Origin of the sequence: Salmonella sp. 2020_1395, from assembly GCF_043848115.1 — a bacterium.
GTDB classification, from domain to species: Bacteria; Pseudomonadota; Gammaproteobacteria; order Enterobacterales; family Enterobacteriaceae; genus Salmonella; species Salmonella enterica.
The window spans coordinates 1-56,980 of the sequence record NZ_JBCMFH010000011.1 but is presented as its reverse complement, the minus strand read 5'-3'; the positions used below and the strand labels follow the sequence as shown (position 1 = coordinate 56,980).

The following is a 56,980-nucleotide window of genomic DNA, read 5'->3' as shown; positions in this document are numbered from 1 at the left end:
GCCATTACCGACGTCGTCCTGCGCGACGCCCACCAGTCCCTTTTCGCCACCCGCCTGCGCCTTGACGACATGCTGCCGATTGCCGCTCAGCTCGACGACGTGGGCTACGGGTCGCTGGAGTGCTGGGGCGGCGCCACCTTTGACGCCTGCATCCGCTTTCTCGGCGAAGACCCGTGGGTCCGCCTGCGCGAGCTGAAAAAGGCCATGCCGAAGACCCCGCTGCAGATGCTGCTGCGCGGCCAGAACCTGCTCGGCTACCGCCACTACGCCGATGACGTGGTCGCCCGCTTTGTCGAACGCGCCGTCAAAAACGGCATGGATGTGTTCCGCGTCTTCGACGCCATGAACGACCCGCGCAATATGAAGGCGGCCCTGCAGGCGGTGCGCAGCCACGGGGCACATGCCCAGGGGACCCTGAGTTACACCACCAGCCCGGCGCACACGCTGCAGACCTGGCTGGATTTAACGGAGCAACTGCTGGAAACCGGCGTCGATTCCATCGCCATCAAGGATATGTCCGGCATTCTCACACCGATGGCGGCGTATGAGCTGGTCAGCGAAATCAAAAAACGTTTTGAGGTGCGCCTGCACCTGCACTGTCATGCCACCACCGGGATGGCGGAGATGGCCCTGCTGAAGGCTATCGAGGCGGGCGTCGACGGCGTGGACACGGCGATTTCCTCCATGAGCGCCACCTACGGCCACCCGGCCACCGAAGCGCTGGTGGCGACGTTGGCAGGTACTGAGCACGACACCGGGCTGGATATCCTGAAGCTGGAAAATATCGCCGCGTACTTCCGCGAGGTGCGCAAAAAGTATCACGCCTTTGAAGGCCAGCTGAAGGGCTACGACAGCCGTATTCTGGTGGCCCAGGTGCCGGGCGGAATGCTCACCAACCTGGAAAGCCAGCTGAAGCAGCAGAACGCGGCGGACAAACTCGACCAGGTGCTGGCGGAAATCCCCCGCGTGCGCGAGGACCTCGGCTTTATCCCGCTGGTGACCCCGACCTCGCAGATTGTCGGCACCCAGGCGGTGCTCAACGTGCTGACCGGCGAACGCTACAAAACCATCGCGAAGGAAACCGCCGGGATACTGAAGGGCGAATACGGCCACACTCCGGTGCCGGTCAACGCCGCGCTACAGGCCCGCGTGCTGGAAGGGGGCGCTCCGGTGACCTGCCGCCCGGCGGATTTACTCAAACCGGAACTGGCTGAACTGGAAGCGGACGTCAGGCGCCAGGCGCAGGAGAAGGGCATCACTCTGGCGGGAAACGCCATCGACGACGTGCTCACCGTGGCGCTGTTCCCGCAAATCGGCCTCAAATTCCTCGAAAACCGCCACAACCCGGCGGCGTTTGAGCTACTGCCGCAGGCGGAAGCCGCGCAGCCGGTGGCAAAAGCAGAGAAGCCTGCCGCTTCCGGTATCTACACCGTGGAAGTGGAAGGCAAAGCCTTTGTGGTGAAGGTCAGCGACGGCGGCGATATCAGCCAGCTCACTGCTGCCACCCCGTCTTCCGCACTGGTTCAGGCTGCCGCCCCGGCAGGCGCAGGCACACCGGTCACCGCGCCGCTGGCGGGCAACATCTGGAAGGTGATTGCCACCGAGGGCCAGAGCGTGGCCGAAGGCGACGTGCTGCTGATTCTGGAAGCCATGAAGATGGAAACCGAAATCCGCGCCGCGCAGGCCGGCACCGTCCGCGGTATCGCGGTGAAGTCCGGGGACGCCGTCTCCGTGGGCGACACCCTGATGACGCTGGCGTAACGGAGAACTGAAATGGAAAGTCTGAACGCCCTGCTTCAGGGCATGGGGCTGATGCACCTTGGCGCAGGCCAGGCCATCATGCTGCTGGTCAGCCTGCTGCTGCTGTGGCTGGCGATTGCGAAGAAGTTCGAGCCGCTGCTGCTGCTGCCGATTGGCTTCGGCGGGCTGCTCTCCAACATCCCGGAAGCGGGCATGGCGCTGACCGCGCTGGAAAGCCTGCTGGCGCATCACGACGCCGGGCAGCTGGCGGTGATTGCCGCGAAGCTTAACTGCGCGCCGGACGTGCACGCCATTAAAGAGGCATTAGCGCTGGCGCTGCCGTCGGTGCAGAGCCAGATGGAGAACCTGGCGGTGGACATGGGCTACACGCCGGGGGTGCTGGCGCTGTTCTATAAAGTGGCGATTGGCTCCGGTGTCGCGCCGCTGGTCATCTTCATGGGCGTGGGCGCGATGACCGACTTTGGCCCGCTGCTGGCGAATCCGCGCACCCTGCTGCTGGGGGCGGCGGCGCAGTTCGGCATCTTCGCCACGGTGCTGGGGGCGCTGACGCTGAACTACTTCGGCCTGATTGCCTTCACCCTGCCGCAGGCGGCGGCCATCGGCATTATCGGCGGCGCGGACGGCCCGACGGCGATTTATCTGTCGGGCAAGCTGGCGCCGGAGCTGCTGGGGGCCATCGCGGTGGCGGCGTACTCGTATATGGCGCTGGTGCCGTTAATCCAGCCGCCGATTATGAAAGCGCTGACCACGGAGACGGAGCGGAAAATCCGCATGGTGCAGCTGCGCACGGTGAGTAAGCGGGAAAAAATCCTCTTCCCGGTGGTGTTGCTCATGCTGGTGGCGCTGCTGCTGCCGGACGCCGCACCGCTGCTGGGGATGTTCTGCTTTGGCAATCTGATGCGTGAAAGCGGCGTGGTGGAGCGTCTGAGCGACACGGTGCAGAACGGGCTGATTAACATCGTGACCATCTTCCTCGGGCTGTCGGTGGGCGCGAAGCTGGTGGCGGACAAGTTCCTGCAGCCGCAGACGCTGGGCATTCTGCTACTGGGGGTGATTGCCTTTGGTATCGGGACGGCGGCCGGGGTGCTGATGGCGAAGCTGATGAACCTGTGCAGTAAGAACAAAATCAACCCGCTTATCGGTTCGGCGGGGGTGTCGGCGGTGCCGATGGCAGCCCGCGTATCGAACAAAGTGGGGCTGGAATCAGACGCGCAGAACTTCCTGCTGATGCACGCGATGGGGCCGAACGTGGCGGGGGTGATTGGCTCGGCGATAGCCGCCGGCGTGATGCTCAAGTACGTGCTGGCGATGTAAATCTGTTCGTTTCCCGGAGGCGGCGCGTTGCGTCTGTCCGGGCTACCGGATTGCATGGATCTGTAGCCCGGACAGATGCGCAGCATCGCCTCCGGGAATGTCCCATAAGGAGACTTTGATGAATGAAACCATAGCATTTCGTCCGGAAGGCCGGGCGTCGACAAAAGATGTGGTTGTCAATTATACGCTGGCGTCACTGGACGAGCTTGAACAACTGCACCCGGCGCTGAATCTGCTGGCGCACCCGTCAATCGTCCGTGGCAGCCATGATTTCTTTGTCCGTTGTTATGACGCGGGCATACAGCATGCGCAGGCCGGGGCGGCTGAAACGGTAGCGGTTTTGCCTGATTCGCTGCCACAAGAACGGCAAAGGAGCGGGCTGCTGTGTGCCGCAGCAGGTCGTCTGGATGCCCTGCGCCAGCCGCTGACGCACAATCGTTTATGTGACCTGGCCAGTCAGTTCTGTGCTGGCATGGCAGATGTTGACAGCGAAACCCGCAGCGGTTTTTATACCGTGCGCAGCATATCGCTGCCGGTTTACCGGCGGCTGTTGCGGGATCAACATTCTCACGGTGTCTGCCTGCAGCAGGCTCTGCTGCACCTGCTGGCCTGGAAGAGCGATTCCCCCTGGGCGCGGCAGCAGGCGCAGCGGCTGCTCTGGCAGGGCGGCGTGCTGGGCGATAAAGGTGAGTTTGCGCTTATGACGCTGGATGATGAACTGCGAGAGCGCCAGATTGAGTGGCCCGGGCTGTGGTCGCTGCTGGCCGTCACCGGGTTTCTGGCGAAATTCCCTGCCGGACCGATATTTGCTGACTGAAAAATGAGGACTGCTGACAATTATCTGTTGTGTTGGTATTTCTGCGAGAGGCAGCTAGCGCTTTGCCTGACTTACGAAACGAGAATATCAACAGATTACGTACTTTTTGTAGGTCCGTGGTTGGAACATTGCCACCTGGTTACACGTTGTCAGCAGCCTCAAGCGTGGATGGCTCCACGCTTTTTTTGTCTATGGAAACCCCCCAGCCAGGCCCTGTGTCTTGATCAGGAGATCTGATCAAGAGACAGGGCTATGCCGGAGGATGTTTATTGGAAACCGGTGAGATAGGCCACCGTGTCATCAATCGAAATATAAATAAATATATAACGAAATAATTCGGCGCTATAATTCTCCTCTGATTAATAACGTAGCCCGAGCCATGACCTGTCAGGACAAATCACTTTTAGCCCCCGCTCTCGCTTCCACGCCCGTCATTCCGCGCTATCGCCAGATCATACGCAAACGGGCTGTGCTCATGTTAGCTATTGCGTTGGCGATGATGGCTTCACTGATGGTGGATGTAACCTGTGGGTCTTCGGGTTTACCGCTCAGTGCGCTATGGCAGGCGCTTTTTCAACCGGAAAAGGTGAATGCGGGCATACACGTTATTGTCTGGGATATTCGTTTACCCTATGCCCTGATGGCGCTGCTGGTAGGCATGGCGTTAGGGTTAGCGGGCGCCGAAATGCAAACCATTTTAAATAATCCGCTGGCGACGCCGTTTACCCTCGGCGTATCGTCCGCGGCGGCTTTTGGCGCTGCGCTGGCGATTGTGTTGGGGATCGGTATTCCCGGTATTCCTGCCGCCTGGTTTATCCCGGCCAATGCGTTCATCTTTGCGCTTTTATCCGCGTTACTCCTGGACGGTATTACCCGTTGGACAGGCGTCGCCGCATCCGGAGTGGTGTTGTTCGGTATTGCGCTGGTATTCACCTTTAACGCGTTGGTCGCCATTATGCAGTTTGTGGCTGATGAAGATACGCTGCAGGGGCTGGTATTCTGGACGATGGGGAGCCTGGTCCGTGCGTCGTGGGAAAAATTGGGCGTACTGGCCGTGGTGTTTATTGCTGTGCTTTTTTGCGCGTTACGAAGCGCCTGGCAACTCACGGCATTACGTCTGGGCGAAGAGAGGGCGATGAGCTTTGGGGTTCATGTCCGCCGTTTACGCCTGCTGTCATTGTTGCGTATCAGCTTGTTATCAGCGCTGGCGGTAGCTTTCGTCGGGCCGATTGGTTTTATTGGTCTCGTTGCGCCGCACATTGCGCGAATACTTTTGGGGGAAGATCACCGTTTCTACCTTCCGGGCAGCGTGCTGATAGGCGGGCTGGTGTTATCGCTGGCCTCTATTGCGGCGAAAAATAGTATTCCGGGCGTCATGGTGCCGGTGGGGATTGTCACCTCGCTGGTCGGGGTTCCGTTCTTTTTAAGCATTGTATTGCGACATCGGGGGAGTCTCTGATGCGCGGGTTAATGCTCCGCTCATTTAGCGCCGGCTATTCCACTCAGCCGGTTATTGCAGATCTCAACGTTCCCTTACTGCCGCGCGGGAAAATTACCATTTTGCTGGGGCCGAACGGCTGTGGTAAATCGACGTTACTACGTTCGCTGGCCGGGCTGAATAACGCCGACGGCGAGGCGCTGCTTGATGGCGAAGATCTCATGTCGTTATCGTTTGCCGAGCGGGCGCAGAAAGTTGTGTTTTTGCCGCAGTCATTACCGCAGGGCGTACATCTGCATGTACTGGAGTCGATTATCGTGGTACTGCGGGCATCAGGCGGCAGAGACAATGCGCAGGGCAGAGCGCAGATACTGGCTATCCTTGAGCAATTGGGCATAACGCATCTGGCGTTGCAGTATCTCGACCAGCTTTCCGGCGGTCAGCGGCAGTTAGTGGGTCTGGCGCAATCGCTGATTCGTCGCCCTGAACTTCTGTTGCTGGATGAGCCGCTCAGCGCGCTGGATTTAAACTATCAGTTTCACGTAATGGATCTCGTGCGTCGGGATACCCAGGCGCAAAATAGGGTAACGATAGTCGTGGCGCATGACATTAATGTTGCACTGCGTCATGGTGACCATGTCCTGATGCTAAAAGACGGCAGGCTGGTCGCCAGCGGCGCGCCGGAGACGGTGATTACTGCGGAGCGTCTGGCTGAAGTGTACCGGGTACGAGGACGCGTGGAGCGCTGTTCGCAGGGGAAATTGCAGGTGGTGCTGGACGGCGTGATCGCTGTTGCCTGATGGCGCTGCGCTTATCCGGCCTACCCATTGCTCGTAGGCCGGATAAGGCAGTTATACCGCTATCCGGCAAAGGTGATTACTTCGCTTTACCCTGATTCGCCACGGCAGCCGCTTTCGCGGCGATTTCGTCAGCGTTGCCCAGATAGTAATGTTTGAGCGGCTTGAAGTTTTCGTCGAACTCATACACCAGCGGCACGCCGGTCGGGATGTTTAACTCAAGAATCTCATCTTCACTCATGTTATCCAGGTATTTCACCAGCGCACGCAATGAGTTACCGTGAGCGGCGATGATCACGCGCTCACCGCTCTTCATACGCGGCAGGATGGTGTCGTTCCAGTAAGGAATAACGCGGTCGATGGTCAGCGCCAGACTTTCGGTCAACGGCAGTTCTTTCTCGCTCAGTTTGGCATAACGTGGATCGTGACCCGGATAACGCTCATCATCTTTGGTCAGTTCCGGCGGCGTCACGGCAAAACCGCGGCGCCACTGTTTAACCTGCTCGTCACCATATTTTTCTGCCGTTTCCGCTTTATTCAGCCCCTGCAACGCGCCATAGTGACGTTCATTGAGTTTCCAGGATTTTTCCACCGGCAGCCACGCCTGATCCAGTTCATCCAGTACGTTCCACAGCGTATGGATAGCGCGTTTCAGTACGGAAGTGTAGGCAAAATCAAAGCTGAAACCTTCTTCTTTTAGCAGTTTACCCGCTGCTTTTGCTTCGCTTACGCCTTTTTCAGACAGGTCAACATCATACCAGCCGGTGAAACGGTTCTCTTTGTTCCATTGACTTTCACCGTGACGTACCAGAACCAGCTTAGTTACAGCCATACTCTCACTCCTATAAATCATATGTAATGATAATAATTCTCATTATATTGCCGCGAGGTGTTGGCGGCAATGCTTACGCATAACCATAGCGAAAATAGTGGCGCAGTGTAAGGTTCTTGTGAACTCAGAGTTGCGATTTTGTCTTTAAGTGGTGGAGGTTTGAGCAGGGCAATGGCGCGTAGGCCCGATAAGCTTGCGTCATCGGGCATGTAGCGGCATATCGTTAGAACGGAATAAACTGATACTCGGTCAGGCTGGCGTACTCCTCGCCAGGGCGAAGGATACTGTCAGGCTGCGGCCATTCAGGATGATTCGGGCTGTCCGGCAGCAGTTCGCTTTCCAGCGCCAGCCCTTGCCAGTCGGCATAAGGTTCCGGCCCGCGGGAAGGTGTACCCGCCAGATAATTGCCGGAATAAAACTGTAGCGCCGGGGCGGTGGTGTAAACCATCATTTGTAGCTTTCCATCCTGTGACCACAGACGGGCCGCCGGCTTTTTGCCATCACCCTGCGTCTGTAGCAGGAAAGCATGATCGTAGCCTTTAACCTTGCGCTGATCGTCATCGGCGAGAAATTCACTGGCAATGACTTTTGGCATCCGGAAGTCAAACGAGGTATTGGCTACCGATTTTAGCCCCTGGCGTGGAATACCGGATTCATCTACCGGCAGATACTCATCCGCCAGAATTTGCAGCTTATGCTGGCGCACGTCGGTCCGATCGCCGTCCAGATTAAAATAGACGTGGTTGGTCAAATTCACCGGACAGGGTTTATCGACCGTCGCCCGGTAGGTGATGGAGATTCTATTGTCATCGGTCAGACGATATTGCGCCGTGGCGCAAAGATGGCCAGGAAAGCCCTGGTCGCCGTCATCAGAGGTGAGCGCGAATAATACCTGGCGATCGTTCTGGTTCACAATTTGCCAGCGGCGCTTGTCAAAGCCTTCCGGTCCGCCGTGTAGCTGGTTCTCGCCCTGGCTTGGGCTTAACTGTACGGTTTCGCCGGCAAACGTATAACGGCTATTGGCGATACGGTTCGCGTAACGGCCAATAGAGGCGCCGAGGAATGACGTCTGTTCAGGGTAGTGTTCCGGGCTGGCGCAGCCCAGCAATGCTTCCCGAACGCTGCCGTCAGGCAGCGGAATACGGGCGGAAAGAAGAGTGGCTCCCCAGTCCATCAGCGTTACCACCATCCCTGCGCTATTGCGCAGGGTTAGCAGGCGGTACGGTTGACCATCGGGGGCCAGTGCGGGCGTTTCATTTAGCACTGTCCTGCTCCTTGTGACGGTTTGCATACATAAAAGGTTTCTTTGATTCCGGTTTTCGCTTCGTACTGTTGCGCAACGGCCTGCTGAACAGCGGGAACCAGATCTTCCGGGATCAGTGCGACAACACAGCCGCCGAAGCCGCCGCCGGTCATGCGCACGCCGCCTTGATCGCCGATGGTCGCTTTGACGATGTCTACCAGCGTGTCTATCTGCGGGACGGTAATTTCGAAATCATCGCGCATTGAGGCATGGGACTCCGCCATCAGTTGGCCCATACGTTGCAAATCACCTTTCTCCAGCGCGCTTGCCGCTTCAACGGTGCGCGCATTTTCGCTCAATACATGGCGAACGCGTTTTGCGACTACCGGGTCCAGTTCGCTGGCAACGGCATTGAACGCCTCAAGGCTGACATCGCGCAGGGCCGGCTGCTGGAAGAAACGGGCGCCGGTTTCGCACTGTTCACGGCGGGTATTATACTCGCTGCCCACCAGCGTGCGCTTAAAGTTACTATTGATGATCACCACGGCGACACCTTTCGGCATGGAAACCGCTTTGGCGCCGAGCGTACGGCAATCAATCAGCAACGCATGATCTTTTTTGCCGAGCGCAGAGATGAGCTGATCCATAATGCCGCAGTTACAGCCGACAAACTGGTTCTCGGCCTCTTGTCCGTTGAGCGCAATTTGCGCGCCGTCCAGCGGCAGGTGATAAAGCTGCTGGAAGACGGTGCCCACCGCCACTTCCAGCGAGGCGGAGGAGCTTAACCCGGCGCCCTGCGGCACATTGCCGCTGATGACCATATCCACGCCGCCAAACGCGTTGTTACGCTGTTGCAGGTGTTTCACTACGCCGCGCACATAGTTAGACCACTGCTGGCTATCGTGGGTCACGATCGGCGCATCCAGTGAAAATTCGTCCAACTGATTGTCGTAATCGGCGGCAATCACCCGTACGGTACGATCGTCGCGCGGCGCACAGCTAATTACGGTCTGGTAATCGATAGCGCAGGGCAGAACAAAACCATCATTGTAATCAGTGTGCTCGCCGATTAGATTGACGCGGCCTGGCGCCTGAATCGTGTGGGTGGCAGGGTAGCCGAAAATTTCAGCAAACAGCGCGCGCGTTTTCTCTTTCAGATTCATTTTTATACTCCGGATTCGCGAAAATGGATGTCGCTGACCGCGCGCAGGCGTTCAGCCGCTTGTTCTGCGGTTAAATCACGCTGGGTTTCCGCCAGCATTTCATAGCCGACCATAAATTTACGGACGGTCGCAGAGCGCAGCAGCGGCGGATAAAAGTGCGCGTGCAACTGCCAGTGTGCGTTTTCTTCACCGTTAAACGGCGCGCCGTGCCAGCCCATTGAGTAAGGGAAGGAACACTGGAACAGGTTGTCATAACGACTGGTCAGCTTTTTCAACGCCAGCGCCAGAGAGTCGCGCTGCTCGTCGCTTAAATCGGTAATGCGCAGGACATGCGTTTTGGGTAACAGTAGCGTTTCGAACGGCCACGCCGCCCAGTAAGGCACCACCGCCAGCCAGTGTTCGGTTTCGACCACGGTGCGGCTGCCGTCCGCCAGTTCTCGCTGGACATAATCCACCAGCATTGGCGAACGCTGTTCGGCGAAATAGGCTTTTTGTAAACGATCTTCGCGTTCGGCCTCATTCGGCAGGAAGCTGTTGGCCCAGACCTGTCCATGCGGATGCGGGTTCGAACAGCCCATCGCCGCGCCTTTATTTTCAAAGACCTGCACCCACGGATAGGTTTTGCCTAACTCGGCGGTCTGCGTCTGCCAGGTTCTGACGATTTCCGTCAGCGCGGGCAGGCTCAACTCCGGCAGCGTTTTACTGTGATCGGGAGAAAAGCAGATCACGCGGCTGGTGCCGCGCGCGCTCTGACAGCGCATCAGCGGATCGTGGCTGTCCGGCGCATCCGGCGTGTCGGCCATCAGCGCCGCGAAATCGTTAGTAAAGACGTAAGTCCCTTTGTAATCGGGATTTTTATCGCCGGTGACACGCGTATTGCCCGCACACAGGAAGCAGTCCGGATCGTGGGCCGGCAGCATTTGCTGAGACGGCGTTTCCTGCGCCCCCTGCCAGGGGCGTTTTGCACGATGCGGCGAAACCAGAACCCACTGGCCGGTAAGCGGGTTATAACGGCGATGCGGATGATCGATGGGATTAAATGGGGTCATAACAACGTCCTTAATCTGGGTATCCCTGCGGATGGCGTGACTGCCAGTGCCAGGTGTCCTGCGCCATTTCGTCAAGCGTGCGGGTGACGCGCCAGTTCAGCTCGCGATCGGCTTTGCTGGCATCCGCCCAATACGCCGGGAGATCGCCGTCGCGACGCGGCGCGAAGTGGTAATTAATGGGTTTACCGCAGGCTTTACTAAAGGCGTTGACTACATCCAGGACGCTACTGCCGACACCCGCGCCGAGGTTATAAATATGTACGCCGGATTTGTCCGCCAGTTTTTCCATCGCCACGACGTGCCCGTCGGCTAAGTCCATAACGTGAATGTAATCGCGTACGCCGGTGCCATCCTCGGTCGGGTAATCGTTGCCGAAAACGGCGAGCGATTCGCGACGACCCACGGCGACCTGGGCGATATAGGGCATCAGGTTATTCGGAATACCTTGCGGATCTTCTCCCATGTCGCCCGACGGGTGCGCGCCGACCGGGTTGAAATAACGCAGCAGCACAATACTCCACTCCGGCTGGGCTTTTTGCAGATCGGTGAGGATCTGTTCTACCATCAATTTACTTTTGCCGTAGGGGCTTTGCGGCGTGCCGGTAGGAAAACTTTCGACGTAAGGAATTTTGGGCTGATCGCCATAAACGGTGGCGGAGGAGCTAAAAATAAGGTTTTTAACGTTGGCCGCACGCATGGCGCTGACCAACCGCAGCGTACCGTTGACATTGTTGTCATAGTACTCCAGCGGCCTGGCGACCGATTCGCCGACGGCTTTCAGGCCGGCAAAGTGAATCACGGTATCAATCGCGTGATCGTGCAGAATTTCGGTTATAAGCGCTTCGTTGCGAATATCGCCTTCGACAAAGGTCGGGTGCTTACCGCCCAGACGTTCAATAACGGGCAGCACGCTGCGCTTGCTGTTGCAGAGGTTATCGAGGATGACGACGTCATGACCATTTTGCAGCAATTGTACGCAGGTATGACTTCCAATGTAACCGCTACCACCTGTAACCAATACTCTCATAATTCGCTCCGTTAAGCCTATGGTATGGAATAACCATAGCATAACAAAGATGCGAAAAGTGTGACATGTAATAAATTAGTGGAATCGTTTACACGCTGGTGATTTTACGCATTTATATCAATTAAATGATTACAAATCATCTGGCTTGAGAATGCTTCTGCTTTTTATCCGAAAAAAGGCGCGTTACGCGCCTGGGAATGAAACGGACGGGCAGGAGCTGTCAGTCTTTTTTACGCGAGAGTAGCTTCCTGGCGAGCGCCCCGACAGCGACGACGCCGATGGCGGTCACTTTCCAGAATTTAAGTAACGCGATACCGAGCATAGCAAGCAGTCCTACTTTCTTGGCCGCGATACCGCCAATCAGCGCGGCGAGCCCATACTCCGCTATTTTGTCCGTTGATTCGTTGAAGTCAGCGTAGCGTTGTCCAGCGTTGAACTTGACGGAACTGAGAATTCTTTTCGCCAGAGGGATTTCGTGGTCAACAGAACCTCTGTCGGTCACCAGATTTAAAGAAAAATAGCCTTCACGTCCCAGCAGATAGGTGTTGTAGTTCACGCCTTGTTCATTCAGTGGTTCGTTGGTGCCGATATCATGGATGGCGGCGGACCAGATCAGACGATGATTGGTTGCATCGTAGGTAGGCTTCTCGATCCAGCCAATAATTTCTATCGGCTCAATGCCTTTTGCAATACGATCTTTATTCGCTTCTTTTGTGCCTTTGCGCAGGTTATCCATTAATTCATCGGCATCCCAATTTTTTGCATCATCATCTTTTACATAACCAGAATCATCATATTCGATAGAAATAAATCCATTCATTTCCTTTTTAAATACGAGACCGTAAAAATATTCATCGTCAACATAGTTACCAATTTCACGCATAAATACCGCCGCTTCTTTTGCGGGTATCCAGGTAAATCCTTCCGGTAGATTAAGCGTGGCTTTGTCACCTAAACTAATCTTTGTCGGACCCGCAACGGCGGCGCGGCTCATGCCTTCAACAGCGACCTCAACGGCGGTTTTACGCGCTTCCTGCGCAGCGGTCGGCTTTTGCTCAGCATAACTGCTGGGGCAAAATAAAATAGCTGCCAGTAAAAATAGTATTATTTGTGGAAAACGAAAAGCCATAATGAATCCCTTATATTCACATACGACATCATTGTCGAAAATTTCAGGATTATTATGACAATGAGGCGGTCAGCGATTCAAGAGATAGTAAGCTTATCGACCGTTATTATTATTCTTAATAAAAGGAGAGTGGTTCCAGAATGGCGCGCGGCGCCATTCTGATAATACATTTAATTATTGCATCGTCCGGAAACGTACTTATAACGTTCGCCCTCTGGTACAAATTCCAGCCGGTGGGTAATACAGGCAGGCGCATCCTCTGCATGATGGGAAACGAACAGCAGTTGAGTCTCTCCCTGGCGAATTAATACATCCACAAAACGGCGTACCAGTTGGCGGTTCAGCGGGTCCAACCCTTGCAGCGGCTCATCCAGAATCAACACTGTCGGATGTTTAACCAGCGCGCGCACGATTAGCGCCAGCCGCTGCTGTCCCCAGGAGAGACTGTGGAAGGGGGCATCCGCCGTACGCTTATCGATTCCCAGAATATCCAGCCACTGTTGCGCCAGTTTTCGTTGCCTGTCTGAAACGGCCTGGTAAATGCCGATAGAATCGAAATAGCCGGAGAGAATGACATTGCGTACCGTGGTACTGACGCGGTAATCCAGATGTAAACTGCTGCTGACGTAGCCGATATGTTTTTTGATATCCCAGATTGTTTCGCCGCTTCCTCGCCGCCGCCCGAACAGCGTAAGATCGTTGCTGTAGCCTTGCGGATGATCGCCAGTAATAAGGCTAAGCAACGTAGACTTACCCGCTCCGTTAGGACCGACGATCTGCCAGTGTTCGCCCGGATTGACTCGCCAGCTTAGGTGGTGGAGGATAGGGCGATCGTTATACGAGACTACGCCATCGTTAAGTACGATCCGTGGTTCGCCATCGGGTAACGCATGGCGGGCGGAAGGTTCGTCCGGTTCGGGTAATTGTACGTCGGTCAGACGCTCGCTGTGCGCGAGTTGAGCGACCAACGCCCGTTGCAGTAACTCTGCCGTCGTTCCGGTCTCCGCCAGCGTACAGTCGGCAAGCACGCCGGCAAACTGCACGAAGTCCGGGATCTCATCAAAACGGTTGAGTACCAGCGCCAGGGTCATACCCGCCTGGTTCAACGCCGTCAGGCGTTGCGCCAGTTGTTGACGGGCGGTCACGTCAAGTCCGTCGAACGGTTCATCAAGGATCAATAACTCCGGCTCAGACATCAGCGCCTGACACAGCAGCGCTTTTCGCGTCTCGCCGGTAGAAAGGTATTTAAAACGCCTGTCGAGTAAAGCGGAAATGCCGAACTGCTGCGCCAGCATCGCACAGCGGGCAGGATGGTGAACTTCATCCTGAATAATTTCCGCGGTAGTGCGCCCGGTATCGTCTTCGCCAGGACTGAGCATATCGGTGTTATTACGTTGCCACTCATCGCTGACCAGCTTTTGCAATTGTTCAAAGGACAGACGAGTAATGCGGGTAAACTGACACTGGCGCTCGCCAGTTAATAACGGCAGTTCACCCGCCAGCGCGCGGGCGAGCGCCGACTTCCCGCTCCCGTTAGCCCCAACGAATGCCCAGCTATCGCCCGCATTGAGCGTCAGCGAATCCAGATGAAGTGTTTTTGTATCGCTCAGACGAAACGTGCCTTGCGAAATTTGCAACGATGACATTTTGCATCCCATTTTTTGCAGCGATGAATGACAGGGATACGTCTTTCGGCAACGGATGTCAATGTGCTTAGCACAACGTTGCAATAATCACTCTGTCCGCATTAAACCAGGCAATCACGTCATCGCCTTCCTTTAACGTGGCGGCATCCGCAGTCGGTATCGTGGCGCACAGCGTCTGGCCGTCCGGCAGCGCCATCAACACTTCACACTGTTCCGCGCCGCGCTCGATATGGCTGATCGTTCCCGACAACTGATTGTCAGCGGCGCGTGCAACGGCTGCATCCCGGGTAATGCCAACCCATGGCGCTTTTAGCAGGATCAGCACTTCTTTACCTTCCTCCAGGCCGAGACGCTCGCCGCTTTGCGCCGTCAGCGCGACTTTGAGCCGCGTTTTGCCGTCGGCCAGCAGCACATCGACATGCTGTTGCACCTGATCGCGATCGCGGGCGGTAATGGTGCCGAACCACTGATTTCGGGCGCTGGTTTGCAGTGAAAAGCGGGAGATAGCGGCCAGCAGACTGTCAAGCGGCAGGGCGTCATCGTCGCTTAACACATCGAACGCTTTTTGCTGAATTTGGCCCAGCAAATCGTAAAGCTGGATCAGACGCTGGCCATAGCGGGTTAATACCGCGCCGCCGCCGCCTTTGCCGCCCGTTGCGCGTTCAACCAGCATATGTTCGCTAAGCTGGTTCATGTCGTTTATCGCATCCCAGGCGCTCTTATAGCTGATTCCCGCGTCTTTCGCGCCCTGACTAATCGAGCCGGAAAGCGCAATGTGTTTCAGCAGAGAGATACGTCGGGGATCGGCAAAAAGCTTTTGCTGAAGTTTCAGGGTAAGAAGGATTTCGGCCTGCATAACCAGCTCCTGGTAAAAAGACTATTGTGACTGAAAAGCGCGTCAGCGCAAAGCCGACCGCACAAAAGGGGAGTGCTTTTCTGTGTGATGCGGTTAAAATACAAAAAGGACTATATCTGGAGTTGCCCATGTTAGAGTTATTAAAAAGTCTGGTATTCGCCGTCATCATGGTACCGGTAGTGATGGCCATCATCCTCGGTCTGATTTACGGTCTGGGTGAGGTGTTCAACATTTTTTCCGGTATCGGTCAGAAAGACCAGTCCAGACAGAACCGCTGATTTCCCCAAACGCCCGCTCAGTCGGGCGTTTTTGTTACTCAAGATCCTGCTTTTCCTGCCGATATTTTCTGTGTTTAATCGTTAATGGGTATGAATAACCGCTGGGAAACCCCTGAGATTATCGTTATATTATCGTTTACATAACGAAACGCACAAGGAGTTACAGATGGCGCATTCCTGGTTACGCCTGGTCGCAGGGGCGACATTATCTTTCATCATCGCTGGTCATGCGCTGGCGGATGAAGGCAAGATCACCGTATTCGCCGCCGCGTCGCTAACGAACGCGATGCAAGACATTGCGGCAGAATATAAAAAAGAGAAAAATGTGGATGTGGTTTCCTCATTCGCCTCCTCTTCAACGCTGGCGCGCCAGATAGAAGCGGGCGCGCCGGCGGATCTGTTCATCTCTGCTGACCAGAAATGGATGGATTACGCAGCCGATAAAAAAGCGGTGGATACCACGACGCGCGAAACATTGCTTGGCAATAGCCTGGTGGTGGTGGCGCCGAAAGCCAGCGAGCAGAAACCGTTTACCATCGATAACAAAACGGACTGGATTCGTCTGCTGAACGGCGGGCGTCTGGCGGTGGGCGATCCGCAACACGTACCGGCGGGAATTTATGCCAAAGAAGCGCTGCAAAAGTTGGGCGCATGGCAAACGCTTGAACCGAAACTGGCGCCGGGCGAGGATGTGCGCGGCGCGTTGGCGCTGGTCGAACGTAACGAAGCGCCTTTGGGCATTGTATACGGTTCTGATGCGGTCGCCAGCAAGGGGGTTAACGTGGTGGCGACGTTCCCGGAAGATTCACATAAAAAAGTGGAATACCCCATCGCTATCGTGGAGGGGCATAAAAATGCGACCGTCAGCGCGTTCTATGATTACCTGAAAGGACCGCAGGCCTCGGCAATCTTTAAACGTTATGGATTTACGACGAAGTAATGATACTGACCGATCCAGAATGGCAGGCTGTCCTTCTTAGCCTGAAAGTGTCTTCCCTGGCCGTGCTGTTTAGCCTGCCGTTTGGGATCTTTTTTGCCTGGTTACTGGTGCGATGCCGGTTTCCGGGCAAAGCCTTACTTGATAGCGTCCTGCATCTGCCGCTGGTGCTGCCGCCGGTGGTGGTCGGCTATCTGCTGCTGGTGTCGATGGGGCGACGCGGGTTTATTGGCCAGTGGCTGTATGACTGGTTCGGTCTCACGTTTGCCTTTAGCTGGCGCGGCGCCGTGCTGGCGGCGGCGGTGATGTCCTTCCCGCTGATGGTGCGGGCCATTCGGCTGGCGCTGGAGGGGGTGGATATCAAGCTTGAACAGGCCGCCAGAACGCTGGGCGCCGGGCGCTGGCGCGTTTTTCTGACTATCACCTTACCGCTTACCCTGCCGGGCATTATTGTCGGTACGGTGCTGGCGTTTGCCCGTTCGCTTGGCGAATTTGGCGCGACCATTACCTTTGTTTCCAATATTCCGGGCGAAACCCGCACCATACCTTCCGCCATGTATACTTTGATTCAGACGCCTGGCGGGGAGAGCGCGGCGGCGAGGCTGTGCGTGATTTCGATTGTATTAGCGCTGATTTCGCTGTTGATTTCTGAATGGCTGGCGCGGATTAGCCGTGAACGGACGGGGCGCTAACCATGCTGGAGCTTAATTTTTCCCAGACGCTGGGAACGCACTGTTTAACCCTCAACGAAACGCTGCCAGCCAGTGGGATCACGGCTATCTTTGGCGTCTCCGGCGCGGGAAAAACCTCGCTGATTAATGCCATCAGCGGTTTGACTCGCCCGCAAAAAGGACGCATCGCGCTGAATGGCCGGGTGTTGCATGACGCGGAAAACGGTATCTGTTTAACGCCGGAAAAGCGCCGCATCGGTTATGTTTTCCAGGATGCGCGCCTGTTCCCCCATTACAAAGTACGCGGCAATTTGCGCTACGGCATGGCGAAAAGCATGACCGGTCAGTTTGATAAGCTGGTGTCGCTGCTGGGAATTGAAGCGTTGCTTGATCGCCTGCCGGGGGGCCTGTCCGGCGGAGAAAAACAGCGCGTAGCGATAGGCCGGGCATTGCTCACCGCCCCGGAGTTGCTGCTGTTGGACGAACCGTTGGCCTCGCTGGATATCCCGCGTAAACGCGAATTACTGCCGTACCTGCAACGGCTGGCGCGAGAAATCAATATTCCCATGCTGTATGTCAGCCATTCTCTCGATGAAATTCTCCACCTGGCGGATAAAGTCATGGTGCTGGAGGATGGACAGGTTAAAGCGTTTGGCCCGCTGGAAGAAGTCTGGGGAAGCAGCGTTATGCACCCGTGGCTGCCGAAAGAGCAACAGAGCAGTATTCTGAAAGTCAGCGTGCTGGAGCATCACCCGCATTATGCCATGACCGCCCTGGCGCTTGGCGACCAGCACCTGTGGGTAAATAAACTCAATCAGCCGCTGCAATCCACACTGCGTATTCGTATACAGGCGTCGGATGTCTCGCTGGTACTACAGCCGCCGCAGCAGACCAGTATCCGCAACGTATTGCGGGCAAAAGTGGCGAATTGTTATGACGATAACGGACAGGTGGAAGTCCAGCTTGAGATAGGCGGCAGAACGCTGTGGGCGCGAATAAGCCCGTGGGCCAGGGATGAGCTGAATATCAAGCCTGGCCTGTGGCTTTACGCGCAGGTGAAAAGCGTTTCTATCACCGCCTGACTATAGCAGGTGGGTGTAAATAAATTTGGCGATGCTATCGGTAGTGTTATCGCCGATCACAACGTCAGCGCGCGCTTTCACCGCCTCATCGGCGTTGCCCATCGCAACGCCGGTGCCTGCCGCCTCCAGCATACTGATGTCGTTGTAGTTATCGCCGAAAGCGATCACATTTTTCATTGACCCTCCCTGCGCTTCTATCCACTGGGTAAGGCGCTTGCCTTTACTGTTGCCTTTGCGCGCGATATCCACCTGATCGTGCCATGACCATTCGCACTCCAGGCCAAGCGCCTGTTCAACATGCTGACCGAACCGCTGTAGCCTGGGAATATCTTCATCGGTAAGCGCAAACTTCCACACGGCATTCACGTCGCGCGCCGCCTGCGCCAACGAAGAGACCTGTGTAAAGGTCGGACGTTGCTCCGGCGGCAAGGTCTGCGCCCACCGGGAGGTACGCACGACGTGACCGGTTGGGTGTTCGTAAAGCATAGCGTCATCAACATACATCAGGCCGTGAATCTGATGCTCATCCAGTAAATCAATCAACTGCAACGCCTTATCCACGGGCATAGGATCGGCATCCAGGACAGTTTTAGCTTGATAATCATACAAATAGGTGCCGTTGCAGCAAATAGCAGGTGTTTCCAGCGCCAGCGCCTGATAAAAAGGATGAATAGCAACGTGATGGCGACCAGTGACAATGATAAGTTGAAAGCCCGCCTCTTTGGCGCGTGATAGCGCTTCAAGCGAGGAGGGGAGTAAGGTTTTATGCGGGGTTAATAATGTTCCGTCTAAATCGAGGGCAATCACGCGTGCAGTCATAATTTTTTCCAGATTAAGAGTAATAATTCCGTCTGTCGGCATGGTACACCGGGACGGTAAGCAGACAAAATTCTGCGTCTGAATTCAGCATTCGCCGTCAAAAGCGACTACGTTAAGCTGTGTCCTGTTATTGCAGCTACATGCCATATGCAAAGGAGTATTCATGAAACAAACAGTCTATACCGCCAGCCCTGAGAGTCAGCAAATTCACGTCTGGAGCCTGAACCACGAAGGGACGCTGACGCTGGTGCAGGTCGTGGATGTGCCCGGTCAGGTTCAGCCGATGGTGGTCAGTCCGGATAAACGCTACCTCTATGTCGGCGTGCGCCCGGAGTTTCGTGTCCTGGCGTATCGTATTGCGCCGGATGATGGCGCGCTGACGTTTGCCGCCGAATCCGCCCTGCCGGGTAGCCCGACCCATATTTCTACCGATCATCATGGTCGTTTTGTCTTTGTCGGATCGTATAACGCCGGTAATGTCAGCGTGACGCGCTTACAGGATGGTCTGCCGGTTGAGCTGGTGGATGTGGTGGAAGGGCTGGACGGCTGCCACTCGGCAAATATTACGCCTGATAACCGTACCCTGTGGGTGCCTGCGCTAAAACAGGATCGCATTTGTCTGTTTACGCTAAGCGATGACGGCCATCTGGTGGCCCAGGAGCCGGCGGAAGTGAATACAGTTGAAGGGGCAGGCCCGCGTCATATGGTCTTCCACCCGAATCGACAATATGCCTATTGCGTCAATGAACTGAACAGTTCGGTGGATGTCTGGCAGCTTAAAAATCCGCATGGTGAGATAGAGTGCGTACAAACCCTGGATATGATGCCCGCCGATTTTTCCGATACCCGTTGGGCGGCGGATATTCATATTACGCCGGATGGACGGCATCTGTATGCCTGTGACCGCACCGCCAGTCTGATTACCGTCTTTAGTGTCTCCGAAGACGGCAGCGTACTGAGTGTTGAAGGCTTCCAGCCGACGGAAGCCCAACCGCGCGGCTTTAATATCGACAATAGCGGAAAATACCTGATTGCTGCGGGTCAAAAATCACATCATATCGCGGTCTATGAAATTACGGGCACTCAGGGGTTGCTGACGGAAAAAGGCCGTTATGCCGTCGGCCAGGGGCCAATGTGGGTTGTGGTGAACGCGTACTAAAGCGCTGTGTGCCGGAGGACGGCGGGCTGGAGCTCATCAAGGCGGGCTGCCTGATTAATTTCGATAAACATCGCTTGCAGTAAAACCACGGGCCGCCACATCTGCTGCGGCGGCCCGTTTATAAGCCTGAACCGGAACGGCGATTACTGCTTAGGTTCCGCCACCACTTTACTGCCTACACCGCGGTTGTTGTATTCCCACATGCGGTTGTAGTTAGTGTCGTTCAGATTACGCTGCACCTCGTCTTTGTCATCCACGGTTCCCGTATTTCCGGCAAACGGACGTTTCGAGATGACCGCGTCGGCCCACGGTTTGGCAACGTTGAAGCCCTCGTTAATCACGCTGTCGCGGATCACGACCTGACCGTTGGTGTTGGCGTCGACATCCAGCGAGCGGCCAAGCTGCGCAACGCCATCGCCGGAGGCGTTAAAGTGGCTGTTGATCGCTAAAAAGCCATAGTAAATATTGGACAGCGTCGCCGGGGCGAAGACGTAGGCTTCCTGCTGTGTGCGGGAGTTGACGACCTGGAAGTTGGTGTTATCGAACACCACGGCGCCGCGTCCGGACACCATATCCACATCGCCTTCAATATAGCTGTTCGTCACCAGCGTACGCGGCTGACGATCGGTTTGCAGACGGTTCTGCACGCCGCTGTTGGTCACAAAGAAGGTGTTCTGGCGGCCAAGGATATTGACCTTGTTAATCTGGACTTTGTCGCCATCGGTACGCAACGCCACCGCCGGATGGTTTCCGGCATCGACACTGTCGCCCAGCGTGTTCTCGATGGTCAGATTTTGTAGCTGCAGACCGTTATTCTGCGACCAGAACGCGGCAGAACACATTACACCGATCGTTGCGGCGTGTTTGCTTTGGCAGTTATCGAACATATACCAGGCGGGTTTACCAGGCATATATTTCCCGCCGGGATTCACCGCGCGGCGCCAGTCAGCGACGCTCATTTCACCATCAATCGCCATCCCAATTTTCACATCGATCGGTTTTTCACCGGTCCCGTACAGGGTCAGACTTCCCGGCGCGGCGGGAACATACACGGTCCCCTGATAGTCGCCCGGCATAATAGCAATGTACTGGCGTTTGTTCGTGCGTTTAACCATTGCCGCATCGACCGCGGCCTGAATCGAGGTGTGCGTAACGCCTGGCGTACCTGCCGGCCCCACCACAAAGTCAGGCTGTGCGGGCAGGGTAATCGGCGACGGCGGCCACGGGGCGGTATTCGGCGTCAGGGAGGCAAAATAGCGCGCCGCAACGAAGTTTTTCGCTTCATTTGCCGACAGAATTGGGCGCGAGGCGGTGCCAGGCGCGGTTTGATCGGAAGGGATCTGATCGGGTGGCGTAGAGCTACAGGCGCTCAGCGTCACGCCAAAAGCCAGTGCCAGCGCCAGACGGGAAACCGATAATGTATTCACAGGTTGCTCCGGGCTTGAAAAAGTTAAATGACATCCATTGAAGCCTGCTTTTTTATACTAAGTTGAACGAAACGGGAAGGCGAAAAGGTAAAAAGTTCCTTTTCAGGCTGGAAACACCTGTCGCATCAGATAGTTTTATCACAATTAAGCAACAACTTTCGCGCTTTGAGTTGACAATCCGGAGCAGAAAGAAAATAAATGTCTATACAACTCATGACAGGCAAGAGAGCGACAGGAATGCGGCAACTTTTACCGGGCGATACTGTCTGGCGAAACATCAGGCTGGCGACAATGGACCCGCAGCGGCAAGCCCCGTACGGGCTGGTGGATAACCAGGCGCTGATTGTACGCGAAGGGCATATTTGCGATATCGTGCCAGAGACGCAGCTTCCTGTCAGTGGGGACAATATCCATGATATGCAGGGACGACTGGTAACCCCGGGACTTATCGATTGCCACACGCATCTGGTGTTTGCCGGTAACCGCGCCGCAGAGTGGGAGCAGCGGCTTAACGGCGCGTCATACCAGCATATTAGCGCTCAGGGCGGCGGCATTAACGCGACGGTATCAGCAACCCGCGCCTGTGCGGAGGAGCCGCTCTACCTGCTGGCGCGCGAACGCATGATGCGCCTTGCCAGCGAAGGCGTTACGCTGCTGGAGATTAAATCCGGCTATGGTCTGGAGCTGGCGACAGAAGAAAAGCTGTTGCGCGTTGCTGCAAAACTTGCCGCCGAAAACGCTATCGACATTAGCCCCACGCTATTGGCCGCTCATGCTACACCAGCGGAGTATCGTGACGACCCGGACGGCTACATCACTCTGGTCTGCGAGACGATGATTCCGCAGCTCTGGCAAAAAGGGTTATTTGATGCGGTAGACCTCTTTTGCGAGAGCGTCGGTTTTAATGTGGCGCAGAGTGAGCGCGTGTTGCAGACGGCGAAGGCGTTAGGTATTCCCGTTAAAGGCCATGTTGAGCAGCTTTCGCTGTTGGGCGGCGCGCAGTTGTTGAGCCGTTATCAGGGTTTATCGGCGGATCATATCGAATATCTTGATGAAGCGGGCGTCGCGGCGATGCGTGACGGCGGTACTGTCGGCGTATTATTGCCCGGCGCGTTTTATTTTCTGCGCGAGAGGCAGCGCCCGCCGGTAGAACTGCTGCGCCGCTATCAGGTGCCTGTCGCCGTCGCCAGCGATTTCAATCCCGGCACCAGCCCGTTTTGCAGTTTGCATCTGGCGATGAATATGGCCTGCGTACAGTTTGGTCTGACGCCGGAAGAGGTATGGGCGGGCGTTACGCGCCATGCCGCTCGCGCGCTGGGAAGACAGGCGACGCATGGGCAGATCAGGGCCGGCTACCGGGCGGATTTTGTGGTGTGGGATGCTGAACAGCCGGTAGAGATTGTGTATGAGCCGGGGCGTAACCCTTTATATCAGCGGGTATACAGAGGACAAATCTCATGACGCAATGGTATCCGGCTTCTCCGGCGCTCTGGCAGGGGCGCGATGACAGTATAGAAGCGCCGGATGCGCGGCGTCTGTTTCAGACCGTCACGCGCAGCGAGACCTTTTCCCCCGAAAACTGGCAGCAAAAGATCGCGTTAATGGGATTTGCCTGCGACGAGGGGGTAAAACGCAATGCAGGCCGTCCCGGCGCGGCAGGCGCCCCGGACGCGTTGCGTAAAGCGCTGGCGAATATGGCCAGCCACCAGGGACATGAACGGCTGGTGGATTTAGGCAATTGGGTTGCGCCGACGCCCGATCTGGAAGGCGCGCAGCAGGCCTTGCGCGATGCGGTAAGCCGCTGTCTGCGGGCCGGGATGCGCACGCTGGTGCTGGGCGGCGGGCATGAAACCGCGTTTGGACACGGCGCGGGGGTGCTGGACGCGTTTGCGCAGGAAAGCGTAGGGATCATTAATCTTGATGCGCATCTGGATCTCCGTCAGACCGACCGGGCAACATCCGGGACGCCGTTTCGTCAACTGGCGCAGCTATGCGACGCGCAGAGCCGCGCGTTTCATTATGCCTGTTTCGGCGTGAGCCGTGCGGCGAATACGCAGGCGTTGTGGCGGGAAGCGCAGTGGCGGAATGTTACCGTGGTGGAGGATCTGGACTGCCATGACGCGCTGGCGCAGATGGCGCAGTTTATCGACAAGGTGGATAAAATTTATCTGACTATCGATCTCGACGTATTGCCTGTCTGGGAAATGCCGGCCGTCTCCGCTCCCGCAGCGCTGGGCGTGCCGCTGATACAGGTTCTGCGTTTAATTGAGCCGGTTTGCCGCAGCGGAAAATTACAGGCGGCGGATCTGGTTGAGTTTAATCCACGCTTTGATGACGATGGCGCAGCGGCGCGCGTGGCGGCGCGGCTTGGCTGGCAAATCGCGCACTGGTGGCGTTAATCTGTCATCCGGAAAACACTATCCGCATAAGGAAGGCTTCACGCATGTATTCATCCCGCTCCCGTTCTGCGCCTGCGCCTTTTTACGAAACGGTGAAACAGGACATCTGTAAAAAAATAGCCGGCGGCGTCTGGCAGCCGCACGATCGCATTCCGTCGGAAGCTGAACTGGTCGCCCAGTATGGCTTTAGCCGAATGACCATCAACCGGGCGCTGCGTGAGCTGACGGATGAAGGGTGGCTGGTGCGTTTACAGGGCGTGGGGACGTTTGTCGCCGAACCGAAAGGCCAGTCCGCGCTGTTTGAAGTCCGCAGTATCGCCGAGGAGATTGCCGCCCGCCGTCATCAGCATCGTTGTGAGGTGCTCACGCTGGAGCGCGTGCGGGCAAACGCCATCCAGGCCAGCGCTCTCAACGTCAATGAGAGCGATGTCATTTTCCATTCCATCATGGTGCATTATGAAAACGATCTGCCGGTACAAATTGAAGATCGCTGCGTGAATGCGGATATTGCCGTGGATTACCTGACGCAGGATTACCGTCAGACCACGCCGCACGCTTATTTGTCGCGGATCGCGCCGCTAACGGAAGGGGAACATATTGTGGAGGCGGTGCGCGCCACGGCGCAAGAGTGCGCGTGGTTAACTATCAAAGAGCATGAGCCCTGTCTGCTCATTCGTCGTACGACCTGGTCCGCGTCGCGGATTGTTTCTCACGCCCGTTTACTTTTCCCCGGGTCGCGCTACCGGCTACAGGGACGATTTATCTCCTGAGCGGGCCGCTGCCGGAAAACGTGATTGCTGACACAATATAATAAAATTGTATCATTTTTGTTAATTCTATTCTTGTGCTTACTTGTATAGACAAGTATATGTCTGATTCTTATCTGTGGGTCTGCGGCGGTGCCTGATAGTGGCGTTTTAGCGTTATTTGGCGATGGCAGACCGATAATAATGAGGAGTCATTGCTATGCCTGAAAGCAAGTATCGTCAGCAGACTATCCGCGCGCCCAGAGGCACGGTATTAACGGCGAAAAGCTGGCTGACAGAAGCCCCGCTGCGGATGTTAATGAATAATCTCGATCCTGACGTGGCGGAAAATCCGCATGAGCTGGTGGTCTACGGCGGGATTGGTCGCGCCGCGCGCAACTGGGAATGCTATGACGCTATTGTTGATGCGCTCACCAGGCTGGAGGCGGACGAAACGTTGCTTATTCAGTCTGGCAAACCGGTCGGCGTATTTAAAACGCACGACAACGCGCCGCGGGTATTAATCGCCAACTCCAACCTGGTTCCCCACTGGGCGACATGGGAACACTTTAACGAACTGGATGCGAAAGGGCTGGCGATGTACGGTCAAATGACGGCCGGAAGCTGGATCTATATCGGCAGCCAGGGAATCGTGCAGGGAACATACGAAACCTTTGTCGAGGCGGGGCGTCAGCACTATAACGGCACGCTGGCGGGACGCTGGGTGCTGACTGCCGGGCTGGGCGGCATGGGCGGCGCGCAACCGCTAGCCGCGACGCTGGCCGGAGCGTGTTCGCTGACGATTGAATGCCAGCAAAGCCGTATCGATTTTCGTCTGCGTACTCGTTACGTGGATGAGCAGGCCGCCACGCTGGATGACGCGCTGGCCCGCATTACGCGCTACACCCGCGAGGGGAAAGCCGTGTCCGTCGCCCTGTGCGCGAACGCGGCGGATATCCTGCCGGAACTGGTTAATCGCGGCGTGCGCCCGGACCTGGTGACCGATCAGACCAGCGCCCACGATCCGCTACATGGCTATTTACCCTCCGGCTGGCGCTGGGAGGAGTATCAGAAAAACGCGCAATCCGATCCCCACGGGACGATGCAGGCAGCGAAACGTTCCATGGCGGCACATGTTCGGGCGATGCTGGCGTTCAGTCAAATGGGCGTGCCGACCTTTGACTATGGCAACAATATTCGCCAGATGGCGAAAGAGATGGGGGTGGAAAACGCCTTTGATTTTCCGGGATTTGTGCCAGCCTATATTCGTCCGCTGTTCTGTCGTGGTATCGGGCCGTTTCGCTGGGTGGCGCTGTCCGGCGATCCGCAGGATATCTATAAAACCGATGCCAAAGTCAAAGAGATAGTGGCTGAGGATAAACATCTGCATCACTGGCTGGATATGGCGCGCGAGCGCATTCATTTTCAGGGGCTACCGGCGCGTATCTGCTGGGTAGGCCTGGAGTGGCGGCAAAAACTGGGGCTGGCGTTCAACGAAATGGTGCGTTGCGGCGAGGTATCCGCGCCCATTGTGATTGGCCGCGATCACCTGGATTCCGGTTCTGTCGCCAGCCCTAACCGTGAAACCGAAGCGATGCGCGACGGCTCCGACGCGGTTTCCGACTGGCCGCTGTTAAATGCGTTGCTGAATACCGCCAGCGGGGCGACATGGGTATCGCTCCATCATGGCGGCGGAGTGGGGATGGGTTTTTCGCAACACGCCGGTATGGTGATTGTCTGTGATGGCACTGACGAGGCCGCCGCGCGTATTCGCCGCGTGTTACACAACGATCCGGCGACGGGCGTCATGCGCCATGCCGATGCCGGATATGATCTCGCGGTGGAATGCGCTGTTGAGCAAGGTCTGAATTTACCGATGGTTGCGGCGACGCAGGGGAAAGGCTGATATGAACACCATGACACTCACTCCGGGGCAGTTAAGCCTCTCTCAACTGTACGATGTCTGGCGTCATCCGGTACAGCTTCGGCTGGACGCCAACGCCATTGACGGCATTAACGCCAGCGTCGCGTGCGTCAATGATATCGTTGCCGAAGGGCGTACCGCCTACGGCATCAACACCGGTTTCGGCCTGCTGGCGCAGACGCGCATCGCTGATGAAGACTTGCAAAATCTACAGCGATCGTTGGTGCTGTCTCACGCCGCGGGCGTAGGCGACCCACTGGATGACGCGATGGTGCGTCTGATCATGGTATTGAAAATCAATAGTCTGGCGCGCGGGTTTTCCGGGATTCGGTTGAGCGTGATAGAGGCGCTCATCGCTCTGGTGAATGCCGGCGTGTATCCGCTGATTCTGGCAAAAGGCTCGGTTGGCGCGTCGGGCGACTTAGCGCCGCTGGCGCATCTGTCGCTGACGCTGCTTGGCGAAGGAAAAGCGCGCTGGCAGGGTGAATGGCTTCCGGCGCAGACGGCGCTAAAAAAGGCCGGACTGGAGCCTGTCGCGCTGGCGGCCAAAGAGGGGCTGGCGCTGCTTAACGGCACCCAGGCGTCGACGGCCTTCGCGCTGCGCGGTTTGTTTGAGGCACAGGAGTTATTTGCCTCCGCCGTCGTCTGCGGCGCGCTGACCACCGAAGCCGTACTGGGATCGCGCCGTCCTTTTGATGCGCGCATTCATGCCGCGCGCGGACAACAGGGGCAAATTGACGTCGCGCGGTTGTTCCGGCATCTGCTGACCGATACCAGTGCTATTGCTGAATCACATCACCACTGTCATAAAGTTCAGGACCCGTATTCCCTTCGCTGCCAGCCGCAGGTAATGGGCGCTTGTCTGACCCAGTTACGTCAGACGAAAGAGGTACTGCTGGCTGAGGCCAACGCGGTGTCCGATAATCCGCTGGTCTTTGCCGATGCGGGGGAGGTGATCTCCGGCGGTAACTTCCATGCTGAACCGGTTGCCATGGCGGCGGATAATCTGGCGCTGGCGATAGCGGAAATCGGTGCGCTATCGGAGCGGCGCATCGCGCTGATGATGGATAAACATATGTCGCAGTTACCGCCGTTCCTGGTAAAAAATGGCGGCGTTAATTCCGGTTTTATGATTGCCCAGGTCACCGCCGCGGCGCTCGCCAGCGAGAATAAAGCGCTGGCGCACCCGCACAGCGTGGATAGCCTGCCGACCTCGGCGAATCAGGAAGATCATGTCTCAATGGCCCCGGCGGCAGGACGGCGACTCTGGGAAATGGCGGCGAATACCCGCGGCATCATTGCCGTGGAGTGGCTGGCTGCCTGTCAGGGGATAGATTTACGGGAAGGGTTAACCTCCAGCCCGTTACTGGAACAGGCGCGGCAGACACTGCGCGAGCAGGTGGCGCACTATACGCAGGATCGTTTTTTCGCGCCCGATATTGAGTGTGCGACGGCGCTGCTGGCGCAAGGCGCGTTACAGCGTCTGGTGCCGGACTTTATGTGAATGCTGCCGGATGGCGCGGCGCGTATTCGGCTTACCCAACCCGTTGGCAGGGTAAGACGTTTACGCCGCCATCCGGCACAGCGTTTAACTGAACATCGCCGTGATCGAGGCGCTGGCGAGCGAATGGAAATGCACGTTAAAGCCGACCATCGCGCCGCTGGCGTCTTCATCAACGTCAAGACGCTCGACGTCCAGCGCGTGAACCGTAAAGATATAGCGGTGCGTTTCCCCTTTAGGCGGCGCCGCGCCGCCGTAGCCCGCTTTACCGAAATCGGTACGCGTCTGAATGACGCCGTCTGGTACGGCCACCAGGCCTGAGCCGAACCCCTGGGTCAGTACGCGCGTATCCGCCGGGAGGTTCACCACCACCCAGTGCCACCAGCCGGAGCCGGTCGGCGCGTCGGGATCGTAACAGGTCACGACAAAACTTTTGGTGCCCATCGGCACGTCGTCCCAGGCCAGATGCGGCGAAATATTATCGCCATCATAGCCCATACCGTTAAAAACGTGGCGATGAGGAAGTTTATCTCCATCGCGCAAATCGTTGCTGATAAGTTTCATGCGCTCTCCTTTTGACTCACCAGAAGTGTAGCCAGAAGCAGCATCGCTTACCGCTGATTAATGGCTAAAAAATGTTTCATTGTGTACCGCGTCATTGACCGCCTGGGTCAAACGGCGCAGTTGATCCGGACGAATAATGTAGGGCGGCATCAGGTAGATTAGCTTGCCGAACGGCCTGATCCAGACGCCTTGCCCGACGAAGAAGCGTTGAAGCGCCGCCATATTGACCGGATGCGTGGTTTCAACCACCCCAATCGCGCCCAACACCCGCACATCCGCCACCCAGGGCGAACGTTGCGCGGGGGCTAACTCAGCGCGTAACTGAGACTCGATAGACGCCACCTGCTGACGCCATTCGCCGCTTTCCAGCAGCGTCAGGCTGGCGCAAGCGACGGCGCAGGCCAGCGGATTCCCCATAAACGTCGGGCCATGCATAAAACACCCCGCCTCGCCGTTGCTAATAGTCTCTGCAACCTGGCGTGTCGTGAGCGTTGCCGAGAGGGTCATGGTGCCGCCGGTTAAGGCTTTGCCAAGACACAGAATATCCGGCGCGATCCCGGCGTGCTCGCAGGCGAACAGTTTGCCGGTACGGCCAAACCCGGTGGCTATTTCATCGGCAATCAGCAGAATGCCTTCGCGATCGCACATGTTACGAATACGCCTGAGCCATTGTGGATGATATATGCGCATCCCGCCCGCGCCCTGAACGATAGGTTCCAGAATCACGGCGGCTATTTCATGGCGATGCGCGGCCATCAGGCGGGCAAATGGCGCGATGTCGCTTTCATCCCATTCGCCATCCATCCGGCTTTGCGGCGCCGGCGCGAACAGGTTTTCCGGCAGATAGCCTTTCCACAAGCTGTGCATGGAGTTATCCGGATCGCACACCGACATCGCGCCGAACGTGTCGCCATGATAACCGTGGCGAAACGTCAGAAAACGCTGACGCGATTCGCCCCGCGCCTGCCAGTATTGCAGCGCCATCTTCATGGCCACTTCCACCGACACCGAACCGGAGTCGGCCAGAAAGACACACTCCAGCGGTTCAGGCGTTATCGCGACCAGCTTACGGCACAGATTCACCGCAGGTTGATGGGTTATGCCGCCGAACATGACATGCGACATGGCGTCAATTTGCGCTTTCATCGCCGCGTTCAATTGCGGGTGGTTATAACCATGAATGGCCGCCCACCAGGAGGACATCCCCTCAATCAGGCGTTCGCCCGAGGCGAGAACCAGCTCGCAGCCTTCGGCCCGCTCAACGGGATATACCGGCAGCGGCGAGGTCATGGAAGTGTAAGGATGCCAAATATGGCGTTTATCGAAGGCCAGATCGTCCGTTGTCATAATCGACTTGTAAACCAAATTAAAAAGATTTAGGTTTACGAGTCTACACCATATCAAAAACAAACAACATATTTTGGAGAAGCCCGATGGCTCGCCACCCACGCTGGACACTGTCGCAAGTAACCGAATTATTTGAAAAACCACTGCTGGAATTGCTGTTTGAAGCGCAGCAAATTCATCGCCAGCATTTCGATCCGCAGCAGGTACAGGTTAGTACGCTGCTGTCGATCAAAACCGGCGCCTGCCCGGAGGATTGTAAATACTGCCCGCAGAGCTCGCGTTATAAAACCGGGCTGGAAGCCGAGCGTTTAATGGAAGTGGAGCAGGTACTGGACTCCGCCCGTAAAGCGAAAAACGCCGGTTCGACCCGCTTCTGTATGGGGGCGGCCTGGAAGAATCCGCATGAACGCGATATGCCTTATCTGGAGAAGATTGTACAGGGCGTCAAAGCGATGGGGCTGGAAACCTGTATGACGCTCGGCATGTTGAACGAGAGCCAGGCGCAGCGTCTGGCTAACGCCGGGCTGGATTACTACAACCACAACCTCGATACCTCGCCGGAGTTTTACGGCAATATCATCACTACCCGTACCTATCAGGAGCGCCTCGACACGCTGGAAAAAGTCCGTGAAGCAGGGATTAAAGTGTGCTCCGGCGGCATTGTGGGTCTGGGCGAAACGGTTACCGATCGCGCCGGGCTGTTGTTGCAGTTGGCGAACCTGCCGACGCCGCCGGAAAGCGTGCCAATCAACATGCTGGTGAAGGTGAAAGGTACGCCGCTTGCGGATAACGATGACGTGGATGCGTTTGATTTTATTCGTACTATCGCCGTGGCGCGCATCATGATGCCGACCTCATACGTGCGTCTTTCCGCAGGACGTGAACAGATGAACGAGCAGACCCAGGCGATGTGCTTTATGGCCGGGGCGAACTCGATTTTCTATGGCTGCAAATTGTTAACTACGCCAAATCCGGCAGAGGACAAGGATCTGCAGTTATTCCGTAAGCTGGGGCTGAATCCGCAGCAGACCAGGGTGCTGGCGGGCGATAACGAGCAGCAGCAACGTCTGGAGCAGACGCTGATGACGCCTGACACCGATGATTATTACAACGCGGCAGCCTTATGAGTTGGCAACAACGCGTCGACGATGCGCTGACGGCGCGTCGGGCGACGGATACATTGCGCCGCCGCTATGTGGTGTCGCAGGGCGCCGGACGCTGGCTGGTAGCGAACGGGCGACAGTATCTTAACTTCTCCAGCAATGATTACCTCGGCTTAAGTCAACACCCGCAGATTATTCGCGCCTGGCAACAGGCAGCGATACGTTTTGGCGTCGGCAGCGGCGGGTCGGGTCATATCAGCGGTTATTCCGTGGCGCACCAGGCGTTAGAGGAGGAACTGGCGCAATGGTTAGGATATCCACGCGCGCTGCTGTTTATCTCTGGCTTTGCGGCGAATCAGGCGGTCATTACCGCCTTAATGAAAAAAAATGACCGGATTGTGGCCGACAGGTTGAGTCATGCTTCCCTGCTGGAGGCCGCCAATCTGAGTCCGGCGCAGCTTCGCCGCTTTATCCATAACGATACGCAGCATCTGTCGCGTTTACTGCAATCGCCCTGCGTGGGTCAGCAACTGGTGGTGACAGAAGGTGTATACAGCATGGACGGCGACAGCGCGCCGCTGGCGGAAATCCAGCACATTGCCCGCAGGCATCATGCCTGGCTGTTGGTTGATGATGCGCACGGCATCGGCGTGACTGGCGATGAGGGGCGGGGCACCTGCTGGCAACGGGGGGTGAAGCCTGAGTTGCTGGTGGTGACTTTCGGTAAGGGGTTTGGCGTCAGCGGCGCAGCGGTGCTCTGCTCGGAAAGCGTCGCGGATTATCTGCTGCAATTTGCCCGTCATCTGGTTTACAGCACCAGTATGCCGCCCGCCCAGGCGCAGGCGTTAAGCGCCTCGCTGGCGGTGATCCGTAGCGATGAAGGTGGTGAACGGCGCGAAAAACTCGCCGCTCTGGTTCAGCGCTTTCGGGCCGGCGTTAACGCGTCCCGGTTTACGCTACTGAATGCCCATAGCGCCATCCAGCCGTTAATCGTGGGCGATAACAGCCGTGCATTGCGCCTGGCGGAGGCGCTGCGTCAACAAGGATGCTGGGCGATGGCGATTCGTCCGCCGACGGTGCCTGTCGGTACGGCGCGCCTGCGCTTAACGTTAACGCAGGCGCATGAAGCGTGCGATATAGACCGTCTGCTGGAGGTGCTGCATGGCACAGGTGAATAAGCAGGCTATTGCGGCGGCGTTTGGCCGGGCCGCATCGCAATATGAACAACACGCCTCTTTGCAGCAACACAGCGCGGATGCGCTGCTGACGCTGTTGACAGGCCGCCAGTTTGCCAGTGTGTTGGACGCAGGCTGCGGCCCCGGACGTATGAGTCGTTACTGGCGAGAGCGGGGGAGCGAAGTGACCGCCCTGGATCTTTCGCTGGCGATGCTGCAACAGGCGCGCGATCGTCAGGCGGCGCATCACTATTTGCTGGCGGATATCGAAGCGATTCCCCATGACGCCGAAGTTTTTGACCTGGCCTGGAGCAACCTGGCGGTCCAGTGGTGCGGCGATTTACGTGATGCGTTGAGCGAGTTGTATCGGGTTGTACGGCCCGGCGGCGTGGTGGCGTTTACCACCTTGTGCCAGGGGTCGTTGCCGGAGCTGCGTCAGGCATGGCAGGCCGTCGATAATCGCGCTCACGCGAATAGCTTTTTGCCGGAAGAGGCCATTGACCACGCGCTGCGCGGCTGGCGGGCGTCTCGTCATACTCAGGCGATGACATTGTGGTTTGAGGATGCCCTGAGTGCGATGCGCTCGCTTAAAGGCATTGGCGCCACCCATCTTCATGAAGGGCGGGAGTCGGATGTATTAACCCGCGCCCGGCTTAGACAGATTCAACTGGCATGGCCGCAGCGGCAGGGGAAATATCCGCTGACGTACCATCTTTTTATGGGAGTGATTGAACGTGACTAAACGCTATTTTGTGACCGGTACTGATACTGAAGTCGGTAAAACGGTCGCCAGTTGCGCCTTATTGCAGGCCGCAACGCAGTTAGGTTATCAAACCGTAGGCTATAAGCCCGTCGCTTCCGGCAGCGAAATGACAACCGACGGGCTACGCAATAGCGATGCCCTGGCCTTGCAGCGTAACAGCAGCCTGCCGCAACCTTATTCCGCTATCAATCCTTATACTTTTGCCGAGCCTACCTCTCCCCACATCGTTAGCGCCGACGAAGGCCGGGCGATAGACGCGGCGGTATTATCACGCGGATTGCGAACGCTGGAGTCGCAGGCAGACTGGGTGTTGACCGAAGGGGCGGGCGGCTGGTTTACACCGCTCTCTGCCACGCTGACGTTTGCCGACTGGGTACAGACGGAACAGCTGCCGGTGATTCTGGTTGTTGGCGTCAAGCTGGGCTGTATTAATCACGCCATGCTGACGGCGCTGGCGGTAGAACAGGCCGGATTACCGCTTGTCGGATGGATAGCCAACGACATACAGCCGCCGGGCGCGCGTCATGGTGAATATCTCGCGACGCTTCGCCGCGTCATACCGGCCCCGCTGTTAGGGGAAATCCCGTGGCTGGGCATTTCTCCATCGCAGGCGGCGACAGGACAGTATCTGGACCTTAGCCCCCTGGAACGCGCCTGACCGCGCTTAAAAACCGCCTTCTTGCAGGATCAGACGATCCTGCTGTTCTTTCGCCAGACCCTCCTGACGTCGCCATGCTAAAAATGTGCAAAATGTGAGCGTCTACGCCTCAATTTTTCCCTTCTCGTTAGCCAATAATCTGCCAAAAATAGCGATAATTTTTTTTTATCGCCCGGCGAAAACGTCAAGGGCTGATTTTGCCAGGCGGCAGGGGATACGGGCTGGAAGCAGTTATCCACTATTCCTGTGGATAACCTTGTGTATTAGAGTTAGAAAACACAACGTAAGCGAGAGGCGACGCGGCCTGCGACTAAATTGGCGCGAAAGACGGCTTGAGAAAATATCCCTTTTCAGACAGCAAGTTATATAAAATCAATGGTTGTAAAGGAAGGGGGATACGTTGACATAAAACTTTCATCATCCGACTTGACAAATGTTAAAAAAGACTCTGGTCTGGGGATAACCAGCACACTGCTGGAATTTTACCCCGCGACTATCTATGTTTTACCTCTAAATAGCGTGGGGTATCTACCGATAGCCATTATACACTGGAGTGTTACTGTTTTTTCATCCAGTATTTTTTATTGGCAATATTCACCGTCGAGAGTAAAATTACATCCCTGCCCGCTCACTCCTTCAGGTAGCCGCTCATGAGTAAACCGTTCAAACTGAATTCCGCTTTTAAACCTTCTGGCGATCAGCCGGACGCTATACGTCGTCTGGAAGAGGGGCTGGAGGACGGGCTGGCGCATCAGACGTTATTGGGCGTGACCGGCTCCGGGAAGACATTCACCATCGCCAACGTCATTGCGGACTTGCAGCGGCCAACGATGGTGCTTGCGCCCAATAAAACCCTGGCGGCGCAGCTCTACGGCGAAATGAAAGAGTTTTTCCCGGAAAACGCGGTGGAGTATTTCGTCTCCTACTATGACTACTATCAGCCGGAAGCGTATGTGCCAAGTTCGGATACGTTTATCGAAAAAGACGCTTCGGTAAACGAACATATTGAGCAAATGCGGTTGTCGGCAACGAAAGCGTTGCTTGAGCGACGCGATGTCGTGGTGGTGGCTTCCGTGTCCGCGATTTACGGTCTGGGCGATCCGGATCTCTACCTGAAAATGATGCTGCATCTGACGGTGGGAATGCTGATTGACCAGCGCGCGATTTTGCGTCGGCTGGCGGAATTGCAATACACCCGTAACGATCAAGCTTTTCAGCGTGGTACCTTTCGCGTGCGCGGCGAAGTGATCGACATCTTCCCGGCTGAATCTGACGACATTGCGCTACGCGTTGAGCTGTTTGATGAAGAAGTGGAACGCCTGTCGCTGTTCGACCCGTTAACCGGGCAGGTAGAGTCAACGGTGCCACGTTATACTATCTATCCCAAAACGCACTACGTGACGCCGCGCGAGCGTATTCTGCAGGCGATGGAAGAGATAAAAGATGAGCTGGCGGACAGGCGTAAAGTCTTGCTGGCAAATAATAAGCTGCTTGAAGAGCAGCGATTAAGCCAGCGCACGCAGTTCGATTTAGAGATGATGAACGAGCTGGGCTACTGCTCAGGCATTGAAAACTATTCCCGCTTTCTGTCGGGCCGCGGGCCGGGCGAACCGCCGCCAACCTTGTTCGATTATCTGCCCGCCGACGGACTGCTGGTGGTGGATGAGTCTCATGTCACCATCCCGCAGATAGGCGGCATGTACCGCGGCGACCGGGCGCGCAAAGAGACGCTGGTCGAGTATGGCTTCCGTCTGCCTTCGGCGCTGGATAACCGTCCGCTGAAGTTTGAGGAGTTTGAAGCCTTAGCGCCGCAAACTATCTATGTTTCCGCCACGCCCGGCAACTATGAGCTGGAAAAATCTGGTGATGAGGTGGTGGATCAGGTCGTGCGACCGACCGGGCTGCTGGACCCGATTATTGAAGTGCGTCCGGTGGCGACCCAGGTGGACGATCTGCTGTCCGAAATTCGTCAGCGTGCGGCCATTAATGAGCGTGTCCTTGTCACTACGCTCACCAAACGGATGGCGGAAGATTTGACCGAATATCTGGAAGAGCACGGCGAGCGCGTGCGTTACCTGCACTCAGATATTGATACCGTGGAGCGCATGGAAATCATCCGCGATTTGCGTCTGGGCGAGTTTGACGTTCTGGTGGGGATTAACCTGCTGCGCGAAGGGCTGGATATGCCGGAAGTCTCGCTGGTGGCGATTCTGGACGCCGATAAAGAGGGCTTTCTGCGCTCCGAGCGCTCCCTGATTCAGACCATAGGACGCGCGGCGCGTAACGTTAACGGTAAAGCGATTCTGTATGGCGATAAAATCACGCCGTCAATGGCGAAGGCGATTGGCGAAACCGAGCGACGTCGCGAGAAGCAGCAGAAGTACAACGAAGAGCACGGTATCACTCCGCAGGGGCTGAACAAAAAAGTGGTCGACATCCTGGCGCTGGGGCAGAACATTGCGAAAACCAAAGCGAAGGGGAAAGGCAAGGGCCGTTCTACGGCAAAAGCCGGAATTGTCGAACTGGATATGACGCCGAAAGCGTTGCAGCAGAAAATTCATGAACTGGAAGGGCAAATGATGCAGCACGCGCAAAATCTGGAGTTTGAAGAAGCCGCGCAAATTCGCGACCAGTTGCACCAGTTACGCGAGTTGTTTATCGCGGCGTCCTGACAATGTGTCGATCTCCAGCGAGTCATCGTTACCATGGCTCGCTTTTGAGAATTTCAGTGCAATAGTAAGTGCTAAGTCATTCAGGAATGAAAAACAGTGACAGGCTTTGACTAACGGGATTGTCGAAAAACTCAAAACATCAATGGGGTAGCTAGTTTAATCACAACTGAAGAAAATTAGCGTTGAGGCTGAACCCAACGCTAATTTTCCCTCTCTCCTCGGCTATGAAAAAAAACGCCCCGTATTATCGGTATAGCTATCCTTATGATCGTCATTTTAATCTTATGTGAGTTCGTTGAAAGCGTGTCATGGCAACAGATAACATCATCCTACGTAAAAAAAGAGGTGATGGAAGCGTGAGCATTTATAAGTCAAGCGCTGCAAATACTGAATGATTTGTCCGAAATAATGACGACTGTGACCTCTTATTTAAAGTTGAGAATATCCTTATCTGTTACTTTAGGTTACGTTCAGATCAGGTAGGGAAAATATGTTTAATATTACTAATATACAATCTACGGCAAGGCATCAAAGTATTAGCAATGAGGCCTCAACAGAGGTGCCTTTAAAAGAAGAGATATGGAATAAAATAAGTGCCTTTTTCTCTTCAGAACATCAGGTTGAAGCACAAAACTGCATCGCTTATCTTTGTCATCCACCTGAAACCGCCTCACCAGAAGAGATCAAAAGTAAGTTTGAATGTTTAAGGATGTTAGCTTTCCCGGCGTATGCGGATAATATTCAGTATAGTAGAGGGGGGGCAGACCAATACTGTATTTTGAATGAAAATAGTCAGGAAATTCTGTCTATAGTTTTTAATACAGAGGGCTATACCGTTGAGGGAGGGGGAAAGTCAGTCACCTATACCCGTGTGACAGAAAGCGAGCAGGCGAGTAGCGCTTCTGGCTCCAAAGATGCTGTGAATTATGAGTTAAACTGGTCTGAGTGGGTAAAAGCGGCGCCAGCGGAAGAGGCAGCAAATCGTGAAAAAGCCGTACAACGGATGCGTGACTGCCTGAAAAATAATAAGACGGAACTCCGTCTGAAAATATTAGGACTTACCACTATACCCGCCTGTATTCCTGAGCAGATAACTACTTTGATACTCGATAACAATGAACTGAAAAGTTTGCCGGAAAATTTACAGGGAAATATACAGATCCTGTATGCCAGAAGTAATCAGCTAACCAGTATCCCTGCCTCGTTACCAGATACCATACAGAAAATGGAGCTGAGCATTAACCGTATTACTGAATTGCCGGAACGTTTGCCTTCAGCGCTTCAATCGCTGGATCTTTTCCATAATAAAATTAGTTTTTTACCTGAAAATCTACCTGAGGAACTTCGGTACCTGAGCGTTTATGATAACCGCATAAGGACATTGCCAGCACATCTTCCGTCAGGGATTATCCGTTTGAATGTGCAGAGTAATTCGTTAACCGCTCTGCCTGAAACATTGCCGCCGGGCCTGAAGAATCTGGAGGCCGGCGAAAATGCCTTAACCAGTCTGCCCGCATCGTTACCACCAGAATTACAGTTCCTGGATGTAAGTAAAAATCAGATTACTGTTCTGCCTGAAACACTACCTCCCACGATAACAACGCTGGACGTTTCCCGTAACGCATTGAGTAATCTTCCGGAAAACCTCCCGGCAGCATTACAAATAATGCAGGCCTCTCGCAATCGCCTGGTCCGTCTCCCGGAGTCGTTACCCCATTTTCGTGGTGAAGGACCTCGACCTACAAGAATAATCGTAGAACATAATCCTTTTTCAGAACGAACAATACAGAATATGCAGCGGCTAATGTCCTCTGCGGGTTATCAGGGACCCGAGGTATTTTTCGCCATGGGCGACTTTTCAACTGTTCGGGTAACTCGACCACTGCATCAAGCTGTCCGGTGGTGGCTAACCAATCTTGAGGAGGAAGACATCAACCAATGGCGGGCATTTGAGGCAGAGGCAAACGCGGCGGCTTTCAGCGGATTCCTGGACTATCTTGGTGATACGCAGAATACCCGGCACCCGGATTTTAAGGAACAAGTCTCCGCCTGGCTAATGCGCCTGGCTGATGATAGCGCACTAAGAGAAACCGCATTTATTATAGCGATGGATGCAACGATAAGCTGTGAAGATCGGGTCACACTGGCATACCACCAAATGCAGGAAGCGACGTTGGTTCATGATGCTGAAAGAGGCGCCTTTGATAGCCACTTAGCAGAACTGATTATGGCGGGGCGTGAAATTTTTCGGCTGGAGCAAATAGAATCGCTCGCCAGAGAAAAGGTAAAACGGCTGTTTTTTATTGACGAAATCGAAGTATACCTGGGTTTTCAGAATCAGTTACGAGAGTCGCTGTCGCTGACAACAATGACCCAGGATATGCGATTTTATAACGTTTCGGGTATCACTGAGTCTGACCTGGACGAGGCGGAAATAAGGATAAAAATTGCTGAAAATAGGGATTTTCACAAATGGTTTGCGCTGTGGGGGCCGTGGCATAAAGTGCTGGAGCGTATAGCGCCAGAAGAGTGGCGTGAAATGATGGCTAAAAGGGCTGAGTGTATTGAAACGGATGAGTATCAGAGCCGGGTCAATGCTGAACTGGAAGATTTAAGAATAGCAGACGACTCTGACGCAGAGCGTACTACTGAGGTACAGATGGATGCAGAGCGTGCTATTGGGATAAAAATAATGGAAGAGATCAATCAGACCCTCTTTACTGAGATCATGGAGAATATATTGCTGAAAAAAGAGTTGAGCTCGCTCATGAGCGCCTACTGGCGATAGCTGAACGCAGTTTATCAGAAGGGGGAGAGAGCCTGTTTACCCTTCGGTGTAAACAGGCTTCTGATAAGCGCAGCGTCGTCGGTAAACGGGCTTAACCCAACGCCTGTAGCGCTTTTTCCAGCGCATTATGTAATAACTGACGATCGTGGCGATAGGGGATATCGCTGGCCTCCAGCACTTCCTGAATCACCAGCCGATCGTTCACCGCACTGACGTCAACTCGCGGCCCAACCACTACTGCGTCAATGACTTTTTTGCCAATATATTGCTCCATCATCGCCAGCTTATCGACCAGCGTTAAACTGGCGGCGGGCAGACTCAGTTCGCGACCCAGATTGCCGATATACACCATTGGCGCTGGGGTGCGCCGCAGCGCCTGCGCCAGTTCATCCAGCAGCAGGCAAGGCATCAGGCTGGTATAAAAACTGCCAGGGCCAATCAGAATCAGATCCGCGTCATTAATGGCCTGTACCGCTTCCCGCGTCGCCGGAACGTTTGGCGTTAACATGATCTCCTGCGGCGGCGTCGCTAACTGATCGATATTCACCTCGCCATAAATCTCATGCCCCTGATCGTCAATCGCCATCAGATCTACCGGAAGCTCCGACATCGGGATCAGCTGCGCGTCCACTTTAAGCAGATTACGAATTAAATTAATCGCTTCCAGAGGCCGCACGCTCAGGTGATCTAACGCCTTTAACATCAAATTTCCGAGGTTATGACCAGAAAGTTCGCCATTACCGCCAAAACGGTACTCAAACATAGCGGATGCGACGCTGGGTTCGGTAATTAACTGATTCAGACAGTTGCGCATATCGCCCCAGGCGATCCCGCCTTCCGAGCGGCGAATACGGCCAGTTGACCCCCCGTTATCTGTGGTAGTCACAATGCCGGTCAGGCGCGAACCTAAAGAAGAAAGCGAGGAGAGGACGCGTCCTAATCCATGCCCTCCGCCGAGGGCAACGACACGATCAAGGTCAGCCAGCGTACGATTGCGCATAAAAATTCCTGAAGTCAAATAAGCAGCGCTACAGTAGCGCAAGTCGCGGGTTTTCAGCAATTAGCCGACCGGCTAAAAGACAATTAATTATTCCCGACTACCCCTTTATAGCGAGGGCGTTACCACGGCTAAATGATATATATCAATGTAAAAGTGTGATTTTCACGTATTCTGTCGCTAAATAGCACGATCATATCGCTATGTATATGTTTATATAGCGAAAGCGTGATGGCGAAATTGTCATTTACACGCTAGTATCGGCGTAACCACAGTAAACACTCTAGCCTCTGCACCTGGGTCATTTTTGATATGGTGCTTTGGCCGTGACAACGTTTAACGTTTGCCACCAGGGCGCAGGAAGAAATGACTCCGCCTCCCGTATTTGGAAAGGTGTACATGGCTTCACAACTTACCGATGCTTTCGCGCGTAAGTTTTACTACTTGCGTTTGTCGATTACCGATGTGTGTAACTTTCGTTGCACCTACTGCCTGCCGGATGGCTACAAACCTGGCGGCGTCACTAACAACGGTTTCCTTACCGTTGATGAAATTCGTCGCGTTACGCGCGCTTTTGCCAGTCTTGGCACGGAGAAGGTGCGTCTTACCGGCGGCGAGCCTTCATTACGCCGCGATTTTACCGACATCATTGCCGCCGTGGGTGAAAATGATGCTATTCGCCAGATCGCGGTGACCACTAACGGTTATCGACTGGCGCGCGATGCCGCGAACTGGCGCGAAGCGGGGCTGACGGGCGTCAATGTTAGCGTGGATAGTCTGGATGCGCGTCAGTTCCATGCGATTACCGGTCAGGACAAATTCCGCCAGGTGATGGCGGGCATCGATGCCGCCTTTGACGCCGGTTTCGAAAAGGTGAAAGTCAACACCGTGCTGATGCGCGACGTGAATCACCATCAGTTGGATACCTTCCTTGCCTGGATTCAGCCTCGCCCCATTCAGCTACGCTTCATTGAACTTATGGAGACGGGCGAGGGGAGCGATCTCTTCCGCAAACATCATATTTCGGGTCAGGTATTACGCGACGAGCTGATTAAGCGCGGTTGGATCCACCAGCTCCGCCAGCGCAGCGATGGCCCGGCGCAGGTTTTTTGTCATCCCGATTACGCCGGTGAGATCGGTCTCATTATGCCGTATGAAAAAGATTTCTGCGCCACCTGTAATCGCCTGCGTGTTTCGTCCGTCGGGAAGCTGCATTTATGTCTGTTTGGCGACGGCGGCGTGAGTTTACGCGACCTGTTACAGGATGATGCGCAGCAATACGCGCTTGAGGAACGTATTTCCGACGCGTTGCGGGAGAAAAAGCAGACCCATTTCCTTCACCAGAGCAATACTGGTATTACGCAAAATTTATCTTACATTGGCGGTTAATCCTTAATAAGGAGATTTCAGATGAGTCAGGTCAGCGCTGAATTTATCCCGACCCGCATCGCTATTCTTACTGTTTCCAGCCGACGCGGCGAAGAAGACGACACCTCCGGTCATTATCTGCGTGATTCGGCGCAGGAGGCCGGGCATGAAGTGGTGGCGAAAGCCATCGTTAAAGAGAACCGTTACGCGATTCGCGCCCAGGTTTCCGCCTGGATCGCCAGTGATGAGGTGCAGGTCGTATTGATAACTGGTGGGACCGGTTTGACCGAAGGCGATCAGGCGCCGGAAGCGCTGTTGCCGCTATTCGATCGTGAAGTGGAAGGATTTGGCGAAGTGTTTCGCATGCTCTCGTTTGAAGAGATCGGCACCGCAACTCTGCAGTCGCGCGCGGTAGCTGGCGTGGCGAATAACACCTTGATTTTCGCCATGCCGGGCTCCACAAAAGCGTGCAGAACCGCATGGGAGAATATCATTGCGCCGCAGCTGGATGCCCGTACACGCCCATGTAATTTTCACCCTCATTTAAAGAAATAACGATGTCGCAATTAACCCATATAAACGCCGCAGGCGAAGCGCACATGGTGGACGTTTCCGCTAAAGCGGAAACCGTTCGTGAAGCGCGTGCGGAAGCATTCGTTACCATGCGTAGTGAAACGCTGGCGATGATTGTTGATGGCAAACACCACAAGGGCGATGTTTTCGCCACCGCCCGAATTGCCGGTATTCAGGCCGCCAAACGCACCTGGGAGCTGATCCCGCTGTGCCACCCGCTACTGCTAAGTAAAGTGGAGATTCAGCTGCAGGCCGAGCCGGAGCATAACCGCGTGCGTATTGAGTCTCTGTGCCGTCTGACCGGTAAAACCGGCGTCGAAATGGAAGCGTTAACCGCGGCGTCCGTCGCGGCGTTAACCATCTACGACATGTGTAAAGCGGTACAAAAAGATATGGTAATTGGTCCGGTGCGCCTGCTGGCGAAAAGCGGCGGCAAATCGGGGGATTTTAAGGTGGATGCGCATGATTAAGGTGCTTTTCTTCGCCCAGGTTCGCGAGCTTACAGGAACTGACGCGCTGGAGCTTCCAGCAGATTTTTCCACCGTTGAGTCGCTGCGACAGCATCTGGCGACAAAGAGCGATCGTTGGGCGCTGGCGCTGGAAGACGGCAAGCTGTTGGCGGCGGTCAACCAGACGCTGGTAAGTTTTGACCATCCGCTGACGGCGGGCGATGAAGTGGCGTTTTTCCCGCCAGTCACGGGGGGCTAACATGCGTGAAACGCGAATTGTAGTCGGCCCTGCGCCGTTTAGCGTCGGGGAGGAATATTCCTGGCTGGCGGCGCGCGACGAAGACGGCGCGGTCGTCACCTTTACCGGAAAAGTGCGCAATCATAACCTGGGCGATAGCGTTAAGGCGCTGACGCTGGAGCATTATCCCGGCATGACTGAGAAAGCTCTGGCGGAGATCGTCGCAAAGGCGCGTTCCCGCTGGCCGCTGGGGCGGGTCACGGTGATTCATCGCGTTGGCGAATTATGGCCGGGCGATGAGATTGTGTTTGTCGGCGTCACCAGCGCGCACCGCAGTAGCGCGTTCGACGCCGGTCAGTTCATTATGGATTATCTGAAAACCCGTGCGCCGTTCTGGAAGCGTGAAGCCACGCCGGAAGGCGATCGCTGGGTCGAAGCGCGCGACAGCGACCAGCAGTTGGCGAAACGTTGGTAGCAGAATGTGATACGCTTTAGGGTATCATTTCCACACAGGAGTTCATCATGGACAGATTTCCACGATCTGATTCAATAGTGCAGGCGCGATCCGGCCTGCAGACCTATATGGCGCAAGTGTATGGCTGGATGACGGTCGGACTGTTACTGACCGCGTTTATCGCGTGGTATGCGGCTAATACGCCAGCCGTCATGATGTTTGTCTTTTCCAGTAAGATCACCTTCTTTGGCTTAATTATTGCCCAGCTTGCGCTGGTGTTTGTTCTGTCGGGACTGGTGCATAAACTTAGCGCCGGAATGGCGACCACGCTGTTTATGCTCTATTCGGCGCTAACCGGATTGACGTTATCCAGTATTTTTATCGTTTACACCTACTCCTCTATCGCCAGCACGTTTGTGGTGACGGGGGGAATGTTTGGCGCCATGAGCCTGTACGGGTACACCACTAAACGCGATCTTAGCGGTTTCGGCAATATGCTGTTTATGGCGCTTATTGGTATCGTTCTGGCGTCGCTGGTCAATTTCTGGCTGAAGAGTGAAGCGCTGATGTGGGCGGTAACCTATATCGGGGTGGTGGTGTTTGTCGGTCTGACCGCCTATGACACGCAGAAACTGAAAAATATCGGCGAGCAAATAGATACCCGCGATAGCGCTAATCTGCGTAAATATTCGATTCTCGGCGCGTTAACGCTGTACCTGGACTTTATCAACCTGTTCCTGATGTTACTGCGTATTTTTGGCAATCGCCGCTAATTATAGCGATCTCTTAAAATCCTGGCCCTGCGCCAGGATTTTTTTAGGACTATATTTAGGGCGAAACAGCATAAATATCTTAGAAATGTTTTCCTGCGCTTGCCATTCTTATCACCGCGATCATGTGAAGAGTGATAAATGACAAGTGGGACCTCTGACTGCAATACGTATACGGCAAATAGCATTTATTCCCGCGACAATGTTATCCCTTACCTATTGGTATACTGCGTTGGGACTATGGTGTACCGCCGGCATTATATGGTTAACGTTGTATACTCATTTTTTGATAACTCACGTTCAACCTGTTGTTGTTTTGTGGATATCAGCACTTTTGCTTGGCCTGGGGTATGGGACCATTACCTGTCTTTCCCGCTTTGGCACTGTTGTCGCAACGTTGATATATATTGCCATCATTACGCTTACCGGCGTGTCATTAGCTTACCTTTTCTCAGGTGGCGCGACTATTTTCGTGATTGTTGGAATCATGTTTAGTCTTAATGCCTTATTTATTTTCTACCTGAATATCAGTTCTGGTCTATTCAGGCCGTTAATTTTTATGGCGGTAAGCGGGATCATCGCTGCGATAGTTGTCAATAGCCTGGTGGCCAGTAGCACTATGGTCTGGATAGTCAGTATGCTGACGGTATTGGTATGGACATTGATTACAGCACTAGAAAAATCGACACTTCATGGTTATGCCCGCATGTTATACCACAGCGAGTTTTCATCCCTGTCTCGTTGCGCTTTACCTGGCGCGCTGACGCTTTACCTTGGCATTATTAATGCTGTGGTTACGCTGTGTCGTTATATCATTTTGATGATTCTGGAAATACTATTATCTTTCAGGCCGTAGGCGTTGCAGGTTTTTTTAGTCAGGTTGGTGATGATGGGTATAATGAGTAAATTATGTGGCAAACAATTTTGGTTAGCGTTTTGTGAAGCTAAAGACGCCACTCGCGCCATTAAAAATGGCGGCGAGGATTTTAATAAGAAATGCCCGCCAGCGCTGATTTCTCATTTCATTACCGGATTGTCATGGGAACATTCATTACCCAATCCTGCGCCTGTTTGCGCGTTTAGTTTTATGCTTCTTGTGGGAGGTGTGTGTAGTGCGCATTTTGCTTTCGATAAGTTTATCCTGTATTGGCCGCTAAATATAATCATTTATTTTGGCAGTGCTATAGGTATGATGCTATGTGTTATGGCTGAGGTATGGCTTATTGCCAAGGGGTTTATCCTGGGGTTGCGCCTCTGCGTTTTACTGTTTTTATTAAATATTATGCTCTGCGGTACTGGATTATTTGACGTGTTGTGCCATCAAAATAGCGAACTAAAGAGTGATCTGGTTATCGCGATTATTATGGTTGTGCTTTGCCGCTGGGTGATGAATGGCGAAACGTTTACGATGATGATTCGTTTCTGCCTGGGGCGTCGATTAGTGCGAGTTGCATTACAAGAATATCTCACCTCACAGACAAGGAAATGATAAGCCCATGAACCTGATGACGTGGCTAACAGGAAAAACACTGGCGGAGCTGGTGAAAAAAGGGCAGTTGATCCCGCCAGAAATTAAGTTACCTGTGTATCCGGCCAGCCACTACAAAAAAAACTGGTATGAACAAGGTATTCCTCACGGAGGCGTTATTGGGCTTACGGCGATCATGATGACCATGACATGGATCGTCAGTATAAACATGGTTATTGCGCAGTTTGAGCTGCACAATAAAAAGCATCTGGAGCTGGTCTTCTTCCTGGCCGTGGGCTATATCGCTTTTCTTACCCCGTCAAATCAGCTCCTGCTTAAAGGAAGAATGAGCGGGGTCATTATTTACCGCTATGCGCTATTGCTGGTCATTATTTCCGTTACGTTGGCAACGTTCTGTACCCTGTCATCAGTATTCATGGGCGAGTTTCACGAAGTGCTCCTGCTGCTGTTTAGCTGGTCATTGCTGCTTTTTTCCCGCTTACAGATGAATACGTCTTTTTTCTCAGCATATGTTTATTTTTACCGGATAAAACGCGTTGTGCTGGAAAGCGAAAACGCGTCTGCTTAAATTTATTTCGCCATCGCCCGCTCGTTTTTCGCCCGCAGCTTCTTCGCCCGGCTCTCCAGGATCAGATAGCACACCAGCGCCAGCAACAGGGGAATAAAATAGTAAAGCACACGGTACGCGAGCAGGGCGGCGATAATCGTGCCTTGCGACGTATGTTCGCCCGCCAGCAACGCGAGGAATACGGCCTCCAGTACGCCGATGCCTGCCGGAATATGCACGATGACGCCCGCGATACTGCTCACCAGCAGTACGCCCAGCACAAAGAAATAGTTCACATCCTGACCCATCAGCAGCCAGATAATGGCGCCCATCGCCATCCAGTTCGCGCTGGAGATCGCCATCTGCGCCAGCGCGAATTTCCATGACGGCAGCACCAGTTTCTGCCCTTTAATCGTCATATGCCGCCGCTTCGCAAAGGCGCAAAACCACAGATAGACCGCGATAATCAACAATAAAACGATACCGAGAATACGTAGCGTGCCTTCATCGATATACCAGTGGTCGGGAAGCTGGACAATGCCGAAGGTAAAAATGATGCCGCCAAGCAGAATATAGCCCAGCCAGTTAGTGGTAATGCTGAGTGAGAAAATGCGCGTGATAGTACTGCCGGGCAACCCGAGGCGAGAGTATAGTCGGTAACGCATCCCGATCCCGCCGACCCAGGTGCTGAGCGTCAGGTTAAAGGCATAGCAGACGAACGATACCAACATCACCTGTCGCTTCGCCAGCTTATGGCCGCAATAAAGCCGTCCAAGCAGGTCGTAGCAGCCGTACAGAAGATAGCTAACGATCACCAGTCCCACAGCGCTTAAAAGCGCCGTGCGGTTATAGTCGCGGATGACGGTCCAGACATCGCCCCAGTCGACCTTTCTAGCATAAACCACCAGCAGAACGACGACCGCAATAAAAAACAGCCAGGTCAGCACTTTTTTAGCCAGCCGCCAGCGCGGATGCGATTTAGCCATTAGGGCTTCACTCCTGTATTTTCTGGATCAACGCGATCCTGGGTTTCCATTTCTGGCTGGGCAGGCGGGGGAACCTGCGCCAGATGCGGGGTATGCGCAGGTAGCCAGCCGACCAGCGCCGGGAAATGACGTAAAAAGTGGAACGCCAGCACGCTTTTGGTCAGGTTCCACCAGGTGCGTTTCGGCAGCATAGACTCATCGACCTGCTTACAATCATTCACGATGATGCCTTGTAAATTATCGCGCAGGGTCTGGTTAAAGGTACGATCGTGAATGATCAGGTTAGCTTCAAGGTTAAGCGACAGGCTGAGCGGATCGAGATTACTCGACCCTACCGTGGCCCAGTGATCGTCCATCAGCGCCACCTTGCCATGCAGCGGACGGCGTCGGTATTCATAAACCTGCACGCCGCCCTTCACCAGATAGTTATAGAGCAACCGCGCGCCGACTTTGACTATCGGCATGTCTGGTTCCCCCTGGACAATCAGTTTTACGCTCACGCCACGGCGGGCGGCTTTACGCATTGCGTGGAGCAAGCGATAGCCAGGGAAAAAATAGGCGTTAGCGATAATCACTTCACGCTTTGCCTGGGTCAACATTTTCAGATAATGACGTTCGATATCGTCGCGGTGCTCTTCATTATCCCGCCAGACAAACAGCGCCTGCGCTTCGCCGGGGTGACGGTTTTCTTCGGCCTGATGATGGCGCTTCCACCAGCGGCGCGCGGGGCTTTGCCCCGGCAGATTCTCGACTTCGAATTGCAGGATATCGGCCACAACAGGCCCTTCGACCCGTACCGCGTAGTCTTGTTTCGCCTGCGGGCCGTAATCCGACATATGTTCGGCGGAGTAGTTAATGCCGCCGACAAAAGCAATACGATCATCAATCACCACAATTTTGCGGTGCATTCGGCGGAAGATATTGGTTCGCAATCCCAGTAGACGCGGGCGGGGGTCGTAATAGCGGAAAATCACGCCCGCCGAGGTTAATTCGCCGACAAACGCGTCGCTGAGATCGGGAGAGCCGTAGCCGTCGAGTAATACTTCGGCTTTTACGCCGCGCTGTGCGGCTTTTAGCAGAGCGGCATGGAGTTTTTTACCCACCTCATCTTCAAACAAGATAAAGGTTTCCAGAATGATTTTTTGCTGTGCCTGAGCGATAGCCTCAAACACGGCAGGATAGAACTGGTCGCCGTTTTCCAGTAGCTGAATTTGATTACCTTCACGCCAGCCGCATTTCATAGATGGATCTCCGCGCTAAGGGGGGCATGGTCTGATAAATGTCGCCAGTTCCGCAGCGGTAGCGCCGTAGGAGAACTGGCGTTCGCATTCTTGACGTAAATACGATCGAGTCGCAGCAGCGGCATACTCACCGGGAATGTGCGCGCCGGTCGGCCATGGGCACGGGTGAATATTTCCTCCAGCCCGGCCGCGTTTAACGGCGGGCCGGCCTTTTGCCGCCAGTCATTAAAGTCTCCGGCCACCAGCACCGGTTCTGATTCCGGCAAGGCATTCACCCATCCCGCCAGCATGGTTAACTGCGCCTGGCGGTGGCTCTCCCGCAGGCCGAGATGTACGCACATGACGTGGATAGGGCGGTTGAGCATGGGCGGCGTAATGCGGCAATAGAGCACGCCGCGTTTTTCGCTACCGCCGACCGAGACGTCGCGATTTTCATAATGTTCAATGGGATAGCGAGAAAGAACCGCGTTACCGTGGTGGCCTTCCGGATAGACCGCATTGCGGCCATAGGCGAAATCGCTCCACATGGTGTCGGCCAAAAATTCATAGTGGGTAGTGTCCGGCCAGTTTTCGATATGCAGCGGATGTACTTCATGCGCGCCCATTACTTCTTGCAGACAGACGATATCGGCGCCGACCGTTCTGACGGCGTCGCGTAGCTCCGGCAGGATGAAGCGTTTATTAAAGGCGGTAAAACCTTTGTGCGTATTAATTGTGAGCACTTTGAATGAAAAATTTCGCGTGTGTTGAGTCATTTTCTTCCTGTCCGCGTCACTATCCTGATTGAAATAGTGTAGTCGTCGTCACAAAAAGATGCGGTCTTACGGAATTTTCCGTAAAGTTCGGTACTCTGAATAATGAGAGAAAAATGCTTCAGGAGAAAAGCCATGAAGTGGCAACAACGCGTTCGTGTCGCAACCGGCCTCGGTTGTTGGCAGATTATGTTGCATTTACTGGTAGTGGCGATGCTGGTAATAGGCTGGATGAGCGGCACATTAGTGCGCGTCGGCCTGGGATTATGCGTGCTTTATGGCGTGACGGTACTGCTGATGCTGGCGTTGCAGCGCCATCATGAGCAACGCTGGCGCGATGTGGCGGATGTGCTGGAAGAGCTGACTACCACCTGGTACTTCGGCACCGCGCTGATTGTCCTCTGGCTGCTATCCCGCGTATTGCAAAACAATGTCTTGCTGGCGCTGGCGGGGCTGGCTATCCTGGCCGGGCCCGCCGTAGTTTCGCTACTGGCGAAAGATAAAAAGCTACATCACTTTGCGTCTAAACATCGCATACGCCGCTGAACCCGTGGTGGCCGCTATCACCAGTAGCGGCCACAAACTTCCCCAGACAATTCCCAGACTCGCATCCTTAAGATAAATTTGCTTGGTAATATCAGTAAAGTGGCGGATAGGATTTATCCACGTCAGGTTTTGCAGCCAGACCGGCATATTTTCCACTGGCGAGACATAACCCGAGAGCAAAATCGCCGGCATCATAAAGACAAAGACGCCGATAAACGCCTGCTGTTGCGTGGCGCAAAGCGATGATATCAGCAAGCCAAAGCCTACCAGCGACAGCCCGTAAATCACCATCGTGAAATAAAACAGCGCTAACGAACCGGCGAAGGGAATTTGGTATGCCCAAATGCCGATAGCCAGCACGATCGTGGCCTGGAAGGTCGCGACAATCAGCGCCGGCACCGCTTTACCAACGAAAATCTGCCAGGTGGTGAGCGGAGAGACCAGCAGCTGATCCAGAGTGCCTTGTTCACGCTCGCGGGCGACGGACAGCGAAGTGACGATCATCACGCCAATAGTGGTGATCATGGCGATCAGCGAGGGCACCACAAACCACTTGTAGTCCAGATTCGGGTTATACCAGTTGCGTACCACCAGTTCGCTATTGTTGGGCTTTGGCTTGCCGTCCATCAATGTCTGCTGATACTCCTTGACGATCTGTTGCAGATAATTGGCGGCGATTTGCGCGCTGTTGGAGTTACGTCCATCAAGAATGAGTTGCATCGGCGCAGGCTGGAAGGTATCCAGATTCCGCGAGAAATCCGCCGGGAAGCGCACCAGCAGCAGCGCTTTTTGCGTATCGATAGTCGGCTGGATCTCCTGCGGACTGTTCAGCAATAGCACATGGGTAAACGCTTTCGCGCGGGCAAAGCGCTGGGTAAGTTCTACCGAATGTTTGCCGTTATCTTCGTTATAGATGGCGATAGTCGCGTTAGTGACTTCAAGCGTCGCGGCGAACGGAAACAGGATGACCTGAATCAGCACCGGCAGAATCAGGATCGCGCGCGTTTGCGGTTCGCGTAAAAGCGATTGCAGTTCTTTGCGAATTAACGTCCATAAACGATGAAACATGTCCGTCCTCTCAGTCCAGTTTGTAGGCCTGATAAGCAAAGCGCATCAGGCATAATGCCGGATGGCGGCGTGAACGCCTTATCCGGCCTACGACGACAATTATCCATACACATATTTAATCCAGCCGTCGTTTGGTTTTTAGCCACGTCAGGCCAATAAACATCACCGCCGAGGCGATTAAAAACAGTACGTTAACGCCTAACACGACCGGAATATTGCCGGCCAGAAACAGACTTTGCAGGGTGCTAACAAAATAGCGCGCCGGAATAATATAGGTCACCGCGCGGATCACCGCAGGCATACTGTCTATCTGGAAGATAAACCCGGACAGCATAATTGAGGGCAAAAAGGCGGCGTTCAGCGCCACCTGCGCGGCGTTAAACTGGTTGCGAGTGATGGTGGAAATCAACAGCCCCATCCCCAGCGTACTCAGTAAAAACAGACTGGTGATGATAAACAGAATCACCAGCGAACCGCGATACGGCACGCCGAGAATAAACACCGATACCAGCATACAGAGCAGCATCGCCAGCATACCGAGAAAGTAATAGGGAATAAGCTTACACAGCAGCAGTTCAACACGCGTCACTTCGGTTGAGAGCAGCGCCTCCATCGTGCCGCGCTCCCATTCGCGGGCAACGACCAGCGAGGTGAGGATTGCGCCAATTACCGTCATGATAATGGTCACCGCCCCGGGAATGATAAAATGCTGACTGATCGCCGCCGGGTTAAACCAGTAGCGCGTCTGGACGTCGATGAGCGGTTCAAAGGTGTCGCCGCGATCTTCCGCCCGCTGCTGTTGCCAGATTTGCCAGATGCCTTCCACATAGCCCTGAACGAAGTTGGCGGTGTTTGGCTCGCTGCCGTCGGTAATCACCTGAATCGGCGCGCTGTCACCGGCGCGCGCCATTTGCTGCGCGAAATCCACCGGAATCACCACCAGTCCGCGAATGCGTCCGGCCTGCATTTTTTCAATTAATTCATGGCGATTATCGCTAATGGTCGCGTCGATATAGGGTGAACCGGTCATCGCATGAGTGAAATCCAGCGCCTCCTGGCTTTGTTGTTCAAGCAGAATCCCCACCCGCAGCTTGCTGGAGTCGAGGTTAATGCCGTAACCAAAAATAAACAGCAACAGCAGCGGGATCACCACCGCAATCAGCCAGCTACTGGGATCGCGCACGATCTGGCGCGTCTCTTTGACGCACAACGCACGCACGCGGCGCCAGGAGAGAGACTTACTCATGCGTATGCTCCTTATCCCAGTCATTGATGAGAGTGATAAAGGCCTGCTCCATCGTCGGATCGGCCTGTTGCTCATCGGCGGCCTGCGCTTTGAGATCGTCCGGCGTACCGCTGGCGATAAGCTTCCCGCGATAAACCAGTCCGATGCGATCGCAATATTCCGCTTCATCCATAAAGTGGGTCGTCACCATTACCGTGACCCCTTTTTCCACCATGCTATTAATGTGCAGCCAAAATTCACGACGGGTGAGGGGATCAACCCCGGACGTTGGTTCATCAAGGAATAAAATATCCGGTTCGTGCATCAGCGAGCAGGCCAGCGCCAGTCGCTGTTTAAAGCCCAGCGGCAGCGCATCGGTGGGATGCGACGCGATGCTTTTCAGACCAAACGCTTCACTCATGCGCTGAATTTTTTCATTTTGCGCGCGGCCCCGCAAACCGTAGACGCCGGAGAAAAAACGCAGGTTCTGCTCAACCGTCAGGTTGCCGTAAAGCGAAAATTTTTGCGCCATATAGCCCAGATGCTGACGGGCTTTGCCGGAGCTGACTTTCAGATCCATATCCAGCACCAGCGCCTTGCCGGACGTCGGCACCAGCAGGCCGCACATCATTTTAAAGGTGGTTGATTTACCCGCGCCGTTCGGGCCGAGCAGGCCAAAAATCTCGCCGCGCTGTACGACGAAATTAACATGGTCCGTGGCCGCGAAATCGCCAAATTTTTTCGTCAGTTCCTGCGCTTCAATCACCGTTTCGCCGGCAGTGCCTTCAACCGTATGCAGGATTGAACCCAGCGGAGACTCCGAGGTTCCCGCTCCGCCAAGCAGATCGATAAACGCATCTTCGAAGCGCGGCGCGGTCTCATTGAGGGTGATTTCCGGCATCCCTTCGGCCTGGCGAATATCTGCTGCGGTCGCCTCTTTTTTCAGGATCAGGCGTACCGAACGTCCCTGAATCATGCCGTCGCTCACCTGCGGCAGTCTGAGCGCTCTCTGTAGCAACTTACGGTTGTTTTCCTGTGGACTGCTCATCAGAAAGCTACGTCCGGCCATCGTTTGCGTCAGCGCTTTAGGTTCGCCCTGATAGAGCAGCTCGCCTTCATTCATCAGCAGCACATCGCGACACTGTTCGGCTTCATCCAGATAGGAGGTGCTCCATAAAATCAGCATCCCGTCGCCCGCCAGTTCGTGAACCATTTGCCACAACTCGCGCCGTGAAATCGGGTCAACGCCAACGCCCGGTTCATCCAACAGCAGCACTTTCGGTTCGCCGACCAGCGTACAGGCCAGCCCCAGTTTTTGCTTCATCCCGCCGGACAATTTCCCCGCCAGACGGCCAGTGAACGGGCCGAGGGCGGTAAATTCCAACAAACGGGCAAAGGTCTTTTCCCGTATCTCGCCGGTAACGCTGCGTAAATCGGCATAGAGATTAAGGTTCTCCATGACGGTAAGATCTTCATACAGACCAAATTTCTGCGGCATATAGCCCAGAACCGCGTGCAGCTCGCTGTCGTTTTGTATCGGGTCGAAGCCTAATACTGACGCGCTGCCGCCATCGGCTTTGAGCAGGCCCGCCAGCATACGCATCAGCGTGGTTTTTCCTGCGCCGTCCGGCCCTACCAGCCCGGTGACATAACCGGAATGAATGGTACAGTCGAGCGGCGCGACGGCGGGTTTATCCATTCCCGCAAAGCGCTTCGTCAGACCGTGCAGCGTAATAACGGCCTCACTCATGCCGTGCCTCGTCATTAAATTTCACCGTGACTGGCATCCCCTGGCGTAACGCATCGTCCGCATCGGTGACGATAATGCGCAGGCGATAGACGAGATCGGTACGCAGATCCGGCGTTTCGACGGTTTTCGGCGTAAATTCCGCGGTGGGCGAAACGAAACCAATCTTGCCGTGGTAAGGTTTGTCAGGACGACCGTCGGTATACAACAGAATGTCGCGCCCCGGTTGCGTCTGACTGAGGTTGCGTTCATCGACATAGGCGCGCACCCAGACGGGGCGGGTCAGCGAGAGCGTTAATACCGTGCTGCCGGCGTTCAGCATACTGCCAGGCTCGACCGCGCGGGTGAGCAAGGTTCCGTTGGCAGGCGCGATAAGCGTAGTGTCCTGCAAATCAAGCTGCGCCTGCGCCAGTTGGGCCTTTGCCTGTTCCAGGCTGGCTTTCGCCTGGGCGATATCCTGTTCACGATTACCGGTACGGTACTGGCTCAGTTTATCCTGCGCGGACTTCAGCGTCGCCTGCGCCTGATCGCGCGATGAGCGGGCGTTTTCCAGATCGTTAGCGGAAATGGTGCGGCTTTTCCACAATCCTTGCTGACGGTTATAAAAGTTTTGCGCGTAGTCATAAGCGGCTTGCGCCTGTCTGACGGCGGCGGCGGCCTGGGCTATCTCTTCATCGCGATAGCCTGCCAGCATCAAATCATATTGCGCCTGCGCGACCGACACGCCAGCTTTCGCCTGCATTAGCGCGTTTTCGTATGGCGCGTGATCCAGTTCGCCGAGCACCTGTCCGGCTTTGATAGTATCGCCTTCATCAACATTCAGCGACGCCAGCCTGCCGCCGACGCGAAAGCTGATATTGACGGTACGGATATCGACATTACCGTATAGCGTCAGCCCATCGTCCTGCCGACTTTGATACCACCAGGTTCCACCGGCAATCACAGCGACGATCGCTGCGATTGCCAGTCCGATAACGACAGGTTTTTTCATCAGTCCAGACTCCTTTGCGTTAAACCGTGCAGAATAAGATCGATGTGGCAGGTTACCGTCTGGTAAATCAGCTCCGCTTTTTCTTCATCAAACTGCGGCCAGCCGGTACGTAACAGAATAGTTTCTTTGCCGAGACGGAACGCCAGCACTTCGCCCAGTAAGGCATGGGTATGCAAAATCATGCGCGTATCATTGGCGTCGCAGCCGGTATAAGCGGCAACCAATCTTGTCAGATGGGTATGCAACGGATCGATAACCTGTTCATGAACCAATTGATAGGCCGACGTGGGAGAGAGCTGCTCGCGTGAAATAAATTTGCTCAGGTTAACGGTGTCTTCCTGCGTCAGCAGCATAATCATGTTCTTGCAGGCGAGCAGAATGAGCTCGCGTATGGCGTCCCGGTCAGGGGCAGGCTGGCTAAACAGACGTTCCGCTTTTTCAGCATGGGGGCGAAATTTTTCGCCAAGAAAATCGGCAATCCACTGGGCGCAGGCGAGGTATAAATCCTCTTTTGAGCCGAAATAGTAAGTAATAGCGGCAATATTTTGCCCCGCCAGCGCGGCGATATCGCGCGTGGTGGCATGGAGTCCATACTCGCCAAACTGCGCCAGCGCGGCGGCAATGAGCTGACTTTTCGCCTGCTCGCCCTTGGTGGTCGTGGTGGGAATATTCATCACACGTCCTAATTTTTAATCAATCGATTGATTAAGACTATGACTCATAATGGCACTTGTCCAGTGTGGTCGATTAATTTGTCTTTGCTACCTTCCGGGATAATTTATGCGCCGCATCACAAAAACTGCTACACTCCGCCCCTTCATGACATTGTGGTTTTTGTCATTCCAAATTTGAGCATCTCCCTGAAAACTACACCGGCAACGGTCGGGGCGGTCCGGAGTAGTTATGTCTTTTGATTCCCTGGGATTAAACCCTGATATCCTGCGCGCCATTGCCGAGCAGGGTTACCGTGAACCTACCCCTATTCAGCAACAGGCGATTCCCGCCGTGCTGGAAGGCCGCGATCTGATGGCCAGCGCCCAGACCGGAACCGGTAAAACGGCGGGTTTTACCCTGCCATTATTGCAGCACCTGATTACCCATCAGCCGCATGCTAAAGGTCGTCGCCCGGTGCGTGCGTTGATCCTCACGCCAACCCGCGAGCTGGCGGCGCAAATTGGCGAAAACGTCAGAGATTACAGTAAATATCTCAACATTCGCTCGCTGGTGGTATTTGGCGGCGTAAGCATCAATCCGCAGATGATGAAACTGCGCGGCGGCGTGGATGTGCTGGTGGCGACGCCGGGACGTCTGCTCGACCTGGAACATCAAAATGCCGTGAAGCTGGATCAGATTGAGATTCTGGTACTGGATGAAGCCGACCGTATGCTGGATATGGGCTTCATTCACGACATTCGTCGCGTGCTGGCGAAACTGCCGGCGAAGCGTCAGAATCTGCTGTTCTCCGCCACGTTCTCCGACGACATCAAAGCGCTTGCCGAAAAGCTGTTACGCAACCCGCTGGAAATCGAAGTGGCGCGCCGCAACACGGCCTCAGAGCAGGTGACGCAGCACGTGCACTTTGTCGATAAAAAACGCAAACGTGAACTGTTGTCGCAGATGATTGGCCAGGGCAACTGGCAGCAGGTGTTGGTCTTCACCCGCACCAAGCATGGCGCGAACCATCTGGCGGAACAGCTTAATAAAGACGGTATTCGCAGCGCGGCGATCCACGGTAATAAATCGCAGGGCGCACGTACCCGCGCGCTGGCCGATTTTAAATCCGGCGATATTCGCGTGCTGGTAGCGACGGATATTGCGGCGCGTGGTCTGGATATTGAAGAGCTGCCGCACGTGGTCAACTATGAACTGCCGAACGTGCCGGAAGATTATGTACACCGTATTGGCCGTACCGGTCGCGCGGCGGCAACTGGCGAGGCGCTGTCGCTGGTCTGTGTTGACGAGCATAAACTGTTGCGTGATATCGAAAAATTGCTGAAAAAAGAGATCCCACGCATTACGACGCCGGGCTATGAGCCGGACCCGTCGATTAAAGCGGAGCCGATTCAGAACGGTCGTCAGCAGCGCGGCGGCGGCGGTCGTGGACGCGGACAAAATCAGGGGGGAGCGGGGCGCAATCAGCAGCCGCGACGTCAGGATAGCGGGGCGGCGAAGGCGAAACCAAAACCGCGCACAGGCGAGGGGAAACCCGCGGGCGACAAAGCACGTCCGCCGCGTCGCCCGCGCAGAATCACGCCTGCCCAGTAAATTTTATCCGGCAACATGCCCGGTAGTGCGACGCTTACCGGGCCTACGGACTATGCAAATACGTAGCTACCGTCTTGAACGTCAAGCGGTAGCTACATAATTTTCATCCCACGGAAGCCGCGTTTTCAACACGCCGAAGCATAAATGTACCAGTTTGCGCATCACAGCTCCCAGCGCGGCTTTCTTCGC

The 56,980-nt window shown here is 55.0% G+C and carries 53 protein-coding genes, 3 pseudogenes and 1 riboswitch (1 of these 57 cut by a window edge); of the genes and pseudogenes, 34 read left to right on the top strand and 22 right to left on the bottom strand.

What is annotated here, in order from left to right; all coding sequences use genetic code 11:
• The 6 genes and pseudogenes from oadA to ACH0WD_RS17340 all read left to right on the top strand — a co-directional run.
• On the top strand, positions 1 to 1,761 hold the 3' portion of the coding sequence (gene oadA, locus ACH0WD_RS17365; protein WP_000150469.1) for a sodium-extruding oxaloacetate decarboxylase subunit alpha. It extends 9 nt beyond the left edge of the window; 1,761 of the gene's 1,770 nt are visible here — the last part of the coding sequence; its start codon lies off the left edge, out of view; the stop codon is at positions 1,759 to 1,761.
• Positions 1,762 to 1,773: 12 nt separating this feature from the next.
• Positions 1,774 to 3,075, top strand: a complete 1,302-nt coding sequence (locus ACH0WD_RS17360) for an oxalacetate decarboxylase subunit beta (protein ID WP_000444859.1) — start codon at positions 1,774 to 1,776, stop codon at positions 3,073 to 3,075.
• Between the two features lie 118 nt (positions 3,076 to 3,193).
• A complete protein-coding gene (locus tag ACH0WD_RS17355; RefSeq protein WP_001005991.1) occupies positions 3,194 to 3,892 on the top strand; it encodes a triphosphoribosyl-dephospho-CoA synthase in 699 nt (232 codons plus the stop codon).
• A gap of 379 nt (positions 3,893 to 4,271) precedes the next feature.
• Entirely contained in the window at positions 4,272 to 5,351 is a 1,080-nt protein-coding gene (locus ACH0WD_RS17350; protein ID WP_000128329.1) for an iron ABC transporter permease, read from the top strand.
• Positions 5,351 to 6,130, top strand: a complete 780-nt coding sequence (locus ACH0WD_RS17345) for an ABC transporter ATP-binding protein (protein ID WP_001214711.1) — start codon at positions 5,351 to 5,353, stop codon at positions 6,128 to 6,130. Before ACH0WD_RS17350 ends, ACH0WD_RS17345 begins: the two co-directional genes overlap by 1 nt.
• Positions 6,120 to 6,201, top strand: a pseudogene (locus ACH0WD_RS17340) (hypothetical protein); the annotation flags it as partial. The gene ACH0WD_RS17345 and the pseudogene ACH0WD_RS17340, both read left to right, overlap by 11 nt.
• Before the next feature lie 5 nt (positions 6,202 to 6,206).
• Here ACH0WD_RS17340 and gpmA read toward each other — a convergent pair.
• The 8 genes from gpmA to modE all read right to left on the bottom strand — a co-directional run bounded on the left by gpmA (position 6,207) and on the right by modE (position 15,072).
• Complete coding sequence (gene gpmA / locus ACH0WD_RS17335) at positions 6,207 to 6,959, bottom strand: 2,3-diphosphoglycerate-dependent phosphoglycerate mutase (RefSeq protein ID WP_000301556.1); 753 nt, start codon at positions 6,957 to 6,959, stop codon at positions 6,207 to 6,209.
• 223 nt (positions 6,960 to 7,182) lie between these two features.
• Complete coding sequence (galM, locus tag ACH0WD_RS17330; protein WP_000931421.1) at positions 7,183 to 8,223, bottom strand: galactose-1-epimerase; 1,041 nt, start codon at positions 8,221 to 8,223, stop codon at positions 7,183 to 7,185.
• Positions 8,217 to 9,365 (bottom strand): galactokinase, encoded by a 1,149-nt coding sequence (gene galK, locus ACH0WD_RS17325; RefSeq protein ID WP_001049357.1) that lies wholly within the window; start codon positions 9,363 to 9,365, stop codon positions 8,217 to 8,219. The genes galM and galK overlap by 7 nt, the downstream gene beginning before the upstream one ends.
• 2 nt (positions 9,366 to 9,367) lie before the next feature.
• The gene (gene galT, locus ACH0WD_RS17320; protein WP_000187473.1) at positions 9,368 to 10,414 is read right to left on the bottom strand and encodes a galactose-1-phosphate uridylyltransferase; all 1,047 of its coding nucleotides are present in this window, start codon (positions 10,412 to 10,414) and stop codon (positions 9,368 to 9,370) included.
• Positions 10,415 to 10,424: 10 nt separating this feature from the next.
• Positions 10,425 to 11,441 (bottom strand): UDP-glucose 4-epimerase GalE, encoded by a 1,017-nt coding sequence (gene galE / locus ACH0WD_RS17315; protein WP_001265467.1) that lies wholly within the window; start codon positions 11,439 to 11,441, stop codon positions 10,425 to 10,427.
• 220 nt (positions 11,442 to 11,661) lie between these two features.
• Positions 11,662 to 12,570, bottom strand: a complete 909-nt coding sequence (locus tag ACH0WD_RS17310; RefSeq protein ID WP_000885512.1) for a DUF2167 domain-containing protein — start codon at positions 12,568 to 12,570, stop codon at positions 11,662 to 11,664.
• Positions 12,571 to 12,740: 170 nt separating this feature from the next.
• Positions 12,741 to 14,216 (bottom strand): molybdate ABC transporter ATP-binding protein ModF, encoded by a 1,476-nt coding sequence (modF, locus tag ACH0WD_RS17305; RefSeq protein ID WP_000096925.1) that lies wholly within the window; start codon positions 14,214 to 14,216, stop codon positions 12,741 to 12,743.
• Positions 14,217 to 14,283: 67 nt separating this feature from the next.
• On the bottom strand, positions 14,284 to 15,072 hold the full coding sequence (gene modE / locus ACH0WD_RS17300; protein ID WP_001147416.1) for a molybdenum-dependent transcriptional regulator: 789 nt from the start codon (positions 15,070 to 15,072) through the stop codon (positions 14,284 to 14,286).
• Between the two features lie 128 nt (positions 15,073 to 15,200).
• On the opposite strand from modE, the gene ACH0WD_RS17295 reads away from it, so the two are divergent.
• The 4 genes from ACH0WD_RS17295 (at position 15,201) to modC (ending at position 18,040) form a co-directional block, all read left to right on the top strand.
• Positions 15,201 to 15,350, top strand: coding sequence for an AcrZ family multidrug efflux pump-associated protein (locus tag ACH0WD_RS17295; protein ID WP_000891513.1), 150 nt, complete (start codon positions 15,201 to 15,203; stop codon positions 15,348 to 15,350).
• 166 nt (positions 15,351 to 15,516) lie between these two features.
• Positions 15,517 to 16,290: a molybdate ABC transporter substrate-binding protein gene (modA, locus tag ACH0WD_RS17290; RefSeq protein WP_000951407.1), complete on the top strand. Its 774-nt coding sequence runs from the start codon at positions 15,517 to 15,519 to the stop codon at positions 16,288 to 16,290.
• Complete coding sequence (gene modB, locus ACH0WD_RS17285; protein WP_000604026.1) at positions 16,290 to 16,979, top strand: molybdate ABC transporter permease subunit; 690 nt, start codon at positions 16,290 to 16,292, stop codon at positions 16,977 to 16,979. The genes modA and modB overlap by 1 nt, the downstream gene beginning before the upstream one ends.
• Positions 16,980 to 16,981: 2 nt before the next feature.
• Complete coding sequence (modC, locus tag ACH0WD_RS17280) at positions 16,982 to 18,040, top strand: molybdenum ABC transporter ATP-binding protein ModC (RefSeq protein ID WP_000891708.1); 1,059 nt, start codon at positions 16,982 to 16,984, stop codon at positions 18,038 to 18,040.
• Here the strand turns inward: modC and ACH0WD_RS17275 are convergent, their stop codons facing one another.
• A complete protein-coding gene (locus ACH0WD_RS17275; protein WP_000127031.1) occupies positions 18,041 to 18,859 on the bottom strand; it encodes a pyridoxal phosphatase in 819 nt (272 codons plus the stop codon).
• 163 nt (positions 18,860 to 19,022) lie between these two features.
• Here ACH0WD_RS17275 and pgl point away from each other — a divergent pair, with 163 nt between their 5' ends.
• Positions 19,023 to 20,018, top strand: coding sequence for a 6-phosphogluconolactonase (gene pgl, locus ACH0WD_RS17270; protein ID WP_000815468.1), 996 nt, complete (start codon positions 19,023 to 19,025; stop codon positions 20,016 to 20,018).
• 143 nt (positions 20,019 to 20,161) lie between these two features.
• Here pgl and ACH0WD_RS17265 read toward each other — a convergent pair whose 3' ends face one another.
• Positions 20,162 to 21,445 carry a putative acyl-CoA thioester hydrolase gene (locus tag ACH0WD_RS17265; RefSeq protein ID WP_001094765.1) on the bottom strand — a complete coding sequence of 428 codons (1,284 nt, stop codon included), beginning with the start codon at positions 21,443 to 21,445 and terminating at the stop codon, positions 20,162 to 20,164.
• Positions 21,446 to 21,682: 237 nt separating this feature from the next.
• On the opposite strand from ACH0WD_RS17265, the gene hutI reads away from it, so the two are divergent.
• From hutI to hutH, 5 genes are all read left to right on the top strand, one after another.
• Positions 21,683 to 22,906, top strand: a complete 1,224-nt coding sequence (gene hutI / locus ACH0WD_RS17260; RefSeq protein ID WP_001249477.1) for an imidazolonepropionase — start codon at positions 21,683 to 21,685, stop codon at positions 22,904 to 22,906.
• Complete coding sequence (gene hutG / locus ACH0WD_RS17255; protein ID WP_000195681.1) at positions 22,903 to 23,844, top strand: formimidoylglutamase; 942 nt, start codon at positions 22,903 to 22,905, stop codon at positions 23,842 to 23,844. Before hutI ends, hutG begins: the two co-directional genes overlap by 4 nt.
• Before the next feature lie 44 nt (positions 23,845 to 23,888).
• Complete coding sequence (locus tag ACH0WD_RS17250) at positions 23,889 to 24,614, top strand: histidine utilization repressor (protein ID WP_000287413.1); 726 nt, start codon at positions 23,889 to 23,891, stop codon at positions 24,612 to 24,614.
• Between the two features lie 196 nt (positions 24,615 to 24,810).
• Positions 24,811 to 26,496 (top strand): urocanate hydratase, encoded by a 1,686-nt coding sequence (hutU, locus tag ACH0WD_RS17245; protein ID WP_001115217.1) that lies wholly within the window; start codon positions 24,811 to 24,813, stop codon positions 26,494 to 26,496.
• A gap of 1 nt (position 26,497) precedes the next feature.
• Positions 26,498 to 28,018, top strand: coding sequence for a histidine ammonia-lyase (hutH, locus tag ACH0WD_RS17240; protein WP_001095229.1), 1,521 nt, complete (start codon positions 26,498 to 26,500; stop codon positions 28,016 to 28,018).
• 84 nt (positions 28,019 to 28,102) lie between these two features.
• On the opposite strand, the gene ACH0WD_RS17235 is transcribed toward hutH, so the two are convergent.
• Positions 28,103 to 28,579, bottom strand: coding sequence for a kinase inhibitor (locus ACH0WD_RS17235; RefSeq protein WP_000767403.1), 477 nt, complete (start codon positions 28,577 to 28,579; stop codon positions 28,103 to 28,105).
• 57 nt (positions 28,580 to 28,636) lie between these two features.
• On the bottom strand, positions 28,637 to 29,926 hold the full coding sequence (bioA, locus tag ACH0WD_RS17230; protein ID WP_000205502.1) for an adenosylmethionine--8-amino-7-oxononanoate transaminase: 1,290 nt from the start codon (positions 29,924 to 29,926) through the stop codon (positions 28,637 to 28,639).
• 86 nt (positions 29,927 to 30,012) lie between these two features.
• On the opposite strand from bioA, the gene bioB reads away from it, so the two are divergent.
• The 7 genes and pseudogenes from bioB (at position 30,013) to slrP (ending at position 39,085) form a co-directional block, all read left to right on the top strand.
• Complete coding sequence (gene bioB, locus ACH0WD_RS17225; protein WP_000090724.1) at positions 30,013 to 31,053, top strand: biotin synthase BioB; 1,041 nt, start codon at positions 30,013 to 30,015, stop codon at positions 31,051 to 31,053.
• Positions 31,050 to 32,207, top strand: a complete 1,158-nt coding sequence (bioF, locus tag ACH0WD_RS17220; protein WP_000118931.1) for an 8-amino-7-oxononanoate synthase — start codon at positions 31,050 to 31,052, stop codon at positions 32,205 to 32,207. Before bioB ends, bioF begins: the two co-directional genes overlap by 4 nt.
• Positions 32,191 to 32,946, top strand: a complete 756-nt coding sequence (gene bioC / locus ACH0WD_RS17215) for a malonyl-ACP O-methyltransferase BioC (protein ID WP_000079908.1) — start codon at positions 32,191 to 32,193, stop codon at positions 32,944 to 32,946. Before bioF ends, bioC begins: the two co-directional genes overlap by 17 nt.
• Complete coding sequence (bioD, locus tag ACH0WD_RS17210) at positions 32,939 to 33,625, top strand: dethiobiotin synthase (RefSeq protein ID WP_000167226.1); 687 nt, start codon at positions 32,939 to 32,941, stop codon at positions 33,623 to 33,625. The genes bioC and bioD overlap by 8 nt, the downstream gene beginning before the upstream one ends.
• A gap of 650 nt (positions 33,626 to 34,275) precedes the next feature.
• Positions 34,276 to 36,297 carry an excinuclease ABC subunit UvrB gene (uvrB, locus tag ACH0WD_RS17205; RefSeq protein WP_000042502.1) on the top strand — a complete coding sequence of 674 codons (2,022 nt, stop codon included), beginning with the start codon at positions 34,276 to 34,278 and terminating at the stop codon, positions 36,295 to 36,297.
• Between the two features lie 308 nt (positions 36,298 to 36,605).
• Positions 36,606 to 36,780, top strand: a pseudogene (locus tag ACH0WD_RS17200) (hypothetical protein).
• A 7-nt stretch (positions 36,781 to 36,787) separates the two neighbouring features.
• Positions 36,788 to 39,085 (top strand): SPI-1 type III secretion system effector E3 ubiquitin transferase SlrP, encoded by a 2,298-nt coding sequence (slrP, locus tag ACH0WD_RS17195; protein WP_000481995.1) that lies wholly within the window; start codon positions 36,788 to 36,790, stop codon positions 39,083 to 39,085.
• Positions 39,086 to 39,176: 91 nt separating this feature from the next.
• Here slrP and yvcK read toward each other — a convergent pair whose 3' ends face one another.
• The gene (gene yvcK / locus ACH0WD_RS17190) at positions 39,177 to 40,085 is read right to left on the bottom strand and encodes a uridine diphosphate-N-acetylglucosamine-binding protein YvcK (RefSeq protein ID WP_001246033.1); all 909 of its coding nucleotides are present in this window, start codon (positions 40,083 to 40,085) and stop codon (positions 39,177 to 39,179) included.
• A 264-nt stretch (positions 40,086 to 40,349) separates the two neighbouring features.
• Positions 40,350 to 40,494: riboswitch (molybdenum cofactor riboswitch) on the top strand.
• Between yvcK and moaA the strand changes: the two genes are divergently transcribed.
• The 9 genes from moaA to ACH0WD_RS17145 all read left to right on the top strand — a co-directional run bounded on the left by moaA (position 40,482) and on the right by ACH0WD_RS17145 (position 45,991).
• Positions 40,482 to 41,471, top strand: coding sequence for a GTP 3',8-cyclase MoaA (gene moaA, locus ACH0WD_RS17185; RefSeq protein WP_000168180.1), 990 nt, complete (start codon positions 40,482 to 40,484; stop codon positions 41,469 to 41,471). (Overlaps the previous riboswitch by 13 nt.)
• 21 nt (positions 41,472 to 41,492) lie before the next feature.
• Positions 41,493 to 42,005: a molybdenum cofactor biosynthesis protein B gene (gene moaB / locus ACH0WD_RS17180; RefSeq protein ID WP_000084604.1), complete on the top strand. Its 513-nt coding sequence runs from the start codon at positions 41,493 to 41,495 to the stop codon at positions 42,003 to 42,005.
• A gap of 2 nt (positions 42,006 to 42,007) precedes the next feature.
• Positions 42,008 to 42,493 carry a cyclic pyranopterin monophosphate synthase MoaC gene (gene moaC, locus ACH0WD_RS17175; RefSeq protein WP_000080894.1) on the top strand — a complete coding sequence of 162 codons (486 nt, stop codon included), beginning with the start codon at positions 42,008 to 42,010 and terminating at the stop codon, positions 42,491 to 42,493.
• The gene (moaD, locus tag ACH0WD_RS17170) at positions 42,486 to 42,731 is read left to right on the top strand and encodes a molybdopterin synthase sulfur carrier subunit (protein WP_000598599.1); all 246 of its coding nucleotides are present in this window, start codon (positions 42,486 to 42,488) and stop codon (positions 42,729 to 42,731) included. The genes moaC and moaD overlap by 8 nt, the downstream gene beginning before the upstream one ends.
• A gap of 1 nt (position 42,732) precedes the next feature.
• Positions 42,733 to 43,185 (top strand): molybdopterin synthase catalytic subunit MoaE, encoded by a 453-nt coding sequence (gene moaE, locus ACH0WD_RS17165; protein ID WP_001209384.1) that lies wholly within the window; start codon positions 42,733 to 42,735, stop codon positions 43,183 to 43,185.
• 47 nt (positions 43,186 to 43,232) lie between these two features.
• Positions 43,233 to 43,937 carry a Bax inhibitor-1/YccA family protein gene (locus tag ACH0WD_RS17160; RefSeq protein WP_000373611.1) on the top strand — a complete coding sequence of 235 codons (705 nt, stop codon included), beginning with the start codon at positions 43,233 to 43,235 and terminating at the stop codon, positions 43,935 to 43,937.
• Between the two features lie 145 nt (positions 43,938 to 44,082).
• Complete coding sequence (locus ACH0WD_RS17155) at positions 44,083 to 44,790, top strand: Bax inhibitor-1 family protein (protein ID WP_000529099.1); 708 nt, start codon at positions 44,083 to 44,085, stop codon at positions 44,788 to 44,790.
• A 24-nt stretch (positions 44,791 to 44,814) separates the two neighbouring features.
• Positions 44,815 to 45,423: a hypothetical protein gene (locus ACH0WD_RS17150; protein ID WP_077905766.1), complete on the top strand. Its 609-nt coding sequence runs from the start codon at positions 44,815 to 44,817 to the stop codon at positions 45,421 to 45,423.
• A gap of 7 nt (positions 45,424 to 45,430) precedes the next feature.
• Complete coding sequence (locus tag ACH0WD_RS17145; protein ID WP_001052198.1) at positions 45,431 to 45,991, top strand: membrane protein; 561 nt, start codon at positions 45,431 to 45,433, stop codon at positions 45,989 to 45,991.
• A 2-nt stretch (positions 45,992 to 45,993) separates the two neighbouring features.
• On the opposite strand, the gene ACH0WD_RS17140 is transcribed toward ACH0WD_RS17145, so the two are convergent.
• Genes ACH0WD_RS17140 through ACH0WD_RS17130 form a run of 3 tightly spaced genes read right to left on the bottom strand, consistent with a single transcriptional unit; the run spans position 45,994 to position 48,952 of the window.
• Positions 45,994 to 46,956 carry a YbhN family protein gene (locus tag ACH0WD_RS17140; protein ID WP_001129827.1) on the bottom strand — a complete coding sequence of 321 codons (963 nt, stop codon included), beginning with the start codon at positions 46,954 to 46,956 and terminating at the stop codon, positions 45,994 to 45,996.
• The gene (clsB, locus tag ACH0WD_RS17135; protein WP_000649639.1) at positions 46,956 to 48,197 is read right to left on the bottom strand and encodes a cardiolipin synthase ClsB; all 1,242 of its coding nucleotides are present in this window, start codon (positions 48,195 to 48,197) and stop codon (positions 46,956 to 46,958) included. Before clsB ends, ACH0WD_RS17140 begins: the two co-directional genes overlap by 1 nt.
• Positions 48,194 to 48,952 carry an endonuclease/exonuclease/phosphatase family protein gene (locus tag ACH0WD_RS17130; protein WP_000192039.1) on the bottom strand — a complete coding sequence of 253 codons (759 nt, stop codon included), beginning with the start codon at positions 48,950 to 48,952 and terminating at the stop codon, positions 48,194 to 48,196. Before ACH0WD_RS17130 ends, clsB begins: the two co-directional genes overlap by 4 nt.
• 132 nt (positions 48,953 to 49,084) lie before the next feature.
• Between ACH0WD_RS17130 and ACH0WD_RS17125 the strand changes: the two genes are divergently transcribed.
• Positions 49,085 to 49,495 (top strand): YbhQ family protein, encoded by a 411-nt coding sequence (locus ACH0WD_RS17125; protein ID WP_000871970.1) that lies wholly within the window; start codon positions 49,085 to 49,087, stop codon positions 49,493 to 49,495.
• On the opposite strand, the gene ACH0WD_RS17120 is transcribed toward ACH0WD_RS17125, so the two are convergent.
• From ACH0WD_RS17120 to cecR, 5 genes are all read right to left on the bottom strand, one after another.
• Complete coding sequence (locus ACH0WD_RS17120; RefSeq protein ID WP_000469050.1) at positions 49,457 to 50,563, bottom strand: ABC transporter permease; 1,107 nt, start codon at positions 50,561 to 50,563, stop codon at positions 49,457 to 49,459. The two genes, ACH0WD_RS17125 and ACH0WD_RS17120, sit on opposite strands and share 39 nt — an antisense overlap.
• 115 nt (positions 50,564 to 50,678) lie before the next feature.
• The gene (locus tag ACH0WD_RS17115; RefSeq protein WP_000045762.1) at positions 50,679 to 51,809 is read right to left on the bottom strand and encodes an ABC transporter permease; all 1,131 of its coding nucleotides are present in this window, start codon (positions 51,807 to 51,809) and stop codon (positions 50,679 to 50,681) included.
• The gene (locus tag ACH0WD_RS17110) at positions 51,802 to 53,538 is read right to left on the bottom strand and encodes an ATP-binding cassette domain-containing protein (RefSeq protein WP_001287616.1); all 1,737 of its coding nucleotides are present in this window, start codon (positions 53,536 to 53,538) and stop codon (positions 51,802 to 51,804) included. Before ACH0WD_RS17110 ends, ACH0WD_RS17115 begins: the two co-directional genes overlap by 8 nt.
• Positions 53,531 to 54,526 carry a secretion protein HlyD gene (hlyD, locus tag ACH0WD_RS17105; protein ID WP_000743436.1) on the bottom strand — a complete coding sequence of 332 codons (996 nt, stop codon included), beginning with the start codon at positions 54,524 to 54,526 and terminating at the stop codon, positions 53,531 to 53,533. The genes ACH0WD_RS17110 and hlyD overlap by 8 nt, the downstream gene beginning before the upstream one ends.
• The gene (gene cecR, locus ACH0WD_RS17100) at positions 54,526 to 55,200 is read right to left on the bottom strand and encodes a transcriptional regulator CecR (RefSeq protein WP_001025254.1); all 675 of its coding nucleotides are present in this window, start codon (positions 55,198 to 55,200) and stop codon (positions 54,526 to 54,528) included. Before cecR ends, hlyD begins: the two co-directional genes overlap by 1 nt.
• 229 nt (positions 55,201 to 55,429) lie before the next feature.
• Here cecR and rhlE point away from each other — a divergent pair, with 229 nt between their 5' ends.
• Positions 55,430 to 56,791 carry an ATP-dependent RNA helicase RhlE gene (gene rhlE, locus ACH0WD_RS17095; protein WP_000007064.1) on the top strand — a complete coding sequence of 454 codons (1,362 nt, stop codon included), beginning with the start codon at positions 55,430 to 55,432 and terminating at the stop codon, positions 56,789 to 56,791.
• 81 nt (positions 56,792 to 56,872) lie between these two features.
• Here the strand turns inward: rhlE and ACH0WD_RS17090 are convergent.
• Positions 56,873 to 56,980, bottom strand: a pseudogene (locus ACH0WD_RS17090) (IS110 family transposase); the annotation flags it as partial.

Bases quoted from the DNA above. Each gene is read 5' to 3' on its own strand.
- hutU (WP_001115217.1), top strand. From the start codon at position 24,811: ATGCCTGAAAGCAAGTATCGTCAGCAGACTATCCGCGCGCCCAGAGGC.
- cecR (WP_001025254.1), bottom strand. From the start codon at position 55,200: ATGAATATTCCCACCACGACCACCAAGGGCGAGCAGGCGAAAAGTCAG.
- ACH0WD_RS17120 (WP_000469050.1), bottom strand. From the start codon at position 50,563: ATGTTTCATCGTTTATGGACGTTAATTCGCAAAGAACTGCAATCGCTT.
- ACH0WD_RS17310 (WP_000885512.1), bottom strand. From the start codon at position 12,570: ATGGCTTTTCGTTTTCCACAAATAATACTATTTTTACTGGCAGCTATT.
- ACH0WD_RS17250 (WP_000287413.1), top strand. From the start codon at position 23,889: ATGTATTCATCCCGCTCCCGTTCTGCGCCTGCGCCTTTTTACGAAACG.
- galK (WP_001049357.1), bottom strand. From the start codon at position 9,365: ATGAATCTGAAAGAGAAAACGCGCGCGCTGTTTGCTGAAATTTTCGGC.
- ACH0WD_RS17235 (WP_000767403.1), bottom strand. From the start codon at position 28,579: ATGAAACTTATCAGCAACGATTTGCGCGATGGAGATAAACTTCCTCAT.
- bioC (WP_000079908.1), top strand. From the start codon at position 32,191: ATGGCACAGGTGAATAAGCAGGCTATTGCGGCGGCGTTTGGCCGGGCC.
- ACH0WD_RS17110 (WP_001287616.1), bottom strand. From the start codon at position 53,538: ATGAGTGAGGCCGTTATTACGCTGCACGGTCTGACGAAGCGCTTTGCG.
- yvcK (WP_001246033.1), bottom strand. From the start codon at position 40,085: ATGCGCAATCGTACGCTGGCTGACCTTGATCGTGTCGTTGCCCTCGGC.
- modC (WP_000891708.1), top strand. From the start codon at position 16,982: ATGCTGGAGCTTAATTTTTCCCAGACGCTGGGAACGCACTGTTTAACC.
- bioA (WP_000205502.1), bottom strand. From the start codon at position 29,926: ATGACAACGGACGATCTGGCCTTCGATAAACGCCATATTTGGCATCCT.
- ACH0WD_RS17125 (WP_000871970.1), top strand. From the start codon at position 49,085: ATGAAGTGGCAACAACGCGTTCGTGTCGCAACCGGCCTCGGTTGTTGG.
- ACH0WD_RS17160 (WP_000373611.1), top strand. From the start codon at position 43,233: ATGGACAGATTTCCACGATCTGATTCAATAGTGCAGGCGCGATCCGGC.
- pgl (WP_000815468.1), top strand. From the start codon at position 19,023: ATGAAACAAACAGTCTATACCGCCAGCCCTGAGAGTCAGCAAATTCAC.
- moaD (WP_000598599.1), top strand. From the start codon at position 42,486: ATGATTAAGGTGCTTTTCTTCGCCCAGGTTCGCGAGCTTACAGGAACT.
- galE (WP_001265467.1), bottom strand. From the start codon at position 11,441: ATGAGAGTATTGGTTACAGGTGGTAGCGGTTACATTGGAAGTCATACC.
- ACH0WD_RS17130 (WP_000192039.1), bottom strand. From the start codon at position 48,952: ATGACTCAACACACGCGAAATTTTTCATTCAAAGTGCTCACAATTAAT.
- ACH0WD_RS17145 (WP_001052198.1), top strand. From the start codon at position 45,431: ATGAACCTGATGACGTGGCTAACAGGAAAAACACTGGCGGAGCTGGTG.
- moaE (WP_001209384.1), top strand. From the start codon at position 42,733: ATGCGTGAAACGCGAATTGTAGTCGGCCCTGCGCCGTTTAGCGTCGGG.
- moaB (WP_000084604.1), top strand. From the start codon at position 41,493: ATGAGTCAGGTCAGCGCTGAATTTATCCCGACCCGCATCGCTATTCTT.
- gpmA (WP_000301556.1), bottom strand. From the start codon at position 6,959: ATGGCTGTAACTAAGCTGGTTCTGGTACGTCACGGTGAAAGTCAATGG.
- ACH0WD_RS17360 (WP_000444859.1), top strand. From the start codon at position 1,774: ATGGAAAGTCTGAACGCCCTGCTTCAGGGCATGGGGCTGATGCACCTT.
- moaA (WP_000168180.1), top strand. From the start codon at position 40,482: ATGGCTTCACAACTTACCGATGCTTTCGCGCGTAAGTTTTACTACTTG.
- hutG (WP_000195681.1), top strand. From the start codon at position 22,903: ATGACGCAATGGTATCCGGCTTCTCCGGCGCTCTGGCAGGGGCGCGAT.
- hutI (WP_001249477.1), top strand. From the start codon at position 21,683: ATGCGGCAACTTTTACCGGGCGATACTGTCTGGCGAAACATCAGGCTG.
- modF (WP_000096925.1), bottom strand. From the start codon at position 14,216: ATGTCATCGTTGCAAATTTCGCAAGGCACGTTTCGTCTGAGCGATACA.
- ACH0WD_RS17345 (WP_001214711.1), top strand. From the start codon at position 5,351: ATGCGCGGGTTAATGCTCCGCTCATTTAGCGCCGGCTATTCCACTCAG.
- slrP (WP_000481995.1), top strand. From the start codon at position 36,788: ATGTTTAATATTACTAATATACAATCTACGGCAAGGCATCAAAGTATT.
- moaC (WP_000080894.1), top strand. From the start codon at position 42,008: ATGTCGCAATTAACCCATATAAACGCCGCAGGCGAAGCGCACATGGTG.
- rhlE (WP_000007064.1), top strand. From the start codon at position 55,430: ATGTCTTTTGATTCCCTGGGATTAAACCCTGATATCCTGCGCGCCATT.
- ACH0WD_RS17115 (WP_000045762.1), bottom strand. From the start codon at position 51,809: ATGAGTAAGTCTCTCTCCTGGCGCCGCGTGCGTGCGTTGTGCGTCAAA.
- galT (WP_000187473.1), bottom strand. From the start codon at position 10,414: ATGACCCCATTTAATCCCATCGATCATCCGCATCGCCGTTATAACCCG.
- bioB (WP_000090724.1), top strand. From the start codon at position 30,013: ATGGCTCGCCACCCACGCTGGACACTGTCGCAAGTAACCGAATTATTT.
- bioF (WP_000118931.1), top strand. From the start codon at position 31,050: ATGAGTTGGCAACAACGCGTCGACGATGCGCTGACGGCGCGTCGGGCG.
- hutH (WP_001095229.1), top strand. From the start codon at position 26,498: ATGAACACCATGACACTCACTCCGGGGCAGTTAAGCCTCTCTCAACTG.
- ACH0WD_RS17295 (WP_000891513.1), top strand. From the start codon at position 15,201: ATGTTAGAGTTATTAAAAAGTCTGGTATTCGCCGTCATCATGGTACCG.
- ACH0WD_RS17350 (WP_000128329.1), top strand. From the start codon at position 4,272: ATGACCTGTCAGGACAAATCACTTTTAGCCCCCGCTCTCGCTTCCACG.
- ACH0WD_RS17355 (WP_001005991.1), top strand. From the start codon at position 3,194: ATGAATGAAACCATAGCATTTCGTCCGGAAGGCCGGGCGTCGACAAAA.
- ACH0WD_RS17275 (WP_000127031.1), bottom strand. From the start codon at position 18,859: ATGACTGCACGCGTGATTGCCCTCGATTTAGACGGAACATTATTAACC.
- hlyD (WP_000743436.1), bottom strand. From the start codon at position 54,526: ATGAAAAAACCTGTCGTTATCGGACTGGCAATCGCAGCGATCGTCGCT.
- modE (WP_001147416.1), bottom strand. From the start codon at position 15,072: ATGCAGGCCGAAATCCTTCTTACCCTGAAACTTCAGCAAAAGCTTTTT.
- ACH0WD_RS17140 (WP_001129827.1), bottom strand. From the start codon at position 46,956: ATGGCTAAATCGCATCCGCGCTGGCGGCTGGCTAAAAAAGTGCTGACC.
- clsB (WP_000649639.1), bottom strand. From the start codon at position 48,197: ATGAAATGCGGCTGGCGTGAAGGTAATCAAATTCAGCTACTGGAAAAC.
- modB (WP_000604026.1), top strand. From the start codon at position 16,290: ATGATACTGACCGATCCAGAATGGCAGGCTGTCCTTCTTAGCCTGAAA.
- uvrB (WP_000042502.1), top strand. From the start codon at position 34,276: ATGAGTAAACCGTTCAAACTGAATTCCGCTTTTAAACCTTCTGGCGAT.
- modA (WP_000951407.1), top strand. From the start codon at position 15,517: ATGGCGCATTCCTGGTTACGCCTGGTCGCAGGGGCGACATTATCTTTC.